General features: G+C 73.1%; 48 protein-coding genes, 1 tRNA gene and 2 pseudogenes (1 of these 51 running past the window's edge). 41 read left to right on the top strand and 10 right to left on the bottom strand.

Annotated elements, in window-relative coordinates; genetic code table 11:
* Positions 1-345, top strand: a pseudogene (locus tag ACWPXV_RS01920) (ABC transporter); the annotation flags it as partial.
* 35 nt (positions 346-380) lie between these two features.
* Positions 381-1,913 (top strand): GTPase, encoded by a 1,533-nt coding sequence (locus ACWPXV_RS01925; RefSeq protein WP_454083639.1) that lies wholly within the window; start codon positions 381-383, stop codon positions 1,911-1,913.
* Between the two features lie 224 nt (positions 1,914-2,137).
* Here the strand turns inward: ACWPXV_RS01925 and ACWPXV_RS01930 are convergent.
* Both ACWPXV_RS01930 and ACWPXV_RS01935 read right to left on the bottom strand, forming a co-directional pair.
* Positions 2,138-3,835: pseudogene (locus ACWPXV_RS01930) on the bottom strand (DEAD/DEAH box helicase); the annotation flags it as partial.
* A 272-nt stretch (positions 3,836-4,107) separates the two neighbouring features.
* Positions 4,108-5,466, bottom strand: coding sequence for an MFS transporter (locus tag ACWPXV_RS01935; RefSeq protein WP_454083640.1), 1,359 nt, complete (start codon positions 5,464-5,466; stop codon positions 4,108-4,110).
* Positions 5,467-5,580: 114 nt separating this feature from the next.
* On the opposite strand from ACWPXV_RS01935, the gene aspS reads away from it, so the two are divergent.
* Positions 5,581-7,368, top strand: a complete 1,788-nt coding sequence (aspS, locus tag ACWPXV_RS01940) for an aspartate--tRNA ligase (protein WP_454083641.1) — start codon at positions 5,581-5,583, stop codon at positions 7,366-7,368.
* Between the two features lies 1 nt (position 7,369).
* Positions 7,370-8,095 carry a GNAT family N-acetyltransferase gene (locus ACWPXV_RS01945; protein ID WP_454083642.1) on the top strand — a complete coding sequence of 242 codons (726 nt, stop codon included), beginning with the start codon at positions 7,370-7,372 and terminating at the stop codon, positions 8,093-8,095.
* A 66-nt stretch (positions 8,096-8,161) separates the two neighbouring features.
* On the opposite strand, the gene ACWPXV_RS01950 is transcribed toward ACWPXV_RS01945, so the two are convergent.
* Complete coding sequence (locus ACWPXV_RS01950) at positions 8,162-10,423, bottom strand: MMPL family transporter (protein ID WP_454083643.1); 2,262 nt, start codon at positions 10,421-10,423, stop codon at positions 8,162-8,164.
* 85 nt (positions 10,424-10,508) lie between these two features.
* Here ACWPXV_RS01950 and ACWPXV_RS01955 point away from each other — a divergent pair, with 85 nt between their 5' ends.
* The 20 genes from ACWPXV_RS01955 to pyk all read left to right on the top strand — a co-directional run bounded on the left by ACWPXV_RS01955 (position 10,509) and on the right by pyk (position 33,831).
* A complete protein-coding gene (locus ACWPXV_RS01955) occupies positions 10,509-11,969 on the top strand; it encodes a threonine/serine ThrE exporter family protein (protein ID WP_454083644.1) in 1,461 nt (486 codons plus the stop codon).
* 165 nt (positions 11,970-12,134) lie between these two features.
* The gene (locus ACWPXV_RS01960) at positions 12,135-13,472 is read left to right on the top strand and encodes a replication-associated recombination protein A (RefSeq protein ID WP_454083645.1); all 1,338 of its coding nucleotides are present in this window, start codon (positions 12,135-12,137) and stop codon (positions 13,470-13,472) included.
* Between the two features lie 381 nt (positions 13,473-13,853).
* Entirely contained in the window at positions 13,854-14,486 is a 633-nt protein-coding gene (rpsD, locus tag ACWPXV_RS01965; RefSeq protein ID WP_152191075.1) for a 30S ribosomal protein S4, read from the top strand.
* Positions 14,487-14,594: 108 nt separating this feature from the next.
* Positions 14,595-14,942 carry a DUF948 domain-containing protein gene (locus ACWPXV_RS01970; RefSeq protein WP_454083646.1) on the top strand — a complete coding sequence of 116 codons (348 nt, stop codon included), beginning with the start codon at positions 14,595-14,597 and terminating at the stop codon, positions 14,940-14,942.
* Positions 14,942-15,175, top strand: coding sequence for a hypothetical protein (locus tag ACWPXV_RS01975; protein WP_454083647.1), 234 nt, complete (start codon positions 14,942-14,944; stop codon positions 15,173-15,175). The genes ACWPXV_RS01970 and ACWPXV_RS01975 overlap by 1 nt, the downstream gene beginning before the upstream one ends.
* Positions 15,176-15,211: 36 nt before the next feature.
* Positions 15,212-17,908, top strand: coding sequence for an alanine--tRNA ligase (gene alaS / locus ACWPXV_RS01980; protein WP_454083648.1), 2,697 nt, complete (start codon positions 15,212-15,214; stop codon positions 17,906-17,908).
* Positions 17,905-18,399, top strand: coding sequence for a Holliday junction resolvase RuvX (ruvX, locus tag ACWPXV_RS01985; protein ID WP_454083649.1), 495 nt, complete (start codon positions 17,905-17,907; stop codon positions 18,397-18,399). The genes alaS and ruvX overlap by 4 nt, the downstream gene beginning before the upstream one ends.
* The gene (gene mltG, locus ACWPXV_RS01990; protein WP_454083650.1) at positions 18,396-19,565 is read left to right on the top strand and encodes an endolytic transglycosylase MltG; all 1,170 of its coding nucleotides are present in this window, start codon (positions 18,396-18,398) and stop codon (positions 19,563-19,565) included. Before ruvX ends, mltG begins: the two co-directional genes overlap by 4 nt.
* Before the next feature lie 2 nt (positions 19,566-19,567).
* Positions 19,568-20,503 (top strand): shikimate dehydrogenase, encoded by a 936-nt coding sequence (locus ACWPXV_RS01995; RefSeq protein ID WP_454083651.1) that lies wholly within the window; start codon positions 19,568-19,570, stop codon positions 20,501-20,503.
* On the top strand, positions 20,493-21,080 hold the full coding sequence (locus tag ACWPXV_RS02000; RefSeq protein ID WP_454083652.1) for a prepilin peptidase: 588 nt from the start codon (positions 20,493-20,495) through the stop codon (positions 21,078-21,080). The genes ACWPXV_RS01995 and ACWPXV_RS02000 overlap by 11 nt, the downstream gene beginning before the upstream one ends.
* Before the next feature lie 58 nt (positions 21,081-21,138).
* Entirely contained in the window at positions 21,139-22,350 is a 1,212-nt protein-coding gene (gene aroC, locus ACWPXV_RS02005; protein ID WP_454083653.1) for a chorismate synthase, read from the top strand.
* On the top strand, positions 22,347-22,892 hold the full coding sequence (locus ACWPXV_RS02010; protein ID WP_454083654.1) for a shikimate kinase: 546 nt from the start codon (positions 22,347-22,349) through the stop codon (positions 22,890-22,892). The genes aroC and ACWPXV_RS02010 overlap by 4 nt, the downstream gene beginning before the upstream one ends.
* Positions 22,889-23,968, top strand: a complete 1,080-nt coding sequence (aroB, locus tag ACWPXV_RS02015; RefSeq protein WP_454083655.1) for a 3-dehydroquinate synthase — start codon at positions 22,889-22,891, stop codon at positions 23,966-23,968. The genes ACWPXV_RS02010 and aroB overlap by 4 nt, the downstream gene beginning before the upstream one ends.
* Positions 23,969-24,015: 47 nt before the next feature.
* Positions 24,016-24,633 (top strand): hypothetical protein, encoded by a 618-nt coding sequence (locus ACWPXV_RS02020; protein ID WP_454083656.1) that lies wholly within the window; start codon positions 24,016-24,018, stop codon positions 24,631-24,633.
* Entirely contained in the window at positions 24,630-25,001 is a 372-nt protein-coding gene (locus ACWPXV_RS02025) for a hypothetical protein (RefSeq protein WP_454083657.1), read from the top strand. Before ACWPXV_RS02020 ends, ACWPXV_RS02025 begins: the two co-directional genes overlap by 4 nt.
* A gap of 28 nt (positions 25,002-25,029) precedes the next feature.
* Complete coding sequence (gene efp, locus ACWPXV_RS02030) at positions 25,030-25,593, top strand: elongation factor P (RefSeq protein ID WP_454083658.1); 564 nt, start codon at positions 25,030-25,032, stop codon at positions 25,591-25,593.
* Between the two features lies 1 nt (position 25,594).
* Positions 25,595-26,023 carry a transcription antitermination factor NusB gene (gene nusB / locus ACWPXV_RS02035; RefSeq protein WP_251303245.1) on the top strand — a complete coding sequence of 143 codons (429 nt, stop codon included), beginning with the start codon at positions 25,595-25,597 and terminating at the stop codon, positions 26,021-26,023.
* A gap of 251 nt (positions 26,024-26,274) precedes the next feature.
* Complete coding sequence (gene gltB / locus ACWPXV_RS02040; RefSeq protein ID WP_454083659.1) at positions 26,275-30,846, top strand: glutamate synthase large subunit; 4,572 nt, start codon at positions 26,275-26,277, stop codon at positions 30,844-30,846.
* On the top strand, positions 30,839-32,335 hold the full coding sequence (locus ACWPXV_RS02045; protein WP_454083660.1) for a glutamate synthase subunit beta: 1,497 nt from the start codon (positions 30,839-30,841) through the stop codon (positions 32,333-32,335). The genes gltB and ACWPXV_RS02045 overlap by 8 nt, the downstream gene beginning before the upstream one ends.
* A 71-nt stretch (positions 32,336-32,406) precedes the next feature.
* A complete protein-coding gene (gene pyk / locus ACWPXV_RS02050) occupies positions 32,407-33,831 on the top strand; it encodes a pyruvate kinase (RefSeq protein ID WP_454083661.1) in 1,425 nt (474 codons plus the stop codon).
* Positions 33,832-33,925: 94 nt separating this feature from the next.
* On the opposite strand, the gene ACWPXV_RS02055 is transcribed toward pyk, so the two are convergent.
* Complete coding sequence (locus tag ACWPXV_RS02055) at positions 33,926-34,636, bottom strand: hypothetical protein (RefSeq protein ID WP_454083662.1); 711 nt, start codon at positions 34,634-34,636, stop codon at positions 33,926-33,928.
* A 78-nt stretch (positions 34,637-34,714) separates the two neighbouring features.
* On the opposite strand from ACWPXV_RS02055, the gene ACWPXV_RS02060 reads away from it, so the two are divergent.
* Together ACWPXV_RS02060 and ACWPXV_RS02065 are read left to right on the top strand one after the other, a co-directional pair.
* On the top strand, positions 34,715-35,230 hold the full coding sequence (locus tag ACWPXV_RS02060; RefSeq protein WP_454083663.1) for a DUF1353 domain-containing protein: 516 nt from the start codon (positions 34,715-34,717) through the stop codon (positions 35,228-35,230).
* On the top strand, positions 35,200-35,571 hold the full coding sequence (locus ACWPXV_RS02065; protein WP_454083664.1) for a hypothetical protein: 372 nt from the start codon (positions 35,200-35,202) through the stop codon (positions 35,569-35,571). Before ACWPXV_RS02060 ends, ACWPXV_RS02065 begins: the two co-directional genes overlap by 31 nt.
* Positions 35,572-35,639: 68 nt before the next feature.
* On the opposite strand, the gene ACWPXV_RS02070 is transcribed toward ACWPXV_RS02065, so the two are convergent.
* The 3 genes from ACWPXV_RS02070 to ACWPXV_RS02080 all read right to left on the bottom strand — a co-directional run bounded on the left by ACWPXV_RS02070 (position 35,640) and on the right by ACWPXV_RS02080 (position 38,141).
* Positions 35,640-35,858, bottom strand: coding sequence for a hypothetical protein (locus ACWPXV_RS02070; RefSeq protein WP_454083665.1), 219 nt, complete (start codon positions 35,856-35,858; stop codon positions 35,640-35,642).
* Positions 35,859-35,983: 125 nt separating this feature from the next.
* The gene (locus tag ACWPXV_RS02075; protein ID WP_251303238.1) at positions 35,984-36,670 is read right to left on the bottom strand and encodes a response regulator; all 687 of its coding nucleotides are present in this window, start codon (positions 36,668-36,670) and stop codon (positions 35,984-35,986) included.
* Positions 36,654-38,141, bottom strand: a complete 1,488-nt coding sequence (locus ACWPXV_RS02080) for a sensor histidine kinase (RefSeq protein ID WP_454083666.1) — start codon at positions 38,139-38,141, stop codon at positions 36,654-36,656. Before ACWPXV_RS02080 ends, ACWPXV_RS02075 begins: the two co-directional genes overlap by 17 nt.
* Here ACWPXV_RS02080 and ACWPXV_RS02085 point away from each other — a divergent pair.
* The 3 genes from ACWPXV_RS02085 (at position 38,100) to ACWPXV_RS02095 (ending at position 40,927) form a co-directional block, all read left to right on the top strand.
* Complete coding sequence (locus ACWPXV_RS02085) at positions 38,100-38,711, top strand: hypothetical protein (RefSeq protein ID WP_454083667.1); 612 nt, start codon at positions 38,100-38,102, stop codon at positions 38,709-38,711. The two genes, ACWPXV_RS02080 and ACWPXV_RS02085, sit on opposite strands and share 42 nt — an antisense overlap.
* A gap of 77 nt (positions 38,712-38,788) precedes the next feature.
* Entirely contained in the window at positions 38,789-39,670 is an 882-nt protein-coding gene (locus ACWPXV_RS02090; protein ID WP_454083668.1) for a manganese catalase family protein, read from the top strand.
* Between the two features lie 75 nt (positions 39,671-39,745).
* The gene (locus ACWPXV_RS02095) at positions 39,746-40,927 is read left to right on the top strand and encodes an FAD-dependent oxidoreductase (RefSeq protein WP_454083669.1); all 1,182 of its coding nucleotides are present in this window, start codon (positions 39,746-39,748) and stop codon (positions 40,925-40,927) included.
* A gap of 16 nt (positions 40,928-40,943) precedes the next feature.
* Here the strand turns inward: ACWPXV_RS02095 and ACWPXV_RS02100 are convergent.
* A tRNA-Leu gene (locus tag ACWPXV_RS02100) sits at positions 40,944-41,017 on the bottom strand.
* A 185-nt stretch (positions 41,018-41,202) separates the two neighbouring features.
* On the opposite strand from ACWPXV_RS02100, the gene ACWPXV_RS02105 reads away from it, so the two are divergent.
* The gene (locus ACWPXV_RS02105; protein WP_251303383.1) at positions 41,203-41,823 is read left to right on the top strand and encodes an ANTAR domain-containing response regulator; all 621 of its coding nucleotides are present in this window, start codon (positions 41,203-41,205) and stop codon (positions 41,821-41,823) included.
* A 14-nt stretch (positions 41,824-41,837) separates the two neighbouring features.
* Here the strand turns inward: ACWPXV_RS02105 and ACWPXV_RS02110 are convergent, their stop codons facing one another.
* On the bottom strand, positions 41,838-42,260 hold the full coding sequence (locus tag ACWPXV_RS02110; protein ID WP_454083670.1) for a PaaI family thioesterase: 423 nt from the start codon (positions 42,258-42,260) through the stop codon (positions 41,838-41,840).
* On the opposite strand from ACWPXV_RS02110, the gene polA reads away from it, so the two are divergent.
* The 10 genes from polA to ACWPXV_RS02160 all read left to right on the top strand — a co-directional run bounded on the left by polA (position 42,259) and on the right by ACWPXV_RS02160 (position 54,835).
* The gene (gene polA / locus ACWPXV_RS02115) at positions 42,259-45,021 is read left to right on the top strand and encodes a DNA polymerase I (protein WP_454083671.1); all 2,763 of its coding nucleotides are present in this window, start codon (positions 42,259-42,261) and stop codon (positions 45,019-45,021) included. The two genes, ACWPXV_RS02110 and polA, sit on opposite strands and share 2 nt — an antisense overlap.
* Before the next feature lie 29 nt (positions 45,022-45,050).
* The gene (locus ACWPXV_RS02120) at positions 45,051-45,842 is read left to right on the top strand and encodes a class I SAM-dependent methyltransferase (RefSeq protein ID WP_454083672.1); all 792 of its coding nucleotides are present in this window, start codon (positions 45,051-45,053) and stop codon (positions 45,840-45,842) included.
* Between the two features lie 201 nt (positions 45,843-46,043).
* Entirely contained in the window at positions 46,044-47,072 is a 1,029-nt protein-coding gene (locus ACWPXV_RS02125) for a 6-phosphofructokinase (protein WP_454083673.1), read from the top strand.
* Between the two features lie 174 nt (positions 47,073-47,246).
* Positions 47,247-48,749 (top strand): 30S ribosomal protein S1, encoded by a 1,503-nt coding sequence (rpsA, locus tag ACWPXV_RS02130; protein ID WP_251838411.1) that lies wholly within the window; start codon positions 47,247-47,249, stop codon positions 48,747-48,749.
* Positions 48,750-48,819: 70 nt separating this feature from the next.
* Complete coding sequence (locus ACWPXV_RS02135) at positions 48,820-49,434, top strand: pyroglutamyl-peptidase I family protein (protein WP_454083674.1); 615 nt, start codon at positions 48,820-48,822, stop codon at positions 49,432-49,434.
* 1 nt (position 49,435) lies between these two features.
* On the top strand, positions 49,436-50,041 hold the full coding sequence (coaE, locus tag ACWPXV_RS02140; protein ID WP_454083675.1) for a dephospho-CoA kinase: 606 nt from the start codon (positions 49,436-49,438) through the stop codon (positions 50,039-50,041).
* A gap of 40 nt (positions 50,042-50,081) precedes the next feature.
* Positions 50,082-50,435 (top strand): PadR family transcriptional regulator, encoded by a 354-nt coding sequence (locus ACWPXV_RS02145; RefSeq protein WP_454083676.1) that lies wholly within the window; start codon positions 50,082-50,084, stop codon positions 50,433-50,435.
* The gene (locus tag ACWPXV_RS02150; RefSeq protein WP_454083677.1) at positions 50,428-51,471 is read left to right on the top strand and encodes a hypothetical protein; all 1,044 of its coding nucleotides are present in this window, start codon (positions 50,428-50,430) and stop codon (positions 51,469-51,471) included. Before ACWPXV_RS02145 ends, ACWPXV_RS02150 begins: the two co-directional genes overlap by 8 nt.
* A 62-nt stretch (positions 51,472-51,533) precedes the next feature.
* Positions 51,534-53,627: an excinuclease ABC subunit UvrB gene (gene uvrB, locus ACWPXV_RS02155; RefSeq protein WP_454083678.1), complete on the top strand. Its 2,094-nt coding sequence runs from the start codon at positions 51,534-51,536 to the stop codon at positions 53,625-53,627.
* A gap of 203 nt (positions 53,628-53,830) precedes the next feature.
* The gene (locus tag ACWPXV_RS02160; RefSeq protein WP_454083679.1) at positions 53,831-54,835 is read left to right on the top strand and encodes a TerC family protein; all 1,005 of its coding nucleotides are present in this window, start codon (positions 53,831-53,833) and stop codon (positions 54,833-54,835) included.
* 49 nt (positions 54,836-54,884) lie between these two features.
* Here ACWPXV_RS02160 and ACWPXV_RS02165 read toward each other — a convergent pair whose 3' ends face one another.
* Entirely contained in the window at positions 54,885-55,526 is a 642-nt protein-coding gene (locus ACWPXV_RS02165; RefSeq protein ID WP_454083680.1) for an MBL fold metallo-hydrolase, read from the bottom strand.
* Positions 55,527-55,610: 84 nt separating this feature from the next.
* Between ACWPXV_RS02165 and uvrA the strand changes: the two genes are divergently transcribed.
* Positions 55,611-57,671, top strand: the 5' portion of a protein-coding gene (gene uvrA, locus ACWPXV_RS02170; RefSeq protein WP_454083681.1) for an excinuclease ABC subunit UvrA. Its footprint extends 780 nt past the window's final position; the window shows 2,061 of its 2,841 coding nt (coding positions 1-2,061); its start codon is at positions 55,611-55,613; the stop codon falls past the right edge of the window.

The following is a 57,671-nucleotide window of genomic DNA, read 5'->3' on the forward strand; positions in this document are numbered from 1 at the left end:
CGGGTGCGCGCCCGGATGCTCTCCCTGGGGGTCAACGCCTCCGGCGTCACGCTCATGCTCGTCGTCTTCGCCTTCTCCGGCGGCCTCACCGGCATCGAGGTGGGCGTGGCCGGCGGCACGGCCGTCGTCGGTCAGAAGGTCCTCGAGATGGTCTTCGGCGACCAGGCGGTGCGCGAGCTCGCCCGCCACGCGCAGCGCGACCTCGGGGAGCGGGTGGACCGGCTCCTCGAGGAGCACCGCCGCCCCTGGCTCGAGCGCGTCACGGCCCTGGGCGTGGACGCCGGCGCCGGGGACGGGCTGCGCGCGGCCGCCGACGCGGTGCGGTCCGTCGAGGGGGGCCGATGAGGCGCCGCTCCCGGGCGCCCCTCCTCGAGGAGCGCATGAGCGCCCTGACCGCGGCCGTGGAGCTGGGCGAGGGCATCGTGCCGCCGGCCCGCCTCCGTCCCGCCCGCGAGGTCCTCGAGCGAGCCGGCGCCCGCAGCGCCCTCGCACCCGGCGTCACCGTCGCCGCCCTGCTCGGCGCGACGGGCTCGGGCAAGTCGAGCCTGTTCAACGCGCTCGTCGGCGAGCCGCTGTCCGCCGTCCACGCGCGCCGTCCCACGACAACCCAGCCGCTCGCCGCCGTCTGGGACGCGCCCAGCGCCACCGGCCTCCTCGACTGGCTCGAGGTCCCCGACCGGCGGCTGCGCCCCACCGACCCGGCGCTCTCCGGCCTCGTCCTCCTCGACCTGCCGGACATCGACTCCACCCGGGTGGAGAACCGTGCCGTGGCCGCGCGCCTCGCCGAGCGGGTCGACGCCCTCGTGTGGGTGCTCGACCCGCAGAAGTACGCCGACGCCGTCGTCCACGAGGAGTACCTGCGCCCGCTGCGCGAGCACGCGACCGTGAGCGTCGTCGTCCTCAACCAGGTCGACCGGCTCCCCGCCGACGAGCTGCCCGGCGTCCTCACCCACCTGCGCCAGGTGCTGGCCGACGACGGGATGGGCGACGTCGAGCTCCTCACCACCTCCGCCCGCACCGGTGCCGGCGTGCCCGAGCTCCGCAGCCGGCTCGCGCGGCTCGCCGCGGAGGGGCGCGCGGCCCGCGACCGGCTCGAGGCGGACGTGCGCACCGTCGCCGGCGGCCTGCGCGACACCGCCGGCGGTGGGTCCTCGGCGCCGGATGCCGGTGACCTCGTCGACGCGTGCGCCTCGGCGGCCGGGGTGCGGGAGGTCGTCACCGCCGTCGAGCGCTCCTACCGACGCCGCGCCGGCCGACACGTGGGCTGGCCGCCGCTGCGCTGGCTGGGCCGGCTGCGCCCGGACCCCCTGCGGCGCCTGCACCTCGAGAGCCCCGCCCCCGGCGCGTCGTCGCTGCCCGCGCCGACGCCCGCACAGGAGGCGGGTGTCCGCACCGGGGTCCACGACCTCGCGTGGGGCGCCACCGAGGGCATGGCCGAGACCTGGCGGCGCGCGGTCACCGAGCGGGTCGAGGACCGGGTGCCGGTGCTCGTCGACGCGCTCGACACCGCCGTCGCCGGCACCGACCTGGGTGCCGAGCACCGTCCGTCCTGGTGGCGGCTGTGGTCGGTGCTCGGGCTGCTGCTGTTCACGACGGCGCTGGCCGGGGCGGCGTGGCTGGGCGCCCTGGGGGTGCTCGGGTACCTGCGCCTGCCCGAGCCGGAGACCCCGATGGCCGGGCCGCTGCCCTGGCCGACGGCGCTGCTCCTCGGTGGTCTCGTCGCCGGGCTGCTGGTCGCCCTCGCGGGGCGGCTGCTCGCACGGGTCGGCGCGCGGCGCGCGGCCCGGCGTGCCCGCGGGCGCCTGGCCGCCGCCGTCGAGGGCGCGGCCACGCGCGTCATGGTCGAGCCGCTCCGCGCGGACCTCGACCGCTACCGGGAGTTCTCCGCCGCGGTGGAGCTCGCCGCGCGGTAGCGCTGAGAGCCGGCCGTCCGCGAGACGTCGCTGTCCACCTGCCGGCCTACCCGGTTGTCGTCCGAGCTCCCTCGCCCGCTCATGCCTGGCTGAGGTGAACCGGGGAGCTCACGGCCCGTCTGGGCGCGGCGCCGCACCCCCACACATGCCGAGAGCCGGCCGCCCGCAGCTGCGGACGACCGGCTCTCAGGGACGCTGACGTGTCAGCGGCGGGGCTTGCGCGGGCCGGGGCCCGTGTCGGGACGGATCTTCAGCGGGCGGCCGGCGACGCGCGCGGCGGCGATGCGCCGGCTCGTCTCCGGGCTCAGCTCCTGGCTGATCTCCACGAGGGAGAAGCTCGGGAAGATGTCGATCTTGCCGAGGTCCTGGCCACGCAGACCACCCTCGCCGGTGATGGCCCCGACGATCGCGCCCGCCTGGACGCCGTCGCGGTGGCCGACCTCGACCCGGTAGCGGGTGCCGTTGCCGTCGCGGTGACGCGGGCGGGTGCCGGCGCGGCCGGTGCGCGGGCCGGCGTGGCGGTGGGCGTTGTCGCGCCCCTCCTCGAAGGTGGCGCCGACGAACTCACCGGAGGAGTCGTAACGCTCCTCGCGACGCTGGCGGGGGCCGGAGTCCTCGAAGCTGCGCTCCTCGCGGGGCGCGGGGCCGTCGTCGCCGACAGCGATCGCGAGCAGGGCGGCCGCCATCTCGCGGAGGTCGTGCTCGGACCCCTCGAGGATCTCGCGGTAGAGGTCCAGGCGGCCGGCGGTGAGCCGGTCCCCGACCTTGGCGAGCATGGAGCTGGCCCGGTGGGCGGAGACGTCCGCCGGGGTGGGGATGTCGGCCTCCTTGAGGCGGCTCCCCGTGGCCCGCTCGATCTGGCTCAGCTGGCCCCGCTCGCGGGGGGTGAGGAAGGTGAGGGCGCGACCGCTGCGGCCCGCGCGGCCGGTACGGCCGATGCGGTGGACATAGGTCTCGGTCTCACGCGGCACGTCGAAGTTGACGACGAGGCCGATGCGCTCGACGTCGAGCCCGCGGGCGGCGACGTCGGTCGCGACGAGCACGTCGAGCGTGCCCGAGCGGAGCCGGTCGATGAGCTTCTCGCGGTCCTTCTGCGCGACGTCACCGGAGATCGCGGCGGCCTGGATGCCGCGGCCCGCGAGCTCGATGGCGACCTCGTCGGCGGCGGACTTGGTCCGGACGAAGACGATCGCGGCGTCCGCGTCGCTGATCGCGAGGACGCGGGCCAGCGCACCGGTCTTGTGGCGGAAGGGCACGACGGCGTAGGTCTGCTCGATGTTGTTCACCGTCGAGGACGCCGGGGTGACGCTGACGCGGACCGGGTCGTTGAGGTGGGTGGCGGCCACGCGCTTGATCGCGGCCGGCATGGTCGCGGAGAAGAGGGCGGTGCGGCGGCCGGCGGGGACGCGGGCGGCGATCTGCTCGACGTCCTCGGCGAAGCCCATGCGGAGCATCTCGTCGGCCTCGTCGAGGACGAGGAAGCGCACCTGCGAGAGGTCGAGGCTGCCCTTCTCCATGAGGTCCATGACGCGGCCGGGGGTGCCGACGACGACCTGGGCGCCGTCACGCAGCCCGCGCAGCTGCGGGGTGAAGCTCGAGCCGCCGTAGATGGGCAGCACGGTGAGGCCACGCTGGTGCGAGGCGAAGGTCGCGATGGCGTCGCTCACCTGGAGCGCGAGCTCCCGGGTGGGGGCCAGGACGAGGGCCTGGACGGCGCGCAGCTTGGGGTCGACGGCGGCGAGGAGCGGCAGGCCGAAGGCGGCCGTCTTGCCGGTGCCGGTCTGGGCGACGCCGACGACGTCGCGGCCGGCGAGCAGCAGCGGGATCGCCTCGGTCTGGATGCCGGTGGGGGTGGTGAAGCCGAGGTCGACGACCGCGGAGAGCAGGTCGTCGGGCAGCCCGAGATCGGCGAAACCGGTCTCCGGGCGTGCGGGGGCAAGGTCAGTGAGGACAGCAGTCAAGAAAAGACAACCCATCAGATAGCGGAGTGGGGCTTACACGCACGCCAGGCAGGCGACGCACCCTCCGCGATGGGCCCCGACCAGCGACACTTCCGCACGGGACCTGAGGCGGCACATACACACTCCAGGAGCCATCAGACTACCGGCTGCACGGCCTCCGGCGCGGGACAGGGCGCGGTGACGCTCCGCACACGCGAGCCTCCTGCCCGCCGGGAGGCGGGTCCCGCCCGCGCTCAGCTGCCCCGCGTCCGCGCCCCGGCGGCCGTGGCGAGCAGCCCGACGGCGGTCGCGAGGAGCAGGCCGGCGAGGTAGGCGACGGTGCCGCCGGAGTCGATGAGCGCGAGGACGAGCGCGCCCGAGACCGCCAGCCCGGTGGCCGCGCCGAGCGAGTCGGCCACCTGGAGGGAGGCGCTGACGGCCCCGTGCTGAACGGGCGGCGTCAGCCGCAGGGCGAGCACCGTGAGCGCCGGGTAGACCATCCCGATGCCCAGACCGGCCACCGCCGCACCCGGCACCGCGACCCAGGGGGTGACACCGGGCAGCGCGGCCCCCGCCGTCACCAGCGTGCCGGCGGTGAGGACCAGCGGCCCCGCCCAGGCCAGGCGCCCCCGGCCGGCGGTCGTGCTCCCCCGCCCCTGGACGAAGGCGCCGACCGCCCAGGTGAGGGAGGAGACCGCGACGACGAAGCCGGCCGCCGTCACCGTCCACCCGTACTCGCGCACGAGGAGGAGCGGCAGGAAGGTCTGGCTCGTCATGAACGTCGCGTTGAGCAGTGCCCGGCAGGCGACGGCGGCGGGCACACCGCTGCGCAGCCGCACCGTCCCGGGCGGCAGCAGCCGCGGCAGCGACACCCCGAGGACGACGACGGCGACCCCCACCGCGGGCAGCGACCACGCCTCCTGAGCGCTCCCCGCCACCTGGAGGACGGCGACGGCGGCGCCCGCGGCGGTCGCCGCGAGGACGAGCCCGCGCACGGCGGGCTGCTCCGCCCGCTCCGCGTCGCGGCCGGGCATGTGGCGCAGGAGGGGCGTGAAGGCGAGCGTCACCACGGCCATGAGCGCCGCCGCCCCGAGGAAGACCCAGCGCCAGGAGGCGTGGTCCACGACGAGCCCGGTGAGTGCCGGACCGCCGAGGGCGGGCACCACCCAGGCGGCGGAGAACCACGCGAAGAAGCCGGGCTGCCGGGCGGCCGGGACGATCGCCCCGACGAGCACGTACAGCGGCACGATGAGCAGCCCGCCGCCCAGGCCCTGGACGGCGCGTCCCGCGGCGAGCACCGCCATCGACGGCGCCGTCCCCGCGAGCACGAGGCCGAGCGGGAAGAGGACGAGCCCGAGCAGGAGGACGGGCCGCGGGCCTCGCACGTCCGCCCAGCGCCCGGCCACGGCCGTCGCGACGAGCTGGGCGGCCAGCGGCGCACCCGCCGCCACCGGGTAGAGGCGCAGGCCTTCCAGCTCCGCGCTCACGGCGGGCAGCGCGGCGCTGGCGGCGAGGTTCTCGAAGGCGACGATCGTGATGAGCGCGACGGACGCGACGAGCAGGAGCCGCACGAGGTCCGGCGGGGCCGTCACCGGGGCAGGCGGGCGGGTCATCCCCGGATCATCGCGCCTTGGGGACCTGTGGTGGTAGCCGGGCCCGGTGGGCGAACTAGGATTGCCCGAGCGCCCGCCCGTCTAGCGGTGCGCCCGACCAAGGGAAGGATCCTCGTGCTCCGCACTCGCGACGCAGGTTCGCTGCGCTCCGCCGACATCGCCACCACCGTCACCCTCGCCGGGTGGGTGGACCGCCGCCGTGACCACGGCGGGGTCGCCTTCATCGACCTGCGGGACGCCTCGGGCATCGCCCAGGTCGTCATCCGGGACGAGGACGTGGCCCACGAGCTGCGGTCGGAGTTCGTCATCCAGGTCACCGGTGAGGTGTCCCAGCGCCCGGAGGGCAACGCCAACCCCAACCTCGCCACCGGTGAGATCGAGGTGATCGCGAGCGACGTCGTCGTCCTCAACGCGGCCGCCCCGCTGCCCTTCCAGGTCTCCGAGCACGCCGAGGACGGCGGACAGGTCGGCGAGGAGGCGCGCCTGAAGTACCGCTACCTCGACCTGCGCCGCAAGGAGCCCGCGCACGCCCTGCGGCTGCGCGCCAAGGTCAACCAGGCCGCCCGCCGCGTGCTGGACGACCAGGGCTTCGTCGAGATCGAGACCCCCACCCTCCCCCGCTCCACCCCCGAGGGTGCCCGCGACTTCCTCGTGCCCGCGCGCCTGTCGCCCGGCTCCTGGTACGCGCTGCCGCAGTCGCCGCAGCTGTTCAAGCAGCTCCTCATGGTCGCCGGCATGGAGCGCTACTACCAGATCGCGCGCTGCTACCGCGACGAGGACTTCCGTGCCGACCGCCAGCCGGAGTTCACCCAGCTCGACGTGGAGATGAGCTTCGTCGACCAGGAGGACGTCATCGGCGTCGCCGAGCAGGTGCTGCGCGAGCTGTGGGCGCTCATCGGCCACGAGATCGAGGGCTCGATCCCGCGGATCACCTTCGCCGACGCGATGGCCCGCTACGGCAGCGACAAGCCCGACCTGCGCTTCGGCCTGGAGCTCACCGAGCTCACCGAGTACTTCGCCGGCACGCCCTTCCGCGTGTTCCAGGCGCCGTACGTCGGCGCCGTCGTCATGCCCGGCGGCGCGAGCCAGCCCCGCCGCCAGTTCGACGCCTGGCAGGAGTGGGCCAAGCAGCGCGGCGCCAAGGGTCTGGCCTACGTCACCGTGGGCGAGGATGGCACGCTCGGCGGCCCTGTCGCCAAGAACATCACCGACGAGGAGCGCGCCGGCCTGGCCGCCGCCACCCGAGCCCAGCCCGGCGACGCGATCTTCTTCGCCGCCGGCAAGCAGTCCGAAGCTCGCGCCCTGCTCGGCGCCGCGCGCCTGGAGATCGGCCGCCGCACCGGGCTCATCGACGAGGACGCCTGGTCCTTCGTCTGGGTCGTCGACGCGCCGCTGTTCAAGCCCACGGGCGAGGACGACGACGTCGCCGTCGGCTCCGGCTCCTGGACCGCCGTCCACCACGCCTTCACCTCGCCCACCCCGGAGTGGATCGACCGCTTCGAGGAGGACCCGGGGAACGCCCTCGCCTACGCCTACGACATCGTGTGCAACGGCAACGAGATCGGTGGCGGCTCTATCCGTATCCACCGCCGCGACGTGCAGGAGCGCGTCTTCGCGATGATGGGGATCGGTGAGGAGGAGGCGCGGGAGAAGTTCGGCTTCCTCCTCGACGCCTTCGCCTACGGCGCCCCGCCGCACGGCGGCATCGCCTTCGGCTGGGACCGGATCGTCGCCCTGCTCACCCGCTCGGAGTCCATCCGCGAGGTCATCGCCTTCCCGAAGTCCGGTGGCGGCTACGACCCGCTCACCCAGGCGCCGGCGCCGATCACCCCCGAGCAGCGCCGCGAGGCCGGGGTGGACGCCAAGCCGAAGAAGGCCGAGCCGGCCGCTCCCACCGCCTGAGGTGGGGCGTCACCTCTTCCTCCGCGCCAACGCCAGCCGCTGGCAGGAGGAGCAGGCCTGGGACGCCGACGGCGCGACGCTCCTGCTCGTGCGGGTGCGCCGCGCCGCCGGTGAGCGGCAGCAGCTCGTGGGGGCGGGCGAGCCGGGCGCACTCGCGTCCGCGCTCGCCCGCGCCGCGGCCGGCGGCGTGCCTCCCGTGCCCTTCGGGCTGCTCACCCGTGGCACGTGGGACCTCGTCCCGGCGGGCGCCCGCGAGCGGCTCGGACTGCAGGCCGGGCCGGTGTGGGACTGGATGTGGTCGGCCACCGTGCCGCCGCGCCAGCCGGGGGAGGAGCACGTCGGCCCGGTGACGGGTCCCGCCGCGGCCGAAGAGGGGCGCGCCTGCCTGTCCCGCGCCAACCCGGACACGAGCGCAGACCCCGCCGACCCCGACCTCTCGTGGTGGGGCTACCGCGACGACGACGGCGTGCTGCGCGGCGTCGTCGCCGTCAACGCCCCCGAGGGTGGCCCGGTCCACCTCTCCGGGCTCGGCACGGACACGAGCTGGCGGCGCCGCGGCGTCGGCAGCGCGATGATGGCCGCCGTCACCCGCTGGGCGCTGGAGGATCACCCGCTCGTCCACTACGGGATCTGGACCGACAACGACGCCGCCCGCCGCATCTACACGCGCCTGGGCTACGCCGTCGGCCAGGAGATCGAGAACGTCGTGGGCAAGGCCCGGGCCTAGATCCGCCCCCATCAAGCCGAGAGACTTGTCTCGTCGAAGGGTAGTGAGGAGCCGGCGGGCGGCCGGTCAGTGCGTGATGCCGATCCGGTCGTGGAGGCGGCGCAGCGGCGCCGGGGCCCACCAGTTCCACCTCCCGAGGACGGTCAGCGTCGCGGGGACGAGGAGCATCCGCACGAGCGTCGCGTCGACGAGCACGGTGACCGCCAGCGCGAAGCCCACCTGCTTGATGACCATGAGCTCCCCGGCGACAAAGCCGAGGAACACGAGCGTGATGATGAGCGCGGCGGAGGTGATGATCCGCCCCGAGCGCTGCAGCCCGTGCTCGACGGCGGCGTCGTTGTCGTGGCCGGCGTCCCAGTACTCCTTGATGCGCGCGAGGAGGAACACCTCGTAGTCCATCGCCAGCCCGAAGCCGAAGGCGACGACGACCACGACGACGTAGGTCTCCAGCCCGCCGATCGGCGTGAAGCCGAGCAGGCCCGACAGGTGGCCCTCCTGGAAGACCCACGTCGTCACCCCCAGCGCCGCGGCGAGGCCGAGCGCGTCGACGAGGACGGCCTTGACCGGGATGAGGACCGAGCCGGTCATGAGGAAGAGGAGGACGACGACGGCGAGCAGGACGAGCCCGCCGGCGAGCGGCAGGCCGTCGGCGACCGCCGCCATGAAGTCGACCTGGTTGGCGGCCTGGCCCACGACCCACGTGGGGAACCCGGGGTCGAGGTCGCGGATCGCGTGGACGACGTCGGTCGCCACCTTCCCGCCCGCGTCGCCGGACGCGATGTCGACGCCGAGGACGACGTGCTCACCGGACTCCGTGGGCGTCGGCTCGGCCACGTCGGTGACGTCGGGGAGCGCGGCGACCTCCTGCGCCCAGATCTGCGCCGTCGCGACGTCGGTGTCGGCGACGACGAGGACGGGCGGGGTGGTCGCGGCCGGGTAGTCCTCGCCGAGGACGGTGATGAACTCCCGCTGGTCCGAGCTCGCCGGGATGAGGTCGGTCGTCGAGTTGCGCAGCTGCAGCCCGAGCACCGGGGAGGCCAGCAGCCCGAGCACGGCGACGACGCCGGCGATGACGAGCCACGGGCGCCGGTGGACGCCGCGCGCGAGCCCTGAGAAGACCCCGTCCTCCGGGGCGACGTCACCGAGGCGCTCGAGCACCCGGTGGACCGCCGGCACGCGGGAGAGCACGGAGGGCCGCTGGAGCCGTCCCCCGAGCAGGACGAGCAGGGCGGGCACGAGCGTGAGCGCCGTGGCCAGGGCGATGACGACGACGGACACGCCGGCCGCGCCGAGCGAGCGGAGGATGTCGGGGGACAGGAGCATGAGGGCGCTGATTGCGACCGCGACCGTCACCGCCGAGAAGGTGACGGTGCGCCCGGCGGTCCGGACCGTGCGCCGCACCGCCTCCTCGACGGCGGCCCGCCCGTGGGCCCGGCGCCTGCGACGGCGCAGCGGCAGGCCGGTGCTCGCGGTCGAGGCGACGACGTCGGCGATCTCCTCCCGGTAGCGGGAGACGATGAGCAGCCCGTAGTCGATCGACAGGCCCAGCCCGAGCACCGTGACGACGTTGACGACGACGGCGTCGAGCTCGATGACCTGGGCGAAGCCGAGGAGTGCGCCGAGCCCGCCGGCGATGGAGGCGAGGGCGCCGACGAGCGGCATGCTCGCGGCGAGGAAGCCCCCGAAGACGACGACCATGACGAGGAGGGACAGCGGCAGCGCGATGGCCTCCCCGCGGGCGAGGTCGGCCTCCACCCGGTCGGTGACGGCCGAGACGACTCGCTCGGTGCTCGAGACGATCCCGCTCACGTCGGGCGCGGCGTCGGAGAGCTCGGCGGGCACCTCCTCGAGCCGGCCCTCCACGGCGCGGCGGGCGTCCCCGCCGTCGTCGAGCCCGGGCTCGAGCTCCGCGATGAGGAGGAACCCGTCGCCGGAGGTGGAGACAAGGGAGGCGACGAGCGGGTCCTGCGGCCCCTCGGGCGCGAGGAAGGGGTCGATGACCCCGGTGACGCCGTCGAGGGCCTCGACCTCCTGGCGGACCTGGATGAGCGCGGCGGCGAGGTCGGCGGCGACGTCCGGGTCCTCGAGGTCGGTGCCCTGGACGAGCAGGGTCACCTCCTCCCCGCCCTCGGACGAGGACGCGAGGATGTCGCGGCCCTCCTGGCTCTCGGCCCCGGGCACGCGGGGCTCCCCGGAGTGGAGGCTCGGGAACAGGCCGTCGCCGACCGCCCCGAGGGCGAGGGCGAGGCAGGACACGACGAGGACCGCCCACACGGCGAGCGTCGTCCGGGGGCGACGGATGACGCCGCGGGCAAGTGCATCGAACACGGCGGTCAGTCTCTCACCGTGGACGCCGTCACAGCGGCCGGTGGGCGCTCGTCCCGTGACGGTCCGGTGCCGTAGCGTCGGAGTCGTGGCGACGACTCCCGAACCCGACACCGCTTCCCACGGCCCGCCGCGCGCAGCGGGCCACGTCCGTCGCGAGTCGATCCTGCGTGAACGGGCGCGCCGGGTGGTGGCCGGCAGCGGCCCGCCCACGCTCGCCCTGTCCACGCGCCGCCGGCAGTCCGACCTTGCCGCGGAGACCGAGCGCTCGGTCCTCGACCTCGTCCTGCGCGTGGGGGAGGCGATGATCGCGACGGGCGCGCCCGTCGCCGACGTCACCGCCGCGCTGCTGCGGCTCGCGGCCGCCTACGGCGTCACCAACTGCCACGTCGACATCACCTTCATCTCGATCTCGGCGTCCATCGACCGTGACGACGACCCCATCACCAAGATGCGGGTCATCAACGTCCGCACCTCGGACTACAGCCGCCTCGCCGACCTCTTCGCCATGGTCGAGGCCGCGGCCGCCGGGCGGCTGCCGCTGGAGCGCGCCCACACGCGCCTGGAGGAGGTCCTCGACTCCCCGCACCCCTACCGCCGCTGGGTCGTCACCCTCGCGCTGGGCGTCATGGCGGCGGGCGTCGCCGGGCTGCTCGGTGGTGGGTGGCAGGTGGCCATCGTCGCTGCCGGCACGACCGCCCTCATCGACCGCGTGCTGCGCGTCCTGCGCCGCTGGGGCCTGCCCTACCTCTTCCAGCAGGCCGTGGGCGCCGGGATCGCGACGCTCGTGGCGATCGCGCTGCTCTGGGGCCAGGACACCTTCGGCTGGGACCGGGCGGTGCTGCCACCGTCGCTCGTCGTCGCCTCGGGGATGGTCGTCCTCCTCGCCGGGATGCAGCTCGTCGGCGCCGCCGAGGACGCGATCTCCGGCTACCCGCTCACCGCGGCGGCGAAGTCCTTCGAGGTGGCGCTCTACACGGTGGGGCTCGTCGTCGGGATCGGTTTCGTCCTCGACCTCGGACGGCGGCTGGGGGTGCCGCTGTACATCGGTGACGTCTTCGGCAACGCGCCGCCGGGCCTGGTCCAGATCCTCTGCGGCGGGGTCATCGCGGGGTCCTGGGCGGTGGCGTCCTACACGCGGGCCTCGAACATCTGGCTCATCTCGCTCGTCGGCGCGGTCGCGGCGGGGGTCTACTACGCCGTCGACGCCCTCTGGCTCGGGCCGGCCGGTGCCGCCTTCTTCGCCGCGCTGCTCGTCGGCCTGCTGGCCGGGGTCATCGGGGACCGCGGGCGACTGCCCAGCCTCGTTGTCTCGGTGTGCGGAGTCACGCCGATGCTGCCGGGCCTGTCGATCTACGCCGCGATGTTCGACTTCATCGAGGGCGGCGACGTCATCGGCGGCGGGCAGCTGGCGATCCGTGCGCTGTCGGTCGGCCTCGCGCTGGCTGCCGGCGTCACGCTGGGGGAGTTCCTCGCCTCCCCGCTGCGCTCGGAGATGGACCGGTGGGAACGCCGCGTCCGCAGCCGCGCCCGCGGCGCCCGCATCTGACCCTCGCGCCCCCTGCCTCGCCCACAGCCGCATCCCGCCCGGCCGGCGGTCCGTCCGCCGTCCCTCCCCTCGCCGACAGCTGACTTGTTACCGACAGCCGACTGACCGCCGACAGCCGAGCTGTCGCCGTCGTCCCCTCCTGACGACGCGACGTAGGCTCCGACCGTGGATCTCTTCGACTCCGTGGGCGCCGACGACGCCGGCACCCCCGCCGCCCGTCCGGACGCGCCGCTCGCCGTGCGAATGCGTCCCGCCTCCCTGTCCGAGGTCGTCGGCCAGGAGCACCTCCTCAAGCCCGGGGCGCCACTGCGGCGGCTTGTGGAGCCCGGCGGCAGCTCGCGCGCGTCCTCGGTCATCCTCTGGGGACCGCCCGGCACCGGGAAGACGACGCTGGCCTACCTCGTCGCCCACGCCTCCGGCCGCCGCTTCATCGAGCTGTCCGCCGTGACCGCCGGCGTCAAGGACGTCCGTCAGGTCGTCGAGGACGCCCGTCGGCGGCTCGTGAGCACCGGCGGGGAGACCGTCCTGTTCATCGACGAGGTCCACCGCTTCTCCAAGACCCAGCAGGACGCGCTCCTGCCGTCGGTCGAGAACGGCTGGGTCACCCTGGTCGCGGCGACAACGGAGAACCCGAGCTTCTCCGTCATCTCCCCGCTCCTGTCCCGGTCACTGCTCCTCACCCTCCAGCCGCTGGAGGAGCAGGACATTCGCGCGCTCGTCGCGCGGGCGCTGGAGGACGAGCGTGGCCTGGCGGGCCGCTACGAGCTCGCCGACGATGCGCTCAACCACCTCGTCCGCCTCGCCGGCGCCGATGCCCGCAAGGCGCTCACCATCCTCGAGGCCGCAGCCGGCGCCGCTGACGACGCCGACACGATCGACCTGCCGACCATGGAGCGGGCCATCGACGTCGCGGCAGTGCGCTACGACCGCGACGGCGACCAGCACTACGACGTCACCAGCGCCTTCATCAAGTCGATGCGGGGCTCCGACGTCGATGCCGCGCTCCACTACCTCGCCCGGATGATCGTCGCGGGGGAGGACCCGCGCTTCATCGCCCGCCGCATCGTCATCGCGGCCGCTGAGGAGGTCGGCATGGCCGACCCGACGGCGCTCCACACCGCCGTCGCCGCCGCGGACGCCGTCGCCTTCATCGGGATGCCCGAGGGTGCGCTCGTCCTGGCCCAAGCGGTGGTCCACATCGCGACGGCGCCCAAGTCCAACGCGTCCTACCGCGCGATCGGTGAGGCGATGGCCGACGTCCGCGCCGGCAAGGCCGGGCCTGTGCCGGCGCACCTGCGTGACTCGCACTACGCGGGGGCGAAGAAGCTCGGCCACGGCACCGAGTACGTCTACGCCCACGACGTCCCCCACGCCATCGCCTCCCAGCAGTACCTGCCGGACGAGCTCGTCGGGCGCCGCTACTACGAGCCCCGCCCGCGTGGCCTGGAGCGGGACATCGCCACCCGCCTCGAGCGCATCCGCGACATCCTCGGCAACGGCTGACCGACCCCGACGGCGGTACCCCAGCCGACCCGCCCCGTTCCTGCGCGCCGCCAGCTGACGTGTTCCTCCGTAACAACTCAGCTCTCGACGAGGGGGGTGGTGCGGATCTCGACGCGGGAGGACGTGCGGACCCCGACGGCGGTACCCCGCCCCGTTCCGTCGCGCCGACAGCTGACTTGTTCCTCCGTCACAACTCAGCTCTCGACGCGAGGGGGGTGAGAGGCGGAGGTCACAGGAGGGGTCGGCTGGGCGTGGAGAGGCGCTGGTAGTCTTGTCCGGTTGCCTTCGGGCAGCCACCTGGGGTCCCAGCCTTCAATGGTCGGCCCCGCGCGAGGGGAGTCCTCCCGCTCGCGTGACGTCACAACGACAGGAAGTACACGCATGAGCAAGAACAACCAGGCACGGTCGCGCCGCCAGGTGCGCCTGTCCCGCGCCCTCGGCATCGCGCTGACCCCCAAGGCGGTCAAGCACTTCGAGAAGCGCCCCTACCCCCCCGGTGAGCACGGCCGCGCCCGTCGTCGGACCGAGTCCGACTACGCCGTCCGTCTCAAGGAGAAGCAGCGTCTGCGCGCGCAGTACGGCCTGCGCGAGGCCCAGATGACGCGCGTCTTCGAGGAGGCCCGCAAGGAGTCCGGCCTGACCGGTGAGTCGCTGGTCGAGCTGCTCGAGATGCGTCTGGACGCCCTCGTGCTCCGCGCCGGCTTCGCCCGCACGATCGCCCAGGCCCGCCAGGCCGTCGTGCACCGCCACATCCTCGTGGACGGCAAGCTCGTCGACCGCCCCTCCTTCCGCGTGAAGCCGGGCCAGGTCATCCAGGTCAAGCCGAAGAGCCAGACCATGACGCCCTTCCAGATCGCCGCCGCCGGTGCGCACCGCGACGTCCTGCCGGACGTCCCGGGCTACCTCGACGTCGCGCTGGAGAAGCTCCGGGTGCAGCTCGTCCGTCGCCCCAAGCGCGACGAGGTCCCCGTGACCTGCGACGTGCAGCTGGTCGTCGAGTACTACTCGCGCTGACCCACACCGCTCGACACTGCGCCCCGGGCGCCGGCCACGCCGGTACCCGGGGCGCGGACATTTCCGGGTAGCCTTCCCGCAGCACCCGCCAGACCAAGGAGCCTGCAGATGAACATCGGCGACATCGCCGGGATCGTGGCAGCCATCGCGTTCCTCGCGCTCGTGGCTTTCCTCGCCGTCCCCCTCCTCAAGGTCGGCAAGGTGCTCGACGCCGCGACCGACTCGGTCCGCGAGATCACCGCCCACACCCTGCCCGTCGTCGACGAGGCCGCCGCCACCATCGCGGCGAGCAACGCCCAGCTGGCCAAGGTCGACGCCGTCACCACGGCCGCGACCGAGGTCTCCCAGAACGTCTCGGCCCTCACGACGCTCGTCTCCGCCACCGTCGGCGGCCCGCTCATCAAGGTGGCCGCCTTCTCGTACGCCGTGCGGCGGGCCTTCCGGCGGGGCGCCTGATGCGTCGCACCGCCGTCGTCGGCCTCACGGTCCTCGCCGTCGTCGCGCTCTCCACCCCGGCCGTGCGCCGCGGTCTGGGCGCCCGGCTCGAGTCCGTCGCCGACGGCGTCCGGGCACGCGTGGCCGGCTTCCGCACCGACTACGCCGACCGTGAGGCCGAGCTGCGCGAGCGCCTGCTGCCCGACGACGCCGTCGTCGAGGCCGCGGCCCGCGCCCGCGACGACCGCCCCTGACACTCCGTCCCTCCCGACCCTTCCCCCGAGGTCCCATTGCGCACCGCCGAGATCCGCTCCCGCTGGCTCGAGTACTTCGCCAAGCACGACCACCACATCGCGCCGAGCGTGCCGCTCGTGTCGCCGGACCCGTCGATCCTCTTCACGATCGCCGGCATGGTGCCCTTCATCCCCTACATCGTCGGGACGCAGGAGGCGCCGTGGCCGCGTGTCGCCTCGGTCCAGAAGTGCCTGCGCACCAACGACATCGAGAACGTCGGGCGCACGACGCGCCACGGCACGTTCTTCCAGATGAACGGCAACTTCTCCTTCGGTGACTACTTCAAGGAGGGGGCGATCGGTTTCGCCTGGGACCTCCTCACCTCCTCCCAGGCCGACGGCGGCTACGGGCTGGACGGCGACCGCCTCTGGGTGACCACGTGGGACCAGGACACCGAGGCCCACGCCGCGCTCCAGCAGATCGGCGTGGACGAGCGGCACATCGTGCGCCTGCCCCGCGAGGAGAACTTCTGGGACACCGGCCAGCCCGGCCCGGCCGGCCCCTGCGCGGAGTTCCACTACGACCGCGGCCCGGAGTTCGGCCCCGAGGCCGAGGGCGGCACGGTCGACCCCGGCGGTGACCGCTACCTCGAGATCTGGAACCTCGTCTTCGACCAGTTCCTCCGCGGCGAGGGCACCGGCAAGAACTACCCGCTGATCCGCGAGCTCGAGCAGAAGAGCATCGACACCGGTGCCGGCCTCGAGCGCATCGCCTACCTGCTCCAGGGCAAGGCGAACATGTACGAGACCGACGAGGTCTTCCCGCTCATCGCCACGACCCAGGAGCTCACCGGCCGCCGCTACGGCGCCGACGACGAGGACGACGTGCGGATGCGCATCGTCGCCGACCACGTCCGCTCGGCCCTCATGCTCATCGGCGACGGCGTGCGTCCGGGCAACGACGGCCGCGGCTACGTGCTGCGCCGCCTCATCCGCCGCGCGGTGCGCTCCGTGCGGCTCCTCGGCGTCGACGAGCCGGTCCTGCCCGAGCTGCTGCCCGTCGTCAAGGACGCGATGGCACCGTCCTACCCCGAGCTCGAGCGCGACTTCGCGAGCATCAGCGACGTCGCCTACGGCGAGGAGGAGGCCTTCCGCCGCACCCTCGTCTCGGGCACGACGATCCTCGACACCGCGGTGAGCCGCGCCAAGGCCGCCGCCGGTGGCGCCGGCCGCCCGCAGCTGCCCGGCACCGACGCCTTCGCGCTCCACGACACCTACGGCTTCCCCATCGACCTCACCCTCGAGATGGCCGCCGAGCAGGGTGTCACCGTCGACGAGCAGGGCTTCCGGGACCTCATGGCCGAGCAGCGCGAGCGCGCCCGCGCGGACGCGCTGGCCAAGAAGTCCGGCCACGTGGACCCGGCCCACTACCGCGAGCTCCAGGACCGCCTGGGCGGCAGCACGCTCTTCCTCGGCTACACCGACACGACCGCGGAGGCCCGGCTCGTCGGCCTCCTCGTCGACGGCCACCCCGTGCCCACCGCGACGGCGCCCGCCGACGTCGAGGTCGTCCTCGACCGCACGCCCTTCTACGCCGAGGCCGGCGGCCAGCTCGCCGACCAGGGCACCATCCGCCTCCAGGGCGGCGGGATCGTCACGGTCGACGACGTCCAGGCGCCGGTCAAGGGCCTCGTCGTCCACCGCGGCCGCCTCACCGAGGGCACCGTCACGCTGGACGAGACGGGTGTCGCGAGCATCGACACCGCGCGCCGCACCGCGATCGCCCGTGCCCACTCGGCCACCCACATGGTCCACAAGGCGCTCCACGAGTCGCTCGGCGAGCAGGCCACCCAGGCCGGCTCGGAGAACGCCCCCTCGCGCCTGCGCCTCGACTTCCGGCACGGCGCCCAGGTGCCCGCCACCGTCATCGGCGAGATCGAGGAGCGCGTCAACAGCCAGCTCGCCGAGGACCTCGAGGTCACCGACGAGGTCATGGACATCGAGGACGCCAAGGCGTCCGGCGCGATGGCCCTCTTCGGGGAGAAGTACGGCTCGCGCGTGCGCGTCGTGTCCATCGGCGGGGACTGGTCCAAGGAGCTGTGCGCGGGCACCCACGTGCCGCGCACCGGCAACATCGGCCGCGTGACGCTGCTCGGGGAGTCCTCCATCGGCTCCGGTGTCCGCCGCGTCGACGCCCTCGTCGGGGCAGGCGCCTACGGCTACCAGGCCCGCGAGCACGCGCTCGTCGGCCAGGTCACCAGCCTGCTCGGCGGCCGCCCCGAGGAGCTGCCCGAGCGCGTGTCCTCCCTCATGAGCCGCCTCAAGGCCGCCGAGAAGGAGCTCGCCGCCGTCCGGCGCCAGCAGCTCCTCGCCGGCGCCGGCACGCTGGCCGACTCCGCGCAGGACGTCGACGGCACGCTCGTCGTCGTCCACGACGCGGGTGAGGTCGCCGGGGGAGACGACCTGCGCACCCTGGTCCTCGACGTCCGGGGACGGCTCGGGGACGCCCGTCCCGCCGTCGTCGCCGTCGCGGGCACGAGCAACGGCCGCCCGGCCGTCGTCATCGCCACGAACGCCGCGGCACGCGAGGCGGGCCTGCGGGCCGGCCAGCTCGTGCGCGGCGCCGCCGGCCGCCTCGGCGGTGGCGGCGGAGGCAAGGACGACGTCGCGCAGGGCGGCGGCACCGACCCGGCAGCCGTCCCGTCCGCTCTCGACGGCGTGCTGGACGACGTGCGGGGCGTGGTCGCTCGATGACCGATCAGGCCTCGGCCTTCGTCCGCGGCGTCCGCGTGGGCGTCGACGTCGGTGCGGTGCGGGTCGGACTGGCCCGCAGCGACGCCGACGGGCTGCTCGCCACCCCGGTCGAGACCGTGACCGGTGAGCGCCCCGCCCAGCTGCGGCGCGTCGCCGACATCGTCCGTGACCTGGGGGCCACGGGCGTCGTCGTCGGCCTACCCCGGCAGCTGTCCGGCGCCGAAGGGCATGCTGCCGCGCTGGCGCGGGAGTACGCTGAGGAGCTGGCGCGAGCGTGCGACCCCGTGCCCGTCAGGCTCGTCGACGAGCGGCTGACGACCGTCAGTGCCCACCAGGCGCTGCACCGGTCGGGCCGACCGGGGCGACGCCACCGGGCGGTGGTCGACCAGGTCGCCGCCGTCATGATCCTCCAGGCAGCCCTGGACCAGGAGCGCCGGACAGGTCAGCCGGCGGGGGAGCTCGTCGACCACGGAATGGAGGCAGAGGCGTGAGCGACCTCTTCGACCAGGCCCTGCTGGCCGATGAGCCCGAGCCCCGCTCGTCCGTCGAGCGGCGTTCCGCCCGACGCGACCGCGCCGAGCGCAAGCGTCGCCGTCGTCGGCGTACCGCCGTCGCCGTCGTGCTCAGCCTGCTCCTCGTCGGCGCTCTCGGGTTCGGCGCGTTCCTCGCCGTCCGCACGCTCCTCGACCGCCCGGACACCCCCACCGCGGAGGACTTCCCCGGCCCGGGCTCGGGCAGCGTGCCCGTCGTCATCGAGGAGGGCGCCACCGGCGCCGCGATGGGCAGCACGCTCGTCGAGGCCGGCGTCGTCGCCTCCGAGCAGGCCTTCGTCCAGGCCTTCAGCGCCAACCCGGACGCCGCGCAGATCCAGCCCGGCACCTACGAGCTCATGGAGCAGATGCGGGCCGAGGACGCCGTCAACGCCCTGCTCAACCCCGCGAACAAGTCCGAGCTGCGCATCACCGTGCCCGAGGGCTGGCGCGCCGAGCAGATCTACGAACGTATCGCCAGCGTCGCCCAGATCCCGCTCGAGGAGGTCGAGGCCGCCGCCGCGGACCGCGAGGCCATCGGCCTGCCCGAGCAGGCCGCGGAGAACCCCGAGGGCTGGTTCGCCGCCGCGACCTACACCCTGGAGCCGGACGCTGACGCGACCGCCATCCTCGCCGCGATGGTCGCCCAGACGACGAGCACCTTCGAGTCCCTCGACGTGCCCGCCGACGAGCAGCACGACGTCCTCACCCGCGCCTCGATCATCGAGCACGAGGTGAACCGTGAGGAGGACCGGGGGAAGGTCGCGCGGGTCCTGGAGAACCGTCTGCAGAACTGCAGCGACGACGGCCTCATCGGCATGGACTCGACGATCAACTACGGACTGGGACGCTCCGGCGGTGTGCCCGAGCGCTCCGAGCTGGACAACGCGGAGAACCCGTACAACACCCGGATCCACCCCGGCCTGCCGCCCACGCCGATCGGCGCCCCTGGCGTCGCGGCCATCGAGGCCGTCCTCGACCCGCCCGAGGGGGACTGGTGCTACTTCGTCACCGTCAACCTCGACACCGGCGAGACGCGCTTCACCGGGGACTACTCCGAGCACCTGCAGAACCAGGAGCTCTTCCGCGAGTGGCTGGCGACCAACCCCACCGACGACGAGGGCTGAGCGTGAGCGGCGGTGAGCCGGGCGGCCCCGTGCTGCCCACCTACGACGTGCACCCGGCCGGCGCGCTGCCGGGCGGGGCGCGGCGGGCCGCCGTCCTCGGCAAGCCCGTCGGCCACTCCCTCTCACCCGTCCTCCACGGCGCCGCCTACGCGGCCCTGGGGCTCGAGTGGGTCTACGGGCTCGCGGAGGTCGACGCCGACGAGCTGGGCGCCGTCGTCGCCTCCCTCGACGGCGAGTGGGCGGGCCTGTCGCTCACCATGCCCCTCAAGCACGTCGCCCTCGAGGTGGCCGACGTCGTCGACCCGCTCGCCGAGGTCGTCGGCGCGGTCAACACCCTCATCGTCCAGCCCGGCCCCGGGCGCGGGCTCGTCGTCGGCGCCAACACCGACGTCCACGGCGTCGTCGCCGCCCTGCGCGAGGCGTCCGGCCGGGAGGGCTGGCGCCCGAGCGGCGCCGTCGTGCTCGGGGGAGGGGCCACCGCCGCGTCGACCCTCGCCGCCCTCGCCGAGCTCGGCATCACCGATTCCCTCGTCCTCGTCCGCAACCCGGCCCGGGCCGGTGCGCTGCAGCGCGCGGCCCACCGGATGGGCGTCCACGTCACGCTGCGCCGCTGGTCCACGGTGGAGCAGGCCGCCGACGCCGTGACCTCCGCCGACGTCACCGTCTCCACCCTGCCCGCGGGCGCGGGGGACGAGCTCGGGGACCACCTCGCCACCGTGGGCGGCACGAGCGGGCGCGTCCTCCTCGACGTCGCCTACGACCCCTGGCCCAGCCGTCTGGCCGCCGGCTTCACCGCCGGGGGCGGCACCGTCGCGCCGGGCTGGGCGATGCTCCTCCACCAGGCCGCCGAGCAGGTGCGCCTCATGACCGGACGCCCGGCCCCGCTCGAGGCGATGCGGACGGCGCTCACCCACGCCCTCGCCCGCCGTGGCGGCTGAGCCGGCCGCCACCGCACGCTGGTGGCAGGCCCCGGGCGTCCTGGCCGGGGCCTGTGCCGTCGCCGTCGCGCTCACGCTGCTCCTCCACGGGTGGCGCGCCGACCTGCCGGCCGCGCTCCTCCTCGCCGTCGCCGGCGTGCTCCTCGCCGCCGAGGACCTCGCCAGCCACCGCCTGCCGAACGCGGTCCTCGCGCCGACCGCCGTCGCACTCACGCTGCTGCTCCTCGTCGCCGCGCTCGTCACCGGGGCATGGGACGCGCTGCTGCACGCGGTCCTCGCGGCCGCGGCCAGCGGCCTGGGCTACCTCCTGCTGGCGCTGCTGCGCCCGGCGGGCCTGGGGATGGGCGACGTCAAGCTCGGGGCGCTGCTCGGGGCCTGGCTCGGGTGGCTGGGCTGGGGCGCCGTCGTGCTCGGGGTGCTCGCCGGCTTCGTCCTCGGCGGGCTGGCGGGGCTCGTCCTCATCGTCGCCGGGCGCGCCACGCGCACGACGGCGATCGCCTTCGGTCCGTGGATGCTCCTCGGGGCCGCCGTGGCCGGTGCCGTCACCGTGCGCCTGGGGCCCGTGCTCGGGCTGTGAGCGCGCCGCCTGACGGACGCCAGCCGGGCGTGTCGGCGGGGCGTGGCAGGATGCCAGCATGCGTTGGTTGACAGCAGGGGAGTCCCACGGCGAGGCCCTCGTCGGTGTGGTCGAGGGCGTGCCGGCGGGCGTGGCGATCACCACCGAGGAGCTGCGCGCGGTGCTCGCCCGGCGCCGGCTCGGCTACGGCCGCGGCGCCCGGATGAAGTTCGAGCAGGACGAGGTCCGGGTCCTGGGCGGGGTCCGGCACGGCCGCACGATGGGCGGGCCCGTCGCCATCGAGATCGGCAACTCCGAGTGGCCCAAGTGGCAGACCGTGATGTCGGCCGACCCCGTCGACCCCAGCCTCCTCGAGGTGGACGCCGGCACCGGTGACCAGCGCGAGATCGCCCGCAACCGGCCCCTCACCCGTCCCAGGCCCGGCCACGCGGACCTCGTCGGCATGACGAAGTACGCCCTGGACGACGCCCGTCCGGTCCTCGAGCGCGCCAGCGCCCGCGAGACCGCCACGCGCGTGGCCCTCGGTGCCCTCGCCGCCGCCGTGCTCGAGCAGGTCGCCGGCGTGCGGCTCGTCTCCCACGTCGTCGCCGTCGGTCCCGTCGACGTCCCCGACGACGCCCCCGTTCCCGGTCCCGACGACGTCGCCGCCCTCGACGCCGACCCGATCCGCTGCTTCCACCCCGCCACCTCGGCCGCGATGGTCGAGGAGATCGACGCGTGCCGCAAGGACGGCGACACCCTCGGCGGGGTCGTCGAGGTGCTCGCCTACGGCTTGCCGCCCGGCCTGGGCTCCTTCGTCCACGGCGACCGCAAGCTCGACTCACGTCTCGCGGGGGCCGTCATGGGCATCCAGGCGATCAAGGGCGTCGAGGTCGGTGACGGCTTCCGCACCGCCCGCCGCCGCGGCTCCGTCGCCCACGACGAGATCGTCCGCGAGGCCGACGGCGTGCACCGCACGACCAACCGCGCCGGCGGCGTCGAGGGCGGCATGAGCAACGGCGAGGTGCTGCGCGTGCGCGCCGCGCTCAAGCCCATCTCCACCGTGCCCCGCGCCCTGCGGACCATCGACGTGTCCACCGGTGAGGCCGCGACGGCCATCCACCAGCGCTCGGACGTCTGCGCGGTGGCCCCGGCCGCCGTCGTCGCCGAGGCGATGGTGGCCCTCGTCCTCGCCGAGGCGCTGCTGGAGAAGACCGGCGGCGACTCCGTCGCCGAGTGCGCCCGCAACCTCACCGCCTACCTCGAGTCGATCCCGGAGGGCATGCGATGAGCCGGCCCACCTCCCGCGCTCGCGTCGTCCTCGTGGGCCCGCCCGGAGCGGGCAAGTCCACGGTCGGCCAGGTCCTCGCGCGGCTGCTCGGCGTTCAGCTCCTCGACACCGACGACGCCGTCGAGCGCCGCGAGGGCCGCACCATCAGCGACATCTTCATCGACGACGGCGAGCCGCACTTCCGCGCGCTCGAGCACGCCGAGGTGCTGCGGGCGCTGGCCGAGCACGACGGCGTCGTGGCGCTGGGCGGGGGAGCGGTCGAGCACCCCGACACCCGCGCCGCCCTGCTCTCCGTGCCCGTCGTCTACCTCGCGGTCTCCATGGCCAAGGCGCTGCCGCGCGTCGGCCTGTCCGGCGCGCGGCCGCTGCTCGTCGAGAGCCCCCGCGCCCGGTGGAAGGCCCTCATGGACTCCCGCCGCTCGCTGTACCAGGAGGTCGCCGGCCTCGTCGTCGACACCGACACCGAGCCCGTCGAGCGGCTCGCCACCCTCGTCGCCGAGGCGCTCGAGCGCGGCGACCTGCGCCCGCGGAGCGAGGCGTGACCGAGGCGCGCGTTCCCGTCCGGGCCGAGCACGACTACGAGGTCGTCATCGGCCGCGGCCTGGACCGCGAGGTGGCCGCCGCCGTGGGCGACGAGCCGCGGCGCGTGCTCCTCGTCCACCAGGCCCCGCTCGCCGAGCGGGCGGGGCGCCTTGTCGCCGCCCTCGAGTCCGCGGGGCACGAGGTGCACCCCGCCCTCGTGCCGGACGGTGAGCAGGCCAAGACGGCCGCCGTCCTCACCGAGGTGTGGTCACGTCTGGGCCGGGCCGCCTTCACCCGTCAGGACCTCGTCGTGGGGCTGGGCGGGGGAGCGGCCACGGACCTCGCCGGCTTCGTCGCGGCCTCCTGGCTGCGCGGGGTCGCCGTCATCCACGTGCCCACCACGCTCCTCGGCATGGTCGACGCCGCCGTCGGGGGCAAGGCGGCGATCAACACCCCCGAGGGCAAGAACCTCGTCGGTGCCTTCCACTCCCCGCGCGCCGTCGTCTGCGACCTCGACACCCTGGCCACCCTCCCGCCCGAGGACCACGCCGCCGGGCTGGCGGAGGTCGTCAAGGCCGGCTTCATCGCCGACCCCCGCATCCTCGAGCTCGTCGAGGCGGACGCGGGCGCCGCCGCACGTGACGCGGGCTCCGACGTGCTGGCCGAGCTCGTGCGCCGCGCGGTCCAGGTCAAGGCGGAGGTCGTCTCGGAGGACCTCCGCGAGGCCGGGCGCCGTGAGTTCCTCAACTACGGGCACACCCTGGCCCACGCCATCGAGCTGAGCGAGGACTTCCGCTGGCGCCACGGGGACGCCGTGGCCGTCGGCATGGTCTTCGCCGCCGAGCTCGGCCGGGCCGCCGGACGGCTGCCCGACGCCGACGTCGCCCGGCACCGGGACGTGCTGCGCTCCCTCGGCCTGCCGACGACCTACCGCCAGGACCGCTGGCCCGAGCTCCTCGAGGCCATGGGCCGCGACAAGAAGACCCGTGGTGCCACCCTCCGCTTCGTCGTCCTCGACGGCATCGGCCGCCCCGGCCGCCTCGAGGGACCGGACCCCGCCCTGCTCGAGGGCGCCTACGCCGCCCTGGCGTCGTGAAAGGCTAAGCCCTTGATCTGGTCGCATCAAGCGTCTAGCCTTGAGTCATGTTCGTCATGACCGCCGACCAGAAGGCCAGCCGCAGCCGCGGGGACGCCGTGCCCGGCCTCCTCGACGCCGTCGCCGAGTGGCGTGGCCGGCAGCCGGCCGACCCCTTCGTCCTGCCGGTCGAGCGGACCGTGGGCGACGAGGTGCAGGGGGTGCTCGCCGACCCGCACGCCGTCGTCGGCCTCGTCCTGCTGCTCCAGCGGCTCGGCGGGTGGAGCGTGGGGGTCGGGGCCGGCCCGGTCGTCGAGCCGCTCGCCGAGTCCGCTCCCGCCAGCGCGGGGAAAGCCTTCATCCTCGCCCGCTCCGCCGTCGAGCGGGCCAGGGGCCGCTCCGCGAGCGTGCCGCTCGCCGTCGACGGCGTGGCCACCGGCGCCGCGGAGGAGGCCGAGGCGCTGCTCCAGCTGCTCGCCGCCGTCGTGCGCCGCCGCAGCGAGGCCGGCTGGGAGGTCGTCGACCTCCTCGCCGAGGGCGGCACCCAGCGGGCGGCCGCCGAGCGGCTCGGGATCAGCGCCCAGGCGGTGAGCCAGCGCCTGGACGCCGCCCTGTGGCAGGAGGAGGTGCGGCTGCACCCGCTCGCCGCCCGGCTGCTGACCGCTGCCGAGGGGGTGGCCGCATGAGCTGGGCCGGTGCCGGGATCGTCGTCGCGGCTCTCGTCGTCTCCGTCCTCCTCGGGCGGCTCGTGACGGGTCTGGTGCTGCGCCGCGTGCAGTCCACCCCGCCCGCGAACGGGGTGCTGCGGGGCGGCACCTGGATCGGGATGCTCGAGCGGGCGGCCATCACCGGCGCCGTCCTCGCCGGCTTCCCCGAGGGCGTCGCCGTCGTCCTCGCGGTCAAGGGCCTGGGCCGCTACCCGGAGCTGCGCGAGAGCCACCCCGACAAGGTGAGCCCCGCCGCCGAGCGCTTCATCATCGGCACGCTCATCTCCTACACCTGGGCCGGCGCGTGCGCCGTGCTGGGTCTGTGGGCGCTCGACGCGCTAGGCTGACTGCCGCTCTCTCGAAAGGACAACCTCAGTGGCCACCACGAACGACCTCAAGAACGGCATGGTGCTCGTCATCGACGGGAACCTCTGGTCCGTCGTCGAGTTCCAGCACGTCAAGCCCGGCAAGGGCCCCGCCTTCGTGCGCACCAAGATCAAGAACGTGCTCTCCGGCAAGACCCTCGACAAGACCTTCAACGCCGGCGTCAAGGTCGAGACGGCCACGGTGGACCGCCGCGACATGCAGTACCTGTACCAGGACGGCGAGGACTACGTGTTCATGGACACGTCAACCTACGACCAGATCCTCGTCGGCGCCGACATCGTCGGCGACGCCGCGAACTTCCTCCTCGAGGGGCAGATGGCGACCGTCGCCACCCACGAGGGCCGGGTCCTGTACATCGACCTGCCCGCGTCCGTGGTCCTCCAGATCACCTACACCGAGCCCGGCCTCCAGGGCGACCGCTCCTCCGCCGGCACCAAGCCCGCCACCGTCGAGACCGGCTACGAGATCCAGGTGCCGCTGTTCCTCGAGCAGGGGACCAAGGTCAAGGTCGACACGCGGACCGGGGACTACCTCGGCCGCGTGAACGACTGACATGGCAGCACGCACCAAGGCACGCACGCGCGCCGTCGACGTCCTCTACGAGGCGGACCAGCGCGCGCTGGCCGGCTGGGACATCGAGCTGCGCGAGCTGCTCGCCCAGCGCCTGCAGCACACGGCGGCGCAGACCGCGCTGCCGCAGTACTCGGTGGAGATCGTCGAGGGTGTGGCGGACCACGCCACCGAGATCGACGAGCTCATCACCACCTACGCCCAGGAGTGGACGCTCCCGCGGATGCCCGCCGTCGACCGGGCCATCCTGCGCCTGGGCGTGTGGGAGCTGATGTTCAACGACGACGTGCCGGGTGCTGTCGCCGTCGACGAGGCCGTGGCCCTGGCCACCAAGCTGTCGACGGACGACTCCCCACGATTCGTCAACGGCCTCCTCGGCCGCATCCTCCAGCTGGAGGCCGGCGGCCGCTGAACCGCCCCACCGACGAGCCGGGTCCCCACAGGGGGCCCGGCTCTCGTCGTCCCGCGACGTCCCATGCCGCCGAGTCCTGTCGACCGAGGGGCTTCCCGCCGGCGCGCGAGGAGTCCAGAATGCAAGACATCTGGCGTGTTGAGGCTCGATGGTATTCACCAGGGGGTCACCGGGGAGTAAAGTTTCCGCTCGGCTGGGTCAACGGCGTCCCACTTCTGGTCAAGACAGTCACGAAGTAAGGGGAATGCACCATGGGCCCGATCCACGGAACCACGCCGCAGCCGGGGGCGCCGCCGCGCCAGGGTCTCTACGACCCCGCGTACGAGCACGACGCCTGCGGCGTCGCCTTCGTCGCCACGCTCCGTGGGACCCCGGGCCGCGACATCGTCGACGCGGCCCTCACGGCCCTCGCCAACCTCGACCACCGCGGGGCCGTGGGCGCCGAGCAGGACACCGGCGACGGCGCCGGCATCCTCCTCCAGGTGCCCGACGCCTTCCTCCGCGCCGAGCTGCCCTTCGCGCTCCCGGAGCCCGGCCACTACGCCGTCGGCCTGGCCTTCCTCCCCGGCGGCAACGGCGCGTCGACCGAGCGTGCCGCCGCCGTGGCCACCGTCGAGCGCATCGCCGCCGAGGAGGGCCTGCGGGTCCTCGGCTGGCGCGAGGTGCCCGTCGTCGAGCACCTCGTCGGCCAGATGGCCCGCTCGACGATGCCGGCCTTCCGCCACCTCGTCGTCGCCGACGCGGACGGCGAGCGCTCCGGCGTCGCGCTGGACCGCCTCACCTACCGGCTGCGCAAGCGCGCCGAGCACGAGCTCGGCGTCTACTTCGCCTCCCTGTCCTCCCGCACGCTCGTCTACAAGGGCATGCTCACCACCGAGCAGCTCGCGAGCTTCTTCCCCGACCTCGGCGACCCGCGCCTCGTCAGCACCCTGGCGCTCGTCCACTCCCGCTTCTCGACGAACACCTTCCCGTCGTGGCCGCTCGCGCAGCCCTTCCGCATGGTGGCGCACAACGGCGAGATCAACACCGTCCGCGGCAACCGGAACTGGATGGGTGCCCGTGAGGGCGTCGCCTCGAGCGAGCTGCTCGGCGACCTCGAGCCGCTGCTGCCCGTCTGCCCGCCCGGTGCGAGCGACTCCGCGTCCTTCGACGAGGTGCTCGAGCTGCTCCACCTCGGCGGCCGCTCGCTGCCCCACGCGGTCCTCATGATGATCCCCGAGGCCTGGCAGAACCACGCCGAGATGGACGAGGCCCGCCGCGCCTTCTACGAGTACCACTCGACGATCATGGAGCCCTGGGACGGGCCGGCGGCGATGACCTTCACCGACGGCACCCTCATCGGCGCCGTCCTGGACCGCAACGGCCTGCGCCCCGCCCGCTACGTCGTCACCGAGGACGGCCTCGTCGTCCTCGCCTCGGAGTCCGGCGTCCTCGACATCGACCCCGCCACCGTCGTGCGCAAGGGCCGTCTCGAGCCGGGCCGGATGTTCCTCGTCGACACCGCTGCCGGGGAGGTCGTGGACGACGACGCCCTCAAGGACGAGCTCGCCGCCTCCGCCCCCTACGGCGACTGGCTCGCCGAGCACACCCTCCACCTCGCCGACCTGCCCGACCGTGAGCACGTCCTGCACTCCCGGTCCTCCGTGGGGCGCCGCCAGCAGGTCTTCGGCTACAGCGACGAGGAGCTGCGCATCCTCCTCGCGCCCATGGCGCACACCGGCGCGGAGGCGCTCGGCTCGATGGGCACCGACACGCCCCTCGCCGTCCTGTCCACCCGGCCGCGGATGCTCTTCGACTACTTCGCCCAGCAGTTCGCGCAGGTGACGAACCCGCCGCTGGACGCGATTCGCGAGGAGCTCGTCACCTCCCTCGGTGGAGCGATCGGCCCCGAGCCGAACCTCCTCGCTGAGGACCCCGAGCACGCCCGCAAGCTCGTCCTGCCCTTCCCGACGATCGACAACGACCAGCTCGCCAAGGTCGTCAACGTCGGCAGCGCGCGCGCCGGCAAGGGGCTGCGCTCCGTCGTCGTCTCCGGGCTGTACCCGGTGGCCGGCGGGGGAGCCGCGCTCGAGCAGCGGCTGGACGAGATCTTCGCCGAGGTCGACGCCGCGATCGAGGACGGCGCGAGCTTCATCGTCCTGTCCGACCGCCACTCCACGGCCGCTCTCGCCCCGATCCCCTCGCTGCTGCTCACCGCGGCAGTGCACCACCACACGCTGCGCCACCGGACCCGGACCAAGGTGAGCCTCCTCGTCGAGGCGGGGGACGTGCGCGAGGTCCACCACGTGGCCCTCCTCATCGGCTACGGGGCGGCCGCGGTCAACCCCTACCTCGCGATGGAGAGCGCCGAGGAGCTCGTCCACACGGGCGTCGTCACCGGGCTCACCCCCGAGCAGGCCGTCTCCAACGTCATCCGCGCCCTGGGTAAGGGCGTGCTCAAGGTGATGAGCAAGATGGGGATCTCCACGGTCTCCTCCTACCGCGGCGCGCAGGTCTTCGAGTCCCTCGGCCTGTCCCGCGAGCTCGTGGCCCGCTACTTCACCGGCACCCCCGCCCCGCTCGACGGCGTCGGCCTGGACGTCCTCGCGGCGGAGGTCGCCGCCCGCCACGCGACCGCCTACCCGCCGTCGGGCATCTCGCCCGCCTCTCGCCAGCTGCGGACGGGAGGGGAGTACCAGTGGCGCCGCGACGGCGAGCCGCACCTCTTCGACCCGGAGACGGTCTTCCGGCTCCAGCACGCCACGCGCAGCCGCCGCATGGACGTCTTCCGCGACTACACCCGCCGGGTGGACGAGCAGGCCGAGCGTCTCATGACGCTGCGCGGCCTGTTCCGCCTGCGCGAGCGTGCGCCCATCCCGGTGGACGAGGTCGAGCCGATCAGCGAGATCGTCACGCGCTTCTCCACCGGCGCGATGTCCTACGGCTCGATCTCAGCCGAGGCGCACCAGACCCTGGCGATCGCGATGAACTCCCTCGGCGCGAAGTCGAACAGCGGTGAGGGCGGGGAGGACACCGACCGGCTCCACGACCCGCGGCGCCGTTCGGCGATCAAGCAGGTCGCCTCGGGCCGCTTCGGTGTCACCGCGGACTACCTCACCAGCGCGGACGACATCCAGATCAAGGTCGCCCAGGGCGCCAAGCCCGGCGAGGGCGGGCAGCTGCCCGGCACCAAGGTCTACCCGTGGGTCGCCGGGACCAGGCACTCCACCCCGGGCGTCGGCCTCATCTCCCCGCCGCCGCACCACGACATCTACTCGATCGAGGACCTCGCCCAGCTCATCCACGACCTCAAGAACGCCAACCCCGAGGCGCGCGTCCACGTCAAGCTCGTCAGCGAGGTGGGCATCGGCACGGTCGCGGCCGGCGTCGCCAAGGCGCACGCCGACGTCGTCCTCGTCTCCGGCCACGACGGCGGCACGGGGGCCAGCCCCCTCACCTCGCTCAAGCACGCGGGCGGCCCGTGGGAGCTCGGCCTGGCGGAGACCCAGCAGACCCTCATCGTCAACGGCCTGCGCGACCGGATCACCGTCCAGACCGACGGGCAGCTGAAGACCGGCCGCGACGTCGTCATCGCGGCCCTGCTCGGTGCGGAGGAGTACGGCTTCGCGACGGCGCCGCTCGTCGTCGCCGGCTGCATCATGATGCGCGTGTGCCACCTGGACACCTGCCCGGTCGGCATCGCCACGCAGAACCCCGAGCTGCGCGAGCGCTTCACCGGCAAGGCCGAGCACATCGTCGCCTTCTTCGAGTTCATCGCCCAGGAGGTGCGCGAGCTGCTCGCCTCCCTCGGCCTGCGCTCGCTCGACGAGGCGGTGGGCCGGGTCGACCTGCTCGACACGGACGAGGCCGTCGGGCACTGGAAGACCGCCGGGCTGGACCTCTCGCCGATCCTCGCGGACGTCGACCCGGCGCCCGGCACCGCCCGGCGCCGCATCCGCGCCCAGGACCACGGCCTGGAGAAGAGCCTGGACGTCACCCTCATCGAGCGGGCGCGTCCCGCCCTCGACGACGGCGTCCCGGTCCGCCTGGACCTGCCGGTCCGCAACGTCAACCGCACCGTCGGCACGCGCCTGGGTCACGAGGTCGTCAAGCGCCACGGGGCCGCCGGCCTGCCCGACGGGACGATCGACATCACCCTGCGCGGGACGGCCGGCCAGTCCTTCGGCTCGCTCCTGCCGCCGGGGATCACGCTGCGCCTGCTCGGCGACGCGAACGACTACGTCGGCAAGTCGCTGTGCGGCGGGCGCGTCGTCGTCCGGCCGGAGGAGGAGTCGCGGCTCGTCGCCGCGGACAACACCATCGCCGGCAACGTCATCGGCTACGGCGCGACGTCCGGGGAGCTGCTCCTCTCCGGCCGCGTCGGCGAGCGCTTCTGCGTGCGCAACTCCGGCGCGACCGCCGTCGTCGAGGGCGTCGGTGACCACGCCCTCGAGTACATGACCGGTGGCACCGTCCTCATCGCCGGCCCCACGGGCCGCAACCTCGGGGCGGGCATGTCGGGCGGCACCGCCTACGTGCTCGACCTCGACCGCGGGCGGGTCAACGCCCCCGCCGTGGCCGACGGCGAGCTGCTCCTCGTCGAGCTCGACGCCGAGGACCGCTCGATCGTCCTCGACCTGCTCCGCCGCCACCACGAGCACACCGGCTCGGCCGTGGCCGCCGAGCTCCTCGCCGACGCAGACGCCGCGTGCGCCCGCGTCACCAAGGTCCTGCCCCGCCGCTTCGCGGCCGTCTCCGCCGCCCTCGCCGACGCCGCCCAGGAGGGCCTGGACGCCGGTTCCCCGGACGTGTGGAGCACCATCCTGGAGGTGTCCAATGGCTGACCCCCGCGGTTTCCTGACCTACCGGCAGCGCGAGCTGCCCGCCCGCCGTCCCGTCCCGGTGCGGATCCTCGACTTCCGCGAGGTCTACGAGCGGCGGCAGGAGGACGCGCCGGCGCTCGTCCGCCAGGCCACGCGCTGCATGGACTGCGGCGTGCCGTTCTGCCACGCCGGCTGCCCGCTCGGCAACCTCATCCCGGAGTGGAACGAGCTCACCCGCCGCGAGGACTGGGAGGCGGCGATCGGCCGGCTCCACGCGACGAACAACTTCCCGGAGTGGACCGGGCGTCTGTGCCCGGCGCCCTGCGAGAGCGCGTGCGTGCTGGGCATCAACCAGCCCGCGGTGACGATCAAGAACATCGAGCAGTCCATCGCGGACACCGCCTGGGACCAGGGGCTCGTCACGCCCCAGGTGCCGGACCGGCAGACCGGCCGGACGGTCGCCGTCGTCGGCAGCGGCCCGGCCGGCCTGGCCGCGGCCCAGCAGCTCACGCGCGCCGGCCACACGGTCGCCGTGCTCGAGCGGGACGACCGCATCGGCGGCCTGCTCACCTACGGCATCCCGGACTTCAAGATGGAGAAGGTCCAGGTGGACCGCCGGGTGGCGCAGATGGAGGCCGAGGGCACGATCTTCCGCCCGGGCGTGGACGTCGGCACCGACGTCACCGGCGAGCAGCTGCGGGAGCGGTACGACGCCGTCGTCCTCGCCCTCGGCTCCACGGTGCCGCGCGAGGTGCCCGTCCCGGGCCGCGACCTCGGCGGCATCCACGTCGCGATGGACTACCTCGTCCAGTCCAACCGCGTGGTGGCCGGCGACGACGTCCCGGACCAGGTGACGGCGGCCGGCAAGGACGTCGTCATCATCGGCGGCGGCGACACCGGCTCGGACTGCTTCGGCACCGCCCGCCGGCAGGGCGCCCGCTCGGTCACCCAGATCGACATCAACGTCCGCCGCGGCGAGGACCGCGCACCGGGGGAGCCGTGGCCGATGGACCCGCGGGTATTCACGATCTCGACCTCCCACGAGGAGGGCGGTGAGCGCATCTTCGGCACCGCCACCCTCGAGTTCGTCTCCGACGGCAGCGCCGGCCCCGACCAGGTGACCCACATCCGCATGGTCGAGGTCGTCCGGCACGCCGACCGCTCCACCACCCCGGTCGACGGGACCGAGCGGCTCATCCCCGCGCAGCTCGTCCTCATCGCCATCGGCTTCGAGGGCGTGCCTCGCGGGGGGCTCGCCGACCAGCTCGGCGTGGCCGTCGACGAGCGCGGGCGTGTCGTGCACGACGAGATGTTCGCCACGTCCGTCCCCGGCGTCTTCGTGGCCGGTGACGCCGGCCGCGGGCAGTCGCTCATCGTGTGGGCGATCGCGGAAGGCCGGTCCTGCGCGGCTGCGGTGGACCGCTACCTCGACGGCGGCAGCGGCCTGCCCGTCCCGGTGACGGCGTCCAGCGCCCCGCTGGGAGCCGGGATCGCGAGCCTCGGCGCCTGACCCAGCGAGAGGGGCGTTCGCCGGTCGAACGTCCCTCTCGCGAGGACGAATCGGGCTATAGGCTGGTCACCATGCGTAGAGCAAAGATCGTGTGCACCCTCGGCCCGGCCACAGAGTCGGCCGACCAGATTCAGGCGCTCGTCGATGCCGGCATGGACGTGGCCCGGATCAACCGAAGCCACGGCTCCGCTGCCGAGCACGAGGTCGTCTACAACCGCGTCCGGGACGCCGCCCAGGCCTCCGGCCGCGCCGTCGCCGTCCTCGTCGACCTGCAGGGGCCGAAGATCCGCCTCGGGCGTTTCGTCGAGGGGGAGGTCGAGCTCACTGAGGGCCAGACCTTCACCATCACCACCGAGGACGTCCCCGGCACCGCGGAGATCGCGTCGACGACGTACGCGGGCCTGCCGGGTGACTGCACCCCCGGTGACCGCATTCTCATCGACGACGGCCGCGTGGCCGTGCGGATCCTCGAGGTCGACGGCCCCCGCGTCGTCACCCGCGTCGAGGTCGCCGGCCCCGTCTCGAACAACAAGGGCCTCAACCTGCCCGGCGTCGCCGTGAGCGTCCCGGCCCTGTCGGAGAAGGACAAGGAGGACCTGCGCTGGGCGCTGCGCCTCGGCGCCGACGTCATCGCGCTGTCCTTCGTCCGCTTCGCCGCGGACATCGACGACGTCCACGCGATCATGGACGAGGAGGGACGCCGCGTCCCCGTCGTCGCCAAGATCGAGAAGCCGCAGGCCGTGGAGAACCTCGTCGAGATCGTCGACGCCTTCGACGGCATCATGGTCGCCCGTGGCGACCTCGGCGTCGAGCTCCCGCTCGAGGAGGTCCCGATCGTCCAGAAGCGGGCCGTCGAGCTCGCCCGCCGCAACGCCAAGCCGGTCATCGTCGCCACGCAGGTGCTCGACTCGATGATCTCCAGCCCGCGCCCCACCCGCGCGGAGGTCTCCGACTGCGCCAACGCCATCCTCGACGGCGCCGACGCGGTCATGCTGTCCGGCGAGACCTCGGTGGGCCAGTTCGCGATCGAGTCCGTCCGCACGATGGCCCGCATCGTCGAGCACACCGAGGAGGAGGGTCGCGAGCGGATCGCGCCGCTGGGCACCACCCCGCACACCCGCGGTGGTGTCATCACCAAGGCCGCCGCCGAGATCGGTGAGCTGCTCGGCGTGAAGTACCTCGTCACCTTCACCCAGTCTGGCGACTCCGCGCGCCGCATGTCGCGTCTGCGCTCCTCGATCCCGCTGCTCGCCTTCACCCCGCTCACGGCCACGCGCAGCACGCTGGCGCTGAGCTGGGGCGTGCAGACCTACGAGGTCCCCGAGGTCGCCCACACCGACGAGATGGTCGCGCAGGTGGACAAGGTCCTCACCAGCTCGGGCCTCGCCGAGGACGGCGACCGCATCGTCATCGTCGCCGGCATGCCCCCGGGCCAGGTCGGCAGCACGAACTCCATCCGGGTCCACAAGGTCGGCGAGCTGCCCAGCTCCAACTGACCGACGGTCACCCACCGTCTGATCCTCAGCCCCGCCGGGTCCGCCCGGCGGGGCTGAGTCGTCCCCGACGACGGCGTGAGCCCGGCGGGCGGGGTCAGGCGGTGGTCGCGCCGCCGGTGGCAGGCGGGGCGCCGAGCGCCCCCGCGATCCGCTGCTCGACGGCGTCGGTGGCGGCGGTCGGCAGGACGACGAGCCCCTCGAGCTCACGCGTGGCGCGACGGTAGGCGGACTGCCGCTCCGCCTGCCCGGCGCCGGGGTCCTCGGCGAGGGCGAGGAAGCGCTTGGCACGCACGAGGGCCTGCTGCTCGCTGGGGGAGAAGTCCGAGGTGCGCCGCCGCCGTGCCTCCTGCTCGGCGCGGTCGAAGGCGGTCTCGTAGTGGCGCACCGCCTCCCGGTAGGCGGCGAGGTCGGCCGGCTCGGTGAGGAGCTGCTCCGGGTCCTCGGGCCGGGCCGCCTCGGCGTCCCGCCGTGCCCGGTGGAAGTCGACGGTGAGCGGTTCGCGCATGTCGGTGATGAGCGGGTAGTCGATGAGTGCGGCGACGTCGAGCTCGTAGCGCAGCCAGCGGGCGTTGACGGCGTCGTGCCGGGCGATCGTGCGCTCCACCTCGGTCCGTGTGGCGGTCGCCTGCTCGGCCGCCGCGGCGCGGGCGCCGTACTTGATCCGGGCCAGCTCGAGCCGGTCACGGCGACGGCGCTCGTCCCACTTGCGCACGTTCTTGACGACGGCGCCCGCCGAGCCGCCGAAGGCCGCCCCGAGCGGGAACACGAGCCACCAGTAGGCGCCGACGAACTCGAAGAAGCTCACGCTCGGGAGTCTAGCGACGGGCGCCCGGGTGGATGTCGGTCCTCGGCCGTAGCCTCGGGAGGAGAAGGGGGTGGGGGCATGCCGTTCGTGAGGGACCGCGAGGGACGGTGGCGCAGGTGCCCCACGGTGGACCTGCGCCAGCTGGCCGGGGACGGGCGCACCCGTTTCGAGGTCCTCGAGGAGTTCGGCTACACGCGGCTCCCTCCGGACGGGCGCGACGCCACCGGCCCCACGTGGTCGCGCGCCGCCGTCGAGCACGTCGTGCCGGCCGGCTTCGTCACCGACCTCGCCTCCGTCCCGTCCGTCCTGTGGGGCGTCATCGCGAGCTACGGCCGCCAGACGCTGCCGGCGGTGCTCCACGACACGCTCTACGCCGCCGCGCGCTCCGAACGGGCCACGAGAGCCCGGCGCCTGCGCCGTGAGGCGGACACCCTCTTCCGCGCCACCCTCCGGGCCACGGGGGCGGGGCCGGTGCGGCAGTGGCTCATGTGGGCGGGGTGCGGACCTTCGGCAGCCCGGCGGTCGTCGTCCCGCTCGTCGTGCTCGGGGTCGTCCTGCTGGGGGTGGGCGTCCTCGCGCTGGGCGGCTGGCTGACGGCACCGCCGGTCGCGCTGGCGGCCGTCGTGGCGGCGCTGGCGGCGCTCCTCGTCGCCCCCGTCGTCCCGAGCGTCGAGGAGGGCGCCGACCCGCGTGCCCGGCTGCGACCGGCCCGCTTGGGCGCCCTGCTGGGGGCGTGCGTGCTCGTCCTCATCGCTGCTGCACCGGTCGTCGTCGTCATCGTCGTCACGACCGTCGTGCGTGTCGTCGTCGAGCTGGGGGAGAGGCCCGTGGCCCACCCCGGGCGCCCCGTGGAGGAAACCGCACCGACGGCGCGGATCACGTGGTCACCACTGCTCGCCCGGGTGTCTACGCGTGCGGAGCCGCCGGTGGACTGACGGGTCTGGAAGACAGCATGACCGCGGAGCCGGTGTCCCGGCTCCGCGGTCATGGAGGTGTCACCGACTCAGATGCGGCAGAAAAGCCACCACGGGACTGCACCGCAGAAGGAGATCTGCGGGGTGATCTCGCCGCCACCCGGCGTGGACACCACGGGCTGGGTGACGACGGGCTGGGAGGTGCCGGGGAGCTCGTGGCTACCGGGCACGGACGCTGCCGCCGGCGCCATGGTCAGGCCGATGACCGCCAGGGCCAGGGCCGCAGTTCGGGCGATGGTGCTCTTCATCAGAACCTCAGTTTCTGGAGAAAGGGGTGGAGGTTTTCACATCGTCCCCGTCCAACGTCGTGGCAGTCATCCTTCGAAAGGAGGAAGAGCCTCCACCAGGAGGACGATTTGTGATCAGGTGCCGATCAGCGGACGAGGCGCCGTTCGTAGGCGTACACGACGATCTCGAGCCGTGAGCCGACCCCCATCTTTCGCATGATTGACGAGACATGTGTCTTGACCGTCGTCTCGGCGACGAAGAGCTCCTCGGCGATCTGGCCGTTGGACCTGCCGCGGCAGAGCAGCTCGAGGACCTCGTGCTCGCGGGAGGACAGTCCGATGTCCGAGGCCTCGGCGGAGCTCGGGGTGCGCAGCAGGTAGTTGTCGATGAGCCGGTCGGTCGGCCCGGGCGAGACCACCCGGTTGCCCCGGTGGGCGCGGCGGATCGACTGGACGAGGTCCTGCGGACTGGTGTTCTTGAGGAGGAACCCGGCCGCTCCGGCGTCGAGCGCCTCGAGGAGGAACTCGTCCTCGTCGAAGGTCGTGAGGAGGACGATGCGCAGCTGGGGGAACTCCTTGCGGAGCTGGACAGTCGCCTCGATGCCTGTCATGACCGGCATCTGGATGTCCATGATGACGAGGTCCGGGTCGTGCGTGCGCACGAGGTCGCGCACCTGTGACCCGTCCTCACCGGTCCCGACGACGTCGATGTCGTCCGCCGTCGCCACGTAGCTCTGGAGCGTGGTGAGGACCATGGGGTCGTCGTCCACGAGGAGCACGCGGATCGTGTCCTTGTCGGTGGGTCCTGCGACACCCTCAGTGCTGTGCGGCACGCTCTACCTGTCCTTCGCTCGCGGAGCTGATCGTCGGGATGGAGGCCTGGATGATCCATCTCCCATCATGATGACGTACGGCCAGGCTGCCTCCGACCGCCTCGACTCGTTCCCGCACGCCGATGAGACCCACGCCCGAGCTGAGTGCACTGTCCGCCTCCGCGCCCTCACGGGCGTCGTTGAGGAACAGCGCCCGCGTCTCGACGTCGGTCCGCTCGATCATCACGGTGCACGGCGCGCCGGGGCGGGCGTACTTGGCCATGTTGGCCGTGCACTCCTGGATGACGCGCACGAGTGCGGTGCGCACGGAGAACGGCAGCGGCAGGTCGACGTGGTCTTCGATGTGGACCTGGAGGGAGTGGCCGGCGCGCTCGAGCGAGACGCGGGCGTCGTCGAGGGCACGCTGGAGAGTCGGGGCGGCAGCGGCAATCGCGGCCGGCACGTTCTCCGTCCCCGGACGCCCAGTGCTGCTGTCCTCCGTGCGCAGGATCTTGAGCACGCCGCGCATGCTCACGACCGACTGACGGCCGATCGCGATCGCGTGGTCGATCTCCTCGAGCACCTTGGGGTCCTGGATGCCGCTGAGCTTGGCGCGCTCCAGGGCCATGATGATCGAGGTGATGTCGTGGATAGACGTGTCATGGAGTTCCCGCGCAAGGTCACGGCGCTGGCGTGTGAGCTGAGCGGCGGAAGTGCGCTGGATGCGTTCGACGGAACTGGACATGAACCGGACTCCCTCGCCCATAAGGCAGGGGACTAGGAAGATGAACAACCATGTCACGACGTCCGCGAGCGGTAGCTCTGTGGGCTGAAGGGTCGTGAGCATCGTGATGACCACAACGACGTAGACGTAGCCGACTGGTCGCGCGCGGACAGCGACGAGGACGCCGGTGATGACTAGCGACGCGACGATGGTGACCGAGAACGGGTGCACGCCGATGAGCAGCTCCGCCATGACGAGCGGAACCGAGAGCGCCGCCGCCACGACCGGCCACCGTGCCAGCCCGTACAGGACGAGGATGGCTGCGACCTGGACGATCGTGAGCCCCGTCGGGAGTTCGTCGACCTCGCTGATGTACAGCTCCCACGCGAGCAGGCAGGTGACGCCCACGTAGAGCAGGACGCGGGCACGCGCGGCCCAGCGCCTCTTCGTGTCGGGCTCCTTGCCGAGGCGGGATGCCGCACGAGCGGTCGCCGTGCTGAAACGTCCTCTGAGGTCCATCACCGCGAATCGTTCCACACCCCGGTGCCGCGCGGTGCCCGATTCCGCGTGCCGCGCACGAGCGGTGCGGGTGCGCGCCGCGGCCGGGCCGTCGATCCTGGCCCGATGGCACCACGAGTCTTCCGCTCCGTCCCCGCCACCGTCGCACGAGCGGCCGCCGCGGCAGGCGGACAGCTCGCCGGCGTCGCGCTCGGCGCCGTCGGCCGGGTGCGGCGCGGCAAGCCGCTGCACCCGCGCGGCACCGTCCACGAGGCGGTCCTCACGGTCTGGGGCGTCGAGCGCCCCTGGCAGGTCCCGCTCCTGGACGAGGCGGGCGAGCACCGCGGCGTCGTCCGCGTCTCCCGCGCCGCGGGGCTGCCGCCGCCGCTGCCCGACGTCCGAGGGCTGGCCCTGCGCCTGAACGAGCCGACGGGACCGGTGGACCTGCTCCTGTCGACCACCGGCGTCGGTCCTCTCACGCGCTACGTCCTGCTCCCGCGCCTCACCGATCGCCGCCCGATGACCACGCTCCTCCCGGTCCGCACGCCCACCGGCCCGCTCCTGCTGCGCCTCACGCCGGTCGCGTCCGGCCCGGCGACCCGGACGTGGCTGCTCGCCGCGGCGCGGGGCAGCGGCCCGTGGGAGCCCACGGGCCGGCTCGTCGCGACCACCCGACCGGTGCACCCCGACCCGGACCCGCCGCTGCGCTTCGACCCGGTCCGCCACCTGCCCACGGGCGTGAGCCAGTACCCGTGGGTGCGGCTCGCGCGCGACCCGTCCTACGTCCGTTCGCGGCAGTGGTCCCCGCCCTCGCGCTGGCGTCGCCGTCCGGGTGCGTGACGCCCGCAACGGCGTGATAGTGGGCAGGCGATGACCCGGCCCACCCCGCCGACCGGGCCGACTCACGAGGAGGCAGGATGTTCTTCCACAAGCAAGAGCTGCAGTTCAAGGCCACTCCCGACAAGCCGGACGCCGTGTACGCCCGCAAGCTCCAGGAGGTGCTCGGCGGTCAGTACGGTGAGATCAGCGTCGCCATGCAGTACGCCTTCCAGGGATGGAACATGCACATCCCGGGGAAGTACCGCGACCTGGTGTTCGGCATCGGCGCCGAGGAGTTCGGCCACGTCGAGATGCTCGCCGTCATGATCGCCCAGCTCCTCGAGAAGTCCCCGCTCGGGATCACCGCCGACGCCGTCCAGGCCGACCCGACCGTCGCCGCGGTCATCGGCGGCACCGACGTCCAGCACGCGATCGTCGCCGGCGCGGGCGCCCGCCCGGTCGACTCGATGGGCAACCCCTGGCAGGGCTCGTACATCACCGCGAGCGGCAACCTCCTCGCGGACTTCACGGCCAACGCGAACGCCGAGATGCAGGGCCGCCTCCAGGTGGCCCGGCTCTACCACATGACCGACGACTCCGGTGTCCGGGACATGCTCGCCTTCCTGCTGGCGCGCGACACGATGCACCAGAACCAGTGGCTGCGGGCGGTCGAGGAGCTCAAGGCGGACGGCCTGGAGGAGCTGCCGGTGCCGAGCAACTTCCCGCAGAAGAAGGAGCACACCGAGGTGTCCTACCAGTACCTCAACTTCTCCGACGGCGAGCACGCCAAGGACGGCGGCTGGGCCTCCGGCCCGTCCCTCGACGGCAAGGGCGAGCACACCTACCACGACGGCCCCACGACGTCGGCGCCCATGCCGCCGCCCACCCGTCCGGACGCGCGGCTCTACGGCACCACCGACGTGCCGAACCGCGTGGAGAAGATCGCCGGCACGGTCCAGGACAAGCTGCACCGCGAGTAGTCCGCCCCGGCGCGCGGGGGCCGGGTCACGCGGCCCGGCCCCCGCCAGCACCACCACCAAGAGACTGGAGTCGCGATGACCAGGCGGCACGACGTCGTCGTCGTCGGCGGAGGCAACGCCGGCATCTCCCTGGCGGCACGCCTGCGCCGGCTCGGGTGCCCCGACGTCTGCGTCGTCACGCCCGACCAGGACCACCTCTACCGCCCGCTGCTCAACTTCGTCGCGGGCGGCCAGGCGCCCTTCGACCGGCTCACCCGGCCCATGCGGGACGTCCTGCCCGAGGGCTGCACGTGGGAGGCGAGCCCCGCGGTGTCCGTCGACAGCGACGCGCGCGAGGTGACGCTCGCGTCCGGCACCCGCGTCGGCTACACCGACCTCGTCCTCGCCCCCGGCCTGGAGCCCGACATCGCGGCGACGCCGGGCCTGGGGGAGGCCATGGACCTCGGCTGGTCACGGACCTCCTACCTGCGCGACACGGTCGAGGCCACGTGGGACGCGATCCGCGAGACAGAGAGCGGGCGCGTCGTGTTCACCGTCCCGCCCGAGCCGGCACCGGCCGGTGGGACCGCCCTCAAGCCGCTCTTCCTCGCCTGCGACCTCTGGCGGGCCCGCGGCGTCCTCGGCGGCATCGACGTCCACCTCGTCACGCCCTACGACGCCGTCCTCGACCTGCCCTTCGTCGACCGCCACCTCCAGCCGGCGCTCGAGCGCTTCGGCGTCACCGTCCACCACCGGGCGACCGTCGCGGGTGTCGACGCCCGCGGCCGGACCGTCACGATCGCGAGCGACAACGGCACCCGGGAGCTCGACGACGTCAGCTGGGCCTCGGTGGTCCCGCGCTACCGCGCGCCCGCCTGGGTGCGGCCCTTCGCTGGGGAGCACCCCGCCGGCCTCGTCGACGTCGACCAGGAGACCCTCGCGCACCGCACCGTCCCGCGGCTGTGGAGCCTGGGCGACGTCGCCGACACCGGCACCCGCCCCTCCGGCGGCGCCCTGCGCCGGCAGGTCGCAATCCTCGCCGACAACATCCAGGCCGCGCGCACCGGCCGGCCGCCCCAGCGCTACGACGGCTACACGGTCATCCCGATCACCGTGGACCGCCGCCGGCTCCTGCTCGCCGAGTTCGACCGCCACGGCACGCCGACGCCGAGCATCAGCGCGGTCGACCTCACCGTGCCGCGCCGGCCGCTGTGGTTCTTCGACCGCTACGTCGAGCCGGTCGTCTACTACCGGCGCCTGCTCAAGGGCAAGGTCTGAGCCCCACGCGCATCGGTGCCCCGGGCGGGACTCGAACCCGCACTGTGCTGATTTTGAGTCAACCGCCTCTGCCAATTGGGCTACCGGGGCGAGCGCACCGTCACCTTAGCGGGCGCGTCTCCCACGGCCCAACCCGGCCCGAGTGTGGAGAAGATGCGGAGGATCACTGTTCTGTCGGGGTGCCGCCGGGCAGTCGAGGCGGGCGGGCGAGTAGTGTTGTCGCCGTGAGTGAGAACAACGAGGCCGGCCCGGTCGAGGCTGCCACTGCCGATGACATCGTCCTGCCCGTCCGCGAGGACGTGCCGAAGGCTCCTGAGGGGGACGCGCGCCGCGTCGTCGTCGCCGAGGACGAGACGCTGATCCGTCTCGACATCGTCGAGACCCTCAAGGAGGCGGGCTTCGACGTCGTCGGCGAGGCGCCGGACGGGGAGACCGCGGTGCGGCTCGTCACCGAGCTCGAGCCCGACGTCGTCGTCATGGACGTCAAGATGCCCGGGATGGACGGCATCTCGGCGGCCGAGAAGATCATGGCCGACCGCACCTGCGCCGTCGTCATGCTCACCGCCTTCTCCCAGGCCGAGCTCGTCGAGCGGGCCCGTGACGCCGGCGCGATGGCCTACGTCGTCAAGCCCTTCACGACGGCGGACCTCCTGCCGGCGCTCGAGATCGCCATCTCGCGCTTCCAGGAGATCAGCTCGCTGGAGTCGGAGATCGCCGACCTCAACGAGCGCTTCGAGACCCGCAAGCGCGTCGACCGCGCCAAGGGCCTCCTCATGACGAAGATGGGCCTCACCGAGCCCGAGGCGTTCCGCTGGATCCAGAAGACCTCGATGGACCGCCGCCTCACCATGCGTGAGGTCGCCGACGCCGTCATCGACCAGGTCGGCGCCAAGTAGTCGCCGTCGGCCGCCTACGTGCGGTCGACGAGCATGCACGTGAGACGGGCGGTGCACACGCGCCGCCCGTCCTCGTCGGTGATGGCGACGTCGTAGGTCGCCAGCCGCCCGCCCAGGTGGAGCGGGGTGGCGACGGCGGTGACGAAGCCCGAGCGGACCGCGCGGTGGTGCGTGGCGCTGAGGTCGACGCCGACCGCGCCCCGGCCCGCCCCGGCGTGGAGCGCCGCCGCCACGGAGCCGACCGTCTCGGCCAGCGCGGCCGACGCACCCCCGTGGAGCAGGCCGACGACCTGCGTGTTGCCCTCCACCGGCATCCGGGCCGAGACGTGCTCCGGGCTCGCGGTGAGGAGCTCGATGCCGAGGCGCTCGGTGAGCGTGCCCAGGCCGCCGACGGAGTCCTGGAGGCGCGCGAGGAGGTCGGGGTCGGTGCTCGTCATGGGCCCAGCCTGCCACGCCCCTGGGCGCCCGCCGGCTCGCCGCTGGAGCGCGGTGTCGGTGCCGCCACCTAGGGTTGGGGGCGTGAGCACGAGCACCGACCGCCCCCGCCTCCTCGTCGTCGACGGCCACTCCATGGCCTTCCGCGCCTTCTACGCACTGCCTGTGGAGAACTTCTCGACGACGACCGGCCAGCCGACCAACGCCGTCTTCGGCTTCACGTCGATGCTGATCAACCTGCTGGCCGCGGAGGAGCCCACGCACATCGCCGTCGCCTTCGACGCCGGGCGCACCACCTTCCGCACCGAGCAGTACAGCGAGTACAAGGCCACCCGCGACGCGACCCCCGAGCCCTTCCGCGGGCAGGTCGCCCTCATCGTCGAGGTGCTCGACGCCATGGGCATCCCGCACCTCACCAAGGAGGGCTTCGAGGCGGACGACATCATCGCCACGCTCGCCACGCAGGGCGCGGCCGACGGCCTCGACGTGCTCGTCATCTCCGGTGACCGCGACACCTTCCAGCTCGTCAGCGACGACGTCACCGTCCTCTACCCGGTCAAGGGTGTCTCCTCGCTGGCCCGGATGACCCCGCAGGCGGTCCTCGACAAGTACGGGGTGCCGCCCGAGCGCTACCCCGACCTCGCCGCTCTGGTCGGCGAGACGAGCGACAACCTCCCGGGCGTGCCCGGGGTGGGACCGAAGACGGCCGCGAAGTGGATCGGCGTGTACGACGGCCTCGAGGGCATCCTCACGCGCGCCGAGGAGGTCACCGGCAAGGCCGGGCAGTCGCTGCGCGACAACCTCGAGCAGGTCGCCCTCAACCGCAAGCTCAACCGCCTCCTCACCGACGTCGAGCTGCCGGTCAAGGTGGACGACCTCGCCCGCAAGGCGGTGGACCGCGAGGCGGTCCACTCGGTCTTCGACGCCCTCGAGTTCGCCGTGCTGCGCGAGCGGCTCTTCGCCAGCCTGCCCGCGGAGGCGGCGCCCGCGGCCGACCAGGGTGTCGACGTCGACGTCACCGCCCTCGGGCCGGGGGAGCTCGCCGGCTGGCTCGAGCCGCGCCGCGGCCGGCTGCTCGGTCTGGAGGTCACCGGGACGTCCGCGCAGGGAACCGGGGACGCGTGGGCACTCGCCCTCGCCGACGACGCTGCCTCCGCCGCCACGCTCGACCTCACCACGATCACCCCGGAGGACGACGCCGTCCTCGCGGCGTGGCTGGCAGACCCCGCCGCACCGAAGACTCTCCACGACGCCAAGGCCGCCGCCCACGCGCTGTCCGGGCGCGGCCTCGTCCTCGACGGCATCGCCTTCGACACCGCGGTGGCCGCCTACCTCTGCCGCCCCGACCAGCGCCGCTACGACCTCGCCGACCTCACGCTGCGCCACCTGCGCCGCGAGCTCGTCGCCGACGAGGGGGACGGCGGCCAGGGCATGCTCGTCCTGGACGACTCCGCCGCCGGGCGGCAGGCCGGGGTGCGTGCCGTTGCGGTCCGCGACCTCACCACCGTCCTCCAGGGCGAGCTCGAGGACCGCGGCGCGGGCCACCTCCTCGCCGACCTCGAGCTGCCCGTCCTCGGGGCCCTCACGCGGATGGAGCGTGCCGGGATCGCGGCGGACCTCGAGTTCCTCCGGGAGCTCGAGGACCGCTTCGGCACCGCCGTCGAGGACGCGGCCGCCGCCGCGTACGGCGTCATCGGTCACGAGGTCAACCTCTCCTCCCCGAAGCAGCTCCAGGAGGTGCTCTTCACCGAGCTGGAGATGCCGAAGACGAAGAAGACCAAGACCGGCTACACGACCGACGCCGACGCCCTGGCCGACCTCTTCGCCAAGACCGAGCACCCCTTCCTCGCCCACCTGCTCGCCCACCGTGACGCGATCCGGCTGCGGCAGACGGTCGAGGGGCTGCTGCGCTCGGTCGCCCCGGACGGCCGCATCCACACGACCTTCCACCAGACGATCGCGGCCACCGGCCGGCTCAGCTCGACCGACCCCAACCTCCAGAACATCCCGGTGCGCACCGAGGAGGGCCAGCGGATCCGCCGCGGCTTCGTTGTCGGCGAGGGCTTCGCCACCCTGCTCACCGCGGACTACTCCCAGATCGAGATGCGCATCATGGCGCACCTCTCGGGGGACCCGGGCCTCATCGACGCCTTCCGCAGCGGGGAGGACCTCCACTCCTACGTCGGCTCGCGCGTCTTCGAGGTGCCCACCGACCAGGTGACGAGCGCGATGCGCGCGAAGATCAAGGCGATGAGCTACGGCCTGGCGTACGGCCTGTCGGCCTTCGGGCTCTCGCGCCAGCTGCGCATCGAGGTCGGTGAGGCGCGCACGCTCATGGACGACTACTTCGAGCGCTTCGGCGGGGTGCGCGACTACCTCGGCGGGGTGGTCGACGAGGCGCGCCGCACCGGTTACACCGAGACGATCATGGGCCGGCGGCGCTATCTGCCCGACCTCACGAGCGACAACCGCCAGCGCCGCGACATGGCCGAGCGGATGGCGCTCAACGCGCCGATCCAGGGGAGCGCCGCCGACATCATCAAGGTCGCGATGGTCGAGGTCGAGCGCGGCCTCCACGCCGCCGGCCTCAGCTCGCGCCTGCTGCTCCAGGTCCACGACGAGCTCGTCCTCGAGGTCGCGCCGGGGGAGGAGGAGACCGTCGAGGCGCTCGTCCGGGAGCGGATGGCCGCCGCCGCCGAGCTCCAGGTCCCCCTCGACGTCTCCGTCGGCCACGGCCGCTCCTGGCACGAGGCCGCCCACTGAGGGCCGGCGGTGACGGGGAGGACACGGGCATGAGCGGGGTGGGCTTCTGGGAGGTCGATGCGGCCGCCGCGGTGCGCGCGAACGGCCGGTGGTGGAGCGAGAACGCCGCCGAGTACCTCGACGAGCACGGCGCCTTCCTCGGCGACGCCGACTTCCGTTGGTGCCCCGAGGGGCTGCGCGAGGAGGAGGCCGGCCTCCTCGGGGACGTCAGCGGCCTGCGGGTGCTCGAGGTCGGCGCCGGCGCCGCCCAGTGCTCGCGCTGGCTCGCCGGGCGGGGCGCCGAGGTGCTCGCCACCGACATCGCCCCCGGCATGGTCGCCGCCTCCGCCGAGCTCGACCGGCGCACCGGTCGCCGCGTGCCCGCCGTCGTCGCCGACGCCCGCGCCCTGCCCCTGGCGGAGGCCAGCGTCGACCTCGCCTTCACGTCCTTCGGCGCGATTGCCTTCGTCCCGGACGCCGCGAGCATCCACGCCGAGGTCGCCCGGGTGCTGCGCCCCGGGGGCCGCTGGGTGTTCGCCGTCGTCCACCCCGTGCGGTGGGTCTTCCCCGACGACCCCACGTCCGCCGGCATGCGGGTGCTGCGCTCGTACTTCGACCGCACCCCCTACGTCGAGACAGACGATGAAGGCGCCCCCCTCTACGCCGAGTACCACCGCACCATGGGGGACCACGTCCGGGAGGTGACGGCCGCCGGGCTCGTCATCGACGACGTCGTCGAGCCGGAGTGGCAGGAGGAGAACCCGCAGGTGTGGGGCGGGTGGGGCCCGCTTCGCGGGCGCTACGTCCCGGGCACCGCCATCTTCGTCACCCACCGTGCCTGACTGAGGCCCGGGAGGGGCGGGCGGAATCCGGCTGTCGGTCACGGGAGCGAGGGCCGACGGCGGGAGGGGCGGGCGGGATCCGGCTGTCGGCGACGGGCGGTGGGCGTGGGGACCTTCGACGGCGGGCGAGGCTGCGGGGCGCCGTTAGGCTGGTTCGTGGTCCCGGCGCCCCGGCGCCACCCCGAAGTACAGGAGCCACACGTGCGAATCGGTCTGCTCACCGGCGGCGGTGACTGCCCCGGCCTCAACGCGGCGATCCGAGCGGTTGTCAAGCGCGGGCTGGGGGAGTACGGGCACTCGATCATCGGCTTCCGCAACGGGTGGAAGGGCGTCGCCGAGGGCGACGTCATGCCGCTCACCCGGGGCGACATCCGCGGCGTCCTCGACACCGGTGGCACGCTGCTCGGCACCGCCCGCTTCCACCCGCACTCCCGCGAGGGCGGGCTCGACGCGGTGCAGGCCACGCTCGAGGCGGAGCGCATCGAGGCGCTCATCTGCATCGGCGGCGACGGCACACTCCACGCGGCGAGCAAGGTCGCCGAGGAGACGGGCATCAAGATCGTCGCGATCCCCAAGACGATCGACAACGACGTCGCCGGCACGGACCGCTCGATCGGCTTCGACACGGCCGTCCACATCGCCACCGAGGCCATCGACCGCATCCACACGACGGCGGAGAGCCACAACCGCGTCATGGTCATCGAGCTCATGGGTCGCTCCGCGGGGTGGATCGCCGTCCAGGCCGGGATCGCCGGCGGCGCGGAGGTCGTCCTCACCCCCGAGGAGCCCTTCGACATCGACAGGGTCACCCGCTACCTCAAGCACCGGCACCGCGCGCACGCCTCCTTCTCGATCGTCGTCGTCGCCGAGGGCGCCGTCCCCGCCCAGGGCACCTCGATGGAGTGGGAGACGAAGTACGGCAAGTTCGGCGAGATCGTCTCCGGTGCCATCAGCGAGCGGGTCGCCGAGGAGATCGCCGCCCGCACCGGCTTCGACACGCGAGTCACCGTGCTCGGCCACGTCCAGCGCGGCGGCACGCCGCTGCCCTCCGACCGCATCCTCGGCTCCCGCTTCGGCGTCGCCGCCGTCGACGCCCTCCAGCAGGGCCGCACGAGCGTCATGACGGCGCTGCGCGGCGAGGAGGTCGTCCTCGTGCCCCTCGACGAGGTCGCGGGCAAGGCCAAGCCGGTCCCCGAGGAGCTCATCCGGGTGGCCAACGCGCTGGCCTGAGCGATTCTTGTCCCCGTCGGTCGGGACGAGTAGGATCACCCGAGGTGACGTGTGCTCGCGGCTGGCGACACCTTGGTGGACGGAGCTCCGCTGGGCGTGTGGTGGGTCGCGCGGTGTGCGAGCCGACAACCCATATCCGCACTATTCCCTGTCCGCATCGGAGTCCGTAACTCAATGACCATCACTACGCCCACTCAGCCGACTGCCCCGCAGGTCGCGATCAACGACATCGGGTCGGCCGAGGAGCTCCTCGCCGCTATCGACGAGACCATCAAGTACTTCAACGATGGAGACATCGTCGAGGGCACCGTCGTCAAGGTCGACCGGGACGAGGTCCTCCTCGACATCGGTTACAAGACCGAGGGCGTCATCCTCTCCCGCGAGCTGTCGATCAAGCACGACGTCGACCCCGACGAGGTCGTCTCCGTCGGTGACCAGATCGAGGCGCTCGTCCTCCAGAAGGAGGACAAGGAGGGCCGGCTTCTCCTGTCCAAGAAGCGCGCGCAGTACGAGCGGGCCTGGGGCACGATCGAGAAGATCAAGGAGGAGGACGGCGTCGTCACCGGCACCGTCATCGAGGTCGTCAAGGGTGGCCTCATCCTCGACATCGGCCTGCGTGGCTTCCTCCCCGCCTCGCTCGTCGAGATGCGCCGCGTGCGCGACCTGCAGCCCTACGTGGGCAAGGAGCTCGAGGCCAAGATCATCGAGCTCGACAAGAACCGCAACAACGTCGTGCTCTCGCGTCGTGCGTGGCTCGAGCAGACCCAGTCCGAGGTCCGCTCCACCTTCCTGCAGACCCTGCAGAAGGGCCAGGTCCGCCAGGGCGTCGTGTCCTCGATCGTCAACTTCGGTGCGTTCGTCGACCTCGGCGGCGTCGACGGTCTCGTCCACGTCTCCGAGCTGTCCTGGAAGCACATCGACCACCCGAGCGAGATCGTCGAGGTCGGCCAGGAGGTCACCGTCGAGGTCCTCGACGTCGACATGGACCGCGAGCGTGTCTCCCTGTCGCTGAAGGCGACGCAGGAGGACCCGTGGCAGGCCTTCGCCCGCACCCACGCGATCGGGCAGGTCGTCCCCGGAAAGGTCACCAAGCTCGTCCCCTTCGGCGCCTTCGTGCGTGTCGAGGACGGCATCGAGGGCCTCGTCCACATCTCCGAGCTGGCCGTGCGCCACGTCGAGGTGCCCGAGCAGGTCGCGAAGGTCGGTGACGAGGTCTTCGTCAAGGTCATCGACATCGACCTCGAGCGTCGCCGGATCTCGCTGTCCCTCAAGCAGGCCAACGAGGGCGTCGACCCGAGCAGCGACGACTTCGACCCGTCGCTCTACGGCATGGCCGCGGAGTACGACGAGCAGGGGAACTACAAGTACCCCGAGGGCTTCGACCCGGAGACCAACGAGTGGCTCGAGGGCTACGACACCCAGCGCGAGGCCTGGGAGGCGCAGTACGCCGAGGCCCACTCCCGCTGGGAGGCCCACAAGCAGCAGGTCGCCGCTGCGATGGAGGCCGACGTCGAGGCGTCGACCACCACGAGCTCCAGCTCGAGCTCCAGCTCCAGCAGCTCCTCTGCCGGCGCCGGTTCGGCCACGTCCTACACCTCGGCCCCGGTCGAGGCGGCAGGCACGCTGGCCTCTGACGAGGCGCTCGCCGCGCTTCGTGAGAAGCTCACCGGTAACTGACCCGAGCAACCAGCGGCCCGCCACCCGAGAGGGTGGCGGGCCGCTGGCCTGTTGTCGTTAGGCTCGGCCGGTGCGCACCGTCCTCGTCACCGGCTTCGGCCCCTTCTCCGACCATGCGGACAACCCCTCCGCCCTCGCGGTCGACGCCCTCGCCCGCGAGTGGTCGGCGCCCGACGGCGTCACGATCGTCACCGAGACCCTGCCCGTCTCCTTCGCCCGCGCCACCGAGCGCGTCGCGGCCCTCGTCGCCGAGCACCGGCCCGCCGTCGTCCTCGGCGTCGGGCTCGCCGCGGGGCGGGACAAGATCTCCCTCGAGCGGGTGGCCCTCAACCTCCTCGACGCCCGCATCCCCGACGTCGACGGCGCCCAGCCGGTCGACGTCCCGGTCCTGCCGGGGGAGCCGCTCGCACGCCCCACGACGCTGCCCGTCAAGGCGGCCCTCGCGGCCGTGCGGGCCGCCGGGCTGCCGGCCGAGCTGTCCCTCTCCGCGGGCTCCTACGTCTGCAACGCCGTCATGTACGCCGCCCTGGCGGCCGTGCCCGACGGCGTACCCGCCGGCTTCGTCCACGTCCCGGCCGCCGACGTCGTCCCGGTCGCCGACGTCGTCACCGCCCTCGGCCTCGTGCTCGACACCGTGCTTGCCGACCCGGTGGACGTCGTCGTCCCCGGCGGACGGGAGGACTGAGGTGCTCCGTCTCGGTCTCACCGGAGGCATCGGCGCCGGTAAGTCGACGGTGGCCCGCGAGCTCGAGCGGCTTGGCGCCGTCGTCGTCGACGCCGACGCGATCGCCCGCGAGGTCGTCGCGACCGGCACGCCCGGGCTGGCCGCGGTCGTCGCGGAGTTCGGGGAGGAGGTCCTCACCGCGGACGGCGCCCTCGACCGCGCGGCGCTCGGGCGGGTGGTCTTCGCCGACCCGGCCGCGCGCGCCCGTCTCGAGGAGATCACCCACCCGCTCATCGCCGCGGAGACGGCGCGCCGGGTGGTCGACCTGTCGCCGGGAACCGTCGTCGTGCACGACGTCCCGCTCATCGTCGAGCGCGGGCTGGCCGACCGCTACGACCTCGTCGCCGTCGTCGGTGCCGACGAGGACGTGCGCCTGGAACGGCTGGTCCGCGACCGGGGCATGTCCCGCGAGGACGCGCTCGCCCGGATCGGTGCCCAGGCCACCGACGCCGAACGGCGGGCCGTCGCCGACGTCTGGCTCGACAACTCCGGCAGCCCCGCGGAGCTGCTCGCGCAGGTGCGCCGGCTGTGGGAGGAGCGCCTCCTGCCCGAGGCGCGACGGCGATAGGTCTTGTCGGCCTACCTAGGTACGTGTTGTACTTAGAAACGTGACCGACGCATCCGAGCCTCGCTGGCCCGCACCGTGGGTGCGCGCCGCGCTCCCGACGGCGGTGCTCGCCTCGCTGGAGGACGGCACCCTGCACGGCTACGCCATCGCGCAGCGGCTCGCCACGCAGGGTCTGGGACGTCCGCGCGGCGGCTCGCTCTACCCGCTGCTGAGCGCGCTCGAGGCGGACGGGGCGGTCACGGCCTCCTGGGACCAGGGGGAGAGCGGCCCCGGCCGCCGCAGCTATGCCCTCACCGCCAGGGGAGCCGAACGGCTCGCGCAGGAGCGCGCGGCCTGGGCTGCCCTCACCGACGCACTGAGCCGACCCCGCCTCCGGGAGGACCACCATGGCTGACACCGTTCTCGACCTCGCCGACGACTTCCTCACCGCCCGCGGTGTGCCCGACGACGTCGAGTGGGCGCGCACCGCGGCCGCCCGGCTCGTCCTCGAGGACGTCCGTCCCGACCTCGCCCGGCGCGGGCTCACCGCGGCCCGGGAGCAGGTCGCCGCGACCGGGGAGTCCCCTGCGGACCTCTTCGGAGACCCGGTCGAGTGGGTCCGCGAGCAGCGGGAGGCCTGGCGCGAGGACGGCGAGGCCGTGACCGATCCGCCGCGGGCCACGCCGGCGCGCGAGCTCGCGATGGTGAGCCTGCTCGGCGCGGCCTGGATCGCCGTCCTCATCCTCGTCGTCTCCCTCGTCCAGCGGGAGTGGCGGCAGACCTACACGTGGCCGCTCCTCCTCGCGCCGCTCCTCCTCGCGACGGTGGGGCAGCTCGTCAGCGCGGTCTACGAGCGCGTCGGGCGGGCGCGGTCCCAGCGCGCCGCGGTGGTGGCCGCCGGCCTCGTCCTCGTCCCGGCCGCAGTGGTCCTCGCCCTCTTCTTCCTCGGCACGAAGGACGCCGTCGTCGTCGAGGCCAGCTCGCTGTGGCTCCTCGTGTCCGCGGCCGTGCACGTCGCCCTCTGCGTCCTCCTCGCCCGCCTGTGGCCCGCGCCGGTGCCCCGGACCGCGGTGGCGGAGCCGGGCGACGCCGGCTGGCTCGCCGAGCTCGGCGCCACGCTTCGGCAGCGCGGTGACATGACCGACCGGCGGGTGGAGCAGATCCTCGCGGAGACCCGTGCCCACGCGGAGGACGCCGGCGCCCCTGTCGCTGCCGAGTTCGGGCCGGCCGCCGAGTACGCCGCCCGCTTCCCGGCGGACGAGCCGGTCGCCGCCCGGCGCCGTGCCTGGTTCTTCAGCGTCCTGTCCGTCGTCCCGGCCGTACTGCTCGTCGGCTACACCCTCGAGGAGGGGTGGCGGTGGGGCTCCCCGCACCTGTCCGCCCTGCTGTGGCTGCTGCTCGCCGGTGGCACCGCCGTGGCGAGCTGGCGCCGGGTGCTGCGCTCCCGCTGAGCGGCGTCCGCCCCTCGCGAAGTCGCCCCGCCGATGTCGGTGGCCCGACGTACCGTAATGCCATGCGTCCCGTCACCGACCTCCAGCGATCCGTCGCGCCGATCGAGGTCGTCTCGGAGTACACCCCCTCCGGCGACCAGCCCACTGCCATCGCCGAGCTCGCCGAGCGACTGAGGGCGGGGGAGAAGGACATCGTCCTCCTCGGCGCCACCGGTACCGGCAAGTCGGCGACGACGGCGTGGCTCGTCGAGCAGGTGCAGCGCCCCACGCTCGTCATGGCACCGAACAAGACCCTCGCGGCGCAGCTCGCCACCGAGTTTCGCGAGCTGCTGCCCAACAACGCTGTCGAGTACTTCGTCTCCTACTACGACTACTACCAGCCCGAGGCCTACATCCCGAGCTCGGACACCTTCATCGAGAAGGACTCCTCGATCAACGACGAGGTCGAGCGGCTGCGCCACTCGGCGACGAACAACCTCCTCACCCGTCGGGACGTCGTCGTCGTCGCGTCCGTCTCGTGCATCTACGGCCTGGGCACACCCCAGGAGTACGTCGACCGGATGGTCCAGCTCAAGGTCGGCGACACCATGGAGCGCGACGACCTCCTGCGCCGCTTCGTCCAGATGCAGTACACCCGCAACGACCTCGCCTTCACGCGCGGCACCTTCCGGGTCCGGGGGGACACGATCGAGATCATCCCGGTGTACGAGGAGCTCGCGATCCGGATCGAGATGTTCGGTGACGAGATCGACGCGCTCTACACCCTGCACCCGCTCACGGGGGAGGTCGTGCGGCGGGAGGAGTCGATCCACCTCTTCCCGGCCAGCCACTACGTCGCCGGCCCGGAGCGGATGGAGCGGGCGATCGCGACCATCGAGCACGAGCTCGCCGAGCGGCTGGAGGAGCTCGAGTCCCAGAACAAGCTTCTCGAGGCGCAGCGGCTGCGCATGCGCACCACCTATGACATCGAGATGATGCGCCAGATCGGCACGTGCTCGGGGATCGAGAACTACTCCCGGCACATCGACGGCCGTGGCCCGGGCACTGCGCCGCACACGCTCCTCGACTACTTCCCGGAGGACTTCCTCCTCGTCATCGACGAGTCGCACGTGACGGTCCCGCAGATCGGCGCGATGTACGAGGGCGACATGTCCCGGAAGCGCACGCTCGTCGAGCACGGCTTCCGGCTGCCCAGCGCCATGGACAACCGGCCGCTGCGGTGGGAGGAGTTCCTCGAGCGCATCGGCCAGACCGTCTACCTGTCCGCGACTCCGGGCAGCTACGAGCTGTCCCAGTCCGACGGCGTCGTCGAGCAGATCATCCGGCCCACCGGCCTGGTCGACCCGCAGGTCGTCGTCAAGCCGACCCAGGGCCAGATCGACGACCTCCTCGGGGAGATCCGCGCGCGCACCGAGCGCGACGAGCGCGTCCTCGTGACGACGCTGACGAAGAAGATGGCCGAGGACCTCACCGACTACCTCCTCGAGCGGGGCGTCAAGGTGCAGTACCTCCACTCCGAGGTGGACACCCTGCGCCGGGTGGAGCTGCTGCGCGAGCTGCGCCTGGGCGTCGTCGACGTCCTCGTCGGCATCAACCTCCTGCGCGAGGGCCTGGACCTGCCCGAGGTCTCCCTCGTCGCGATCCTCGACGCCGACAAGCAGGGCTTCCTCCGCTCGGCGACCTCCCTCATCCAGACGATCGGCCGCGCGGCCCGCAACGTCTCCGGCGAGGTCCACATGTACGCGGACTCGATCACCGCCGCGATGGCCGAGGCCATCGAGGAGACCACCCGGCGCCGCGAGAAGCAGGTCGCCTACAACGAGGAGCACGGGATCGACCCGACCCCGCTGCGCAAGCGGATCGCGGACGTCACCGACATGCTCGCGCGTGAGTCCATCGACACCGCCGAGCTCCTCGAGGGCGGCTACCGCAAGGCGGGCAAGGGCCCCAGCTCCAAGGACAAGCAGGTCACCGGCTCGGCCCTGCGCGACCGCCTGGGCACCGCCGCCGCGAGCGACCTCGCCGACCTCATCCACCAGCTCGACCAGCAGATGCGCGGCGCTGCGGAGGAGCTCCAGTTCGAGCTCGCGGCCCGGCTGCGGGACGAGATCGGCGACCTCAAGAAGGAGCTGCGCCAGATGCAGGCGGCCCAGTGACGCCACTCACCGGGCGGCTGCGTGCCGGGGTGCCCGACTTGTCGTAGGGTCGTCCGGCGGAGGGGAGTATTCCCCAACGGTGGTGTCGTCATCACAGCGGGTCCATGCCCGCTCGGTGCCACCGGCGCACGACGTCGGACCCACCGGCGACCCGTGCGCGGAAGAGACCTCCGGTACCTCGACACCTACGTACCGGAGGCACTGTGGACGTCCACGCCATTGCCTGGATCGCCCTCTTCGCGGTCATCGTCACGATGATCACCGTCGACATCGTCGGCCACGTCAAGACTCCCCACGCACCGACCATGCGCGAGGCCGCCTGGTGGTCGGTCGCCTACGTCGCGATGGCGCTCGTCTTCGGCGTGATCGTCTGGCTGGTCTGGGGCTCGACGTACGGCGGGGAGTACTTCGCCGGATACATCACCGAGAAGAGCCTGTCGGTCGACAACCTCTTCGTCTTCGTCATCATCATCGCGGCGTTCCGCGTCCCCCGGAACTACCAGCAGGAGGTCCTGCTGGCCGGCATCGTCATCGCGATCGTGCTGCGCGGTGTGTTCATCGCCCTGGGCTCCGCCGCGATCGACAACTTCTCCTGGGTCTTCTACATCTTCGGCGCCTTCCTCGTGTGGACGGCGATCTCCCAGGCGCGGCAGGGCGTGGAGACGGTCTCGGACGATGACGAGTACCAGGAGAACGGCTTCGTCCGCCTCGTGCGCCGCTTCGTGCCGGTCACCGAGGACTACGTGGGGGGCAAGCTCGTCACCAAAATCGACGGCAAGCGCATGATCACCCCGATGCTCCTCGCGATCCTCGCGATCGGCAGCGCCGACATCCTCTTCGCGGTCGACTCCATCCCCGCGATCTTCGGCCTCACCCAGGAGCCCTACCTCGTCTTCGCGGCCAACGCCTTCTCGCTCCTCGGCCTGCGCCAGCTGTACTTCCTCATCGACGGGCTGCTCGAGAAGCTCGTCTACCTCCACTACGGCCTGGCGGCGATCCTCGGCTTCATCGGGATCAAGCTCATCATCCACGCCCTGCACACCAACGAGCTGGGCTTCATCAACGGCGGCGAGGAGTGGCACGGCCTGCCCGAGCCGGGCATCGCCGTCTCCCTCCTGTGGATCCTCGGCGTCCTCACGGTCACGGTGCTCGCGAGCATCGCCAAGAACAAGAAGACTGCCCGGGAGGCCGACCAGGTCGACCGCTGACCTGCTCCGACGGCCCGGCCGCCACTCGGGGGCGTGCCGGGCCGTCGTGCTACCAGCCGCGCCTCCGCCACTCGGCCAGCTGCGGCCGTTCCGCCCCCAGCGTCGTCGGCAGCCCGTGGCCCGGCCACACGACGGTGTCGTCGGGGTAGACCGCGAAGAGCCGCTCCTCGACGTCGTCGAGCAGGCTGGTGAAGTCGGCGGGGCTCGTCGTCCTGCCCACCCCACCGGGGAACAGGCTGTCGCCGGTGACGAGGTGCACGCGCCCGGGCTGGGGTGCGTCGTCGGGCTCGGTGAGGGCGAGGGCCACCGACCCCGGCGTGTGGCCACGCAGGGCGATGACGTCCAGCACCAGCTCGCCGGCGGCGTCGACGGTGAGCCGGTCACCGTGGGACAGGAGGACGTCCACCGGGACCGGCAGGTCTGGTGCGTCCGGGGCTCCCGCCGCGGTGCGCGCACCCGTCGCGGCGACGACGGCGGGCAGCGCACGGTGGTGGTCCCAGTGGCCGTGGGTGGTGACGACGGTCCGCAGCGGGCCGTCGCCCAGCATCGCGAGGATCGCCTCCGCGTCGTCGGCGGCGTCGACGAGCAGCTGCTCGCCGGTCCGCGCGGTGAGGAGGTAGACGTTGTTGTCCATGGCGGAGACGGCCAGCCGCTCCAGGCTGGCGCCGCCCAGCGGGGTCAGGTCGGTCATGACCCGATCCTGCCAGCCGCGACACGCCCGTGACGTCGAACACATGTACAGGCGCCCGAGCGACAGGGCTCGTATCATCGCCGGGTGAGTGATCAGCTTCTCGTCCGTGGTGCGCGCGAGCACAACCTCCGCAACGTCGACCTCGAGCTTCCTCGCGACAGCATCGTCGTGTTCACCGGGCTCTCCGGCTCCGGCAAGTCCTCCCTCGCCTTCGACACGATCTTCGCCGAGGGCCAGCGCCGCTACGTCGAGTCGCTGTCCTCCTACGCGCGGCAGTTCCTCGGGCAGATGGACAAGCCCGACGTCGACTTCATCGAGGGCCTGAGCCCGGCCGTCGCCATCGACCAGAAGTCCACGAGCCGCAACCCGCGCTCCACGGTCGGCACGATCACCGAGATCTACGACTACCTGCGCCTCCTCTACGCGCGCGCCGGCACCCAGTACTGCCCGGTGTGCGGTGAGCGGGTGACCGCGCAGACGCCGCAGCAGATCGTCGACCGCCTGCAGGAGATGCCCGAGGGCACCCGCTTCCAGATCCTCGCGCCCGTCGTGCGCGGCCGGAAGGGCGAGTACCTCGAGCTCTTCCGTGAGCTCCAGTCCACCGGCTTCTCCCGCGCGCGGGTGGACGGCGCCGTCGTCTCCCTCGCGGAGCCGCCCACGCTGGAGAAGAAGATCAAGCACGACATCGACGTCGTCGTCGACCGTCTCGTCGTACGCGAGTCCATGCGCCAGCGCCTCACCGACTCCGTGGAGACCGCCCTGCGCCTGGCGGAGGGACTGCTCGTCGTCGAGCTCGTCGACCTCCCGGAGGACGACCCCGAGCGGGAGCGCCGCTTCTCCGAGAAGCGCGCCTGCCCCAACGACCACCCCCTGTCGCTGGAGGAGATCGAGCCGCGGACCTTCTCCTTCAACGCGCCCTACGGCGCGTGCCCGGAGTGCTCCGGCATCGGCTCCAAGCTCGAGGTCGACCCCGAGCTCATCGTCCCGGACGAGGAGCTCTCCCTCGCCGACGGCGCCGTCCAGCCGTGGGCCCGTGCGTCATCGGAGTACTTCCTGCGTCTGCTCCGCGCGCTCGGCGAGGAGCTCGGCTTCTCCGTCGACGTCCCGTGGCGCAGCCTTCCCGCCCGCGCCAAGGAGGCGGTGCTCCGCGGCAAGGACCACGAGGTCCACGTGCGGTACCGCAACCGCTGGGGCCGTGAGCGCGCCTACTCGACCGGCTTCGAGGGCGCCGTCACCTACGTCGAGCGCAAGCACGCGGAGACCGAGTCCGACTCCTCCCGGGAGCGCTACGAGGGCTACATGCGTGAGGTGGCGTGCTCGGTCTGCAAGGGCGCCCGCCTCAAGCCCGAGGTCCTCGCCGTCAAGCTCGGCGGCCTGTCCATCGCCGACCTGTGCGCGATGCCCATCGAGGACATCGCCCCCTTCCTCGACACCCTCGACCTCGGCGCCCGCGAGCGGGCCATCGCCGGCCAGGTGCTCAAGGAGATCTACGCGCGCCTCGGCTTCCTCGTCGACGTCGGCCTCACCTACCTCACCCTCGCGCGCCCGGCCGGCACCCTGTCCGGCGGGGAGGCGCAGCGGATCCGGCTCGCCACCCAGATCGGCTCCGGCCTCGTCGGCGTCCTCTACGTCCTCGACGAGCCGAGCATCGGGCTGCACCAGCGCGACAACCGCCGGCTCATCGACACCCTCGTGCGGCTGCGCGACCTCGGCAACACCCTCATCGTCGTCGAGCACGACGAGGACACGATCCGGGTCGCCGACTGGATCGTCGACATCGGCCCGGGCGCGGGGGAGCAGGGCGGCCACATCGTCCACTCCGGCCACCTGCCCGAGCTGCTGACGAACGAGGAGTCGCTCACCGGCGCCTACCTCTCCGGCCGGCGCTCCATCCCGATGCCCGCCGTCCGCCGCCCGATCGACAAGGGCCGCAAGGTGCGCGTCGTCGGGGCACGGGAGAACAACCTCAAGAACGTCACGGTCGACTTCCCCCTCGGGGCGCTCGTCGCCGTCACCGGGGTGTCCGGCTCGGGCAAGTCCAGCCTCGTCAACGGCATCCTCTACACCGTGATGGCGAACGAGCTCAACCGGGCCCGCCGCGTCCCCGGCCGCCACACCCGCGTCACCGGCCTCGAGCACCTCGAC

Source organism: Georgenia sp. Marseille-Q6866 (genome assembly GCF_965111665.1).

Bases quoted from the DNA above. Each gene is read 5' to 3' on its own strand.
- ruvX (WP_454083649.1), top strand. From the start codon at position 17,905: ATGACCGATCAGGCCTCGGCCTTCGTCCGCGGCGTCCGCGTGGGCGTC.
- ACWPXV_RS02045 (WP_454083660.1), top strand. From the start codon at position 30,839: ATGGCTGACCCCCGCGGTTTCCTGACCTACCGGCAGCGCGAGCTGCCC.
- ACWPXV_RS02025 (WP_454083657.1), top strand. From the start codon at position 24,630: ATGAGCTGGGCCGGTGCCGGGATCGTCGTCGCGGCTCTCGTCGTCTCC.
- ACWPXV_RS01925 (WP_454083639.1), top strand. From the start codon at position 381: ATGAGCGCCCTGACCGCGGCCGTGGAGCTGGGCGAGGGCATCGTGCCG.
- ACWPXV_RS02150 (WP_454083677.1), top strand. From the start codon at position 50,428: ATGGCTGACACCGTTCTCGACCTCGCCGACGACTTCCTCACCGCCCGC.
- ACWPXV_RS02070 (WP_454083665.1), bottom strand. From the start codon at position 35,858: ATGAAGAGCACCATCGCCCGAACTGCGGCCCTGGCCCTGGCGGTCATC.
- nusB (WP_251303245.1), top strand. From the start codon at position 25,595: ATGGCAGCACGCACCAAGGCACGCACGCGCGCCGTCGACGTCCTCTAC.
- ACWPXV_RS02090 (WP_454083668.1), top strand. From the start codon at position 38,789: ATGTTCTTCCACAAGCAAGAGCTGCAGTTCAAGGCCACTCCCGACAAG.
- aroC (WP_454083653.1), top strand. From the start codon at position 21,139: ATGCGTTGGTTGACAGCAGGGGAGTCCCACGGCGAGGCCCTCGTCGGT.
- uvrB (WP_454083678.1), top strand. From the start codon at position 51,534: ATGCGTCCCGTCACCGACCTCCAGCGATCCGTCGCGCCGATCGAGGTC.
- ACWPXV_RS02095 (WP_454083669.1), top strand. From the start codon at position 39,746: ATGACCAGGCGGCACGACGTCGTCGTCGTCGGCGGAGGCAACGCCGGC.
- ACWPXV_RS02110 (WP_454083670.1), bottom strand. From the start codon at position 42,260: ATGACGAGCACCGACCCCGACCTCCTCGCGCGCCTCCAGGACTCCGTC.
- pyk (WP_454083661.1), top strand. From the start codon at position 32,407: ATGCGTAGAGCAAAGATCGTGTGCACCCTCGGCCCGGCCACAGAGTCG.
- ACWPXV_RS02020 (WP_454083656.1), top strand. From the start codon at position 24,016: ATGTTCGTCATGACCGCCGACCAGAAGGCCAGCCGCAGCCGCGGGGAC.
- polA (WP_454083671.1), top strand. From the start codon at position 42,259: ATGGGCCCAGCCTGCCACGCCCCTGGGCGCCCGCCGGCTCGCCGCTGG.
- gltB (WP_454083659.1), top strand. From the start codon at position 26,275: ATGGGCCCGATCCACGGAACCACGCCGCAGCCGGGGGCGCCGCCGCGC.
- rpsA (WP_251838411.1), top strand. From the start codon at position 47,247: ATGACCATCACTACGCCCACTCAGCCGACTGCCCCGCAGGTCGCGATC.
- rpsD (WP_152191075.1), top strand. From the start codon at position 13,854: ATGAGCAAGAACAACCAGGCACGGTCGCGCCGCCAGGTGCGCCTGTCC.
- ACWPXV_RS02010 (WP_454083654.1), top strand. From the start codon at position 22,347: ATGAGCCGGCCCACCTCCCGCGCTCGCGTCGTCCTCGTGGGCCCGCCC.
- ACWPXV_RS01935 (WP_454083640.1), bottom strand. From the start codon at position 5,466: ATGACCCGCCCGCCTGCCCCGGTGACGGCCCCGCCGGACCTCGTGCGG.
- ACWPXV_RS01970 (WP_454083646.1), top strand. From the start codon at position 14,595: ATGAACATCGGCGACATCGCCGGGATCGTGGCAGCCATCGCGTTCCTC.
- ACWPXV_RS02165 (WP_454083680.1), bottom strand. From the start codon at position 55,526: ATGACCGACCTGACCCCGCTGGGCGGCGCCAGCCTGGAGCGGCTGGCC.
- ACWPXV_RS01975 (WP_454083647.1), top strand. From the start codon at position 14,942: ATGCGTCGCACCGCCGTCGTCGGCCTCACGGTCCTCGCCGTCGTCGCG.
- ACWPXV_RS02060 (WP_454083663.1), top strand. From the start codon at position 34,715: ATGCCGTTCGTGAGGGACCGCGAGGGACGGTGGCGCAGGTGCCCCACG.
- ACWPXV_RS02120 (WP_454083672.1), top strand. From the start codon at position 45,051: ATGAGCGGGGTGGGCTTCTGGGAGGTCGATGCGGCCGCCGCGGTGCGC.